Source organism: Acinetobacter nectaris CIP 110549, assembly GCF_000488215.1.
Lineage (GTDB): Bacteria > Pseudomonadota > Gammaproteobacteria > Pseudomonadales > Moraxellaceae > Acinetobacter > Acinetobacter nectaris.
The window spans coordinates 838,252-895,922 of sequence record NZ_KI530712.1; the positions used below are offsets into that span (position 1 = coordinate 838,252).

48 protein-coding genes, 1 tRNA gene and 1 pseudogene (1 of these 50 running past the window's edge) are annotated in these 57,671 nt (G+C 37.4%); 16 read left to right on the forward strand and 34 right to left on the reverse strand.

Going from position 1 to position 57,671, the window contains the following annotated elements; translation table 11 throughout:
* Window positions 1–6: 6 nt before the first annotated feature.
* A complete protein-coding gene (locus tag P256_RS04325) occupies window positions 7–663 on the reverse strand; it encodes a hypothetical protein (protein WP_155756736.1) in 657 nt (218 codons plus the stop codon).
* Window positions 664–1,032: 369 nt separating this feature from the next.
* Between P256_RS04325 and dapD the strand changes: the two genes are divergently transcribed.
* The 5 genes from dapD (at window position 1,033) to P256_RS04350 (ending at window position 4,297) form a co-directional block, all read left to right on the forward strand.
* Window positions 1,033–1,854 (forward strand): 2,3,4,5-tetrahydropyridine-2,6-dicarboxylate N-succinyltransferase, encoded by an 822-nt coding sequence (gene dapD / locus P256_RS04330; protein WP_023272463.1) that lies wholly within the window; start codon window positions 1,033–1,035, stop codon window positions 1,852–1,854.
* Between the two features lie 73 nt (window positions 1,855–1,927).
* Window positions 1,928–2,641, forward strand: coding sequence for a 7-carboxy-7-deazaguanine synthase QueE (gene queE, locus P256_RS04335; RefSeq protein WP_040331806.1), 714 nt, complete (start codon window positions 1,928–1,930; stop codon window positions 2,639–2,641).
* Between the two features lie 40 nt (window positions 2,642–2,681).
* Entirely contained in the window at window positions 2,682–3,350 is a 669-nt protein-coding gene (gene queC / locus P256_RS04340) for a 7-cyano-7-deazaguanine synthase QueC (protein WP_023272465.1), read from the forward strand.
* Window positions 3,351–3,363: 13 nt separating this feature from the next.
* A complete protein-coding gene (locus tag P256_RS04345; RefSeq protein WP_023272466.1) occupies window positions 3,364–3,765 on the forward strand; it encodes a hypothetical protein in 402 nt (133 codons plus the stop codon).
* Window positions 3,766–3,829: 64 nt separating this feature from the next.
* Window positions 3,830–4,297: a peroxiredoxin gene (locus tag P256_RS04350; RefSeq protein WP_023272467.1), complete on the forward strand. Its 468-nt coding sequence runs from the start codon at window positions 3,830–3,832 to the stop codon at window positions 4,295–4,297.
* A gap of 9 nt (window positions 4,298–4,306) precedes the next feature.
* Here P256_RS04350 and P256_RS04355 read toward each other — a convergent pair whose 3' ends face one another.
* The 9 genes and pseudogenes from P256_RS04355 to P256_RS04395 all read right to left on the reverse strand — a co-directional run bounded on the left by P256_RS04355 (window position 4,307) and on the right by P256_RS04395 (window position 13,849).
* The gene (locus tag P256_RS04355; protein ID WP_023272468.1) at window positions 4,307–4,873 is read right to left on the reverse strand and encodes a YceI family protein; all 567 of its coding nucleotides are present in this window, start codon (window positions 4,871–4,873) and stop codon (window positions 4,307–4,309) included.
* Window positions 4,874–4,917: 44 nt separating this feature from the next.
* Entirely contained in the window at window positions 4,918–5,472 is a 555-nt protein-coding gene (locus P256_RS04360; protein ID WP_040331808.1) for a nicotinate-nicotinamide nucleotide adenylyltransferase, read from the reverse strand.
* A 76-nt stretch (window positions 5,473–5,548) separates the two neighbouring features.
* Window positions 5,549–5,857, reverse strand: a complete 309-nt coding sequence (locus P256_RS04365) for a YqfO family protein (protein ID WP_023272470.1) — start codon at window positions 5,855–5,857, stop codon at window positions 5,549–5,551.
* A gap of 72 nt (window positions 5,858–5,929) precedes the next feature.
* A pseudogene (gene pstB / locus P256_RS04370) lies at window positions 5,930–6,688 on the reverse strand (phosphate ABC transporter ATP-binding protein PstB); the annotation flags it as partial.
* A gap of 144 nt (window positions 6,689–6,832) precedes the next feature.
* Entirely contained in the window at window positions 6,833–8,212 is a 1,380-nt protein-coding gene (gene pstA / locus P256_RS04375; protein ID WP_040331641.1) for a phosphate ABC transporter permease PstA, read from the reverse strand.
* A gap of 2 nt (window positions 8,213–8,214) precedes the next feature.
* Window positions 8,215–9,594 (reverse strand): phosphate ABC transporter permease subunit PstC, encoded by a 1,380-nt coding sequence (pstC, locus tag P256_RS04380; protein ID WP_023272473.1) that lies wholly within the window; start codon window positions 9,592–9,594, stop codon window positions 8,215–8,217.
* Window positions 9,595–9,673: 79 nt separating this feature from the next.
* Window positions 9,674–10,705: a substrate-binding domain-containing protein gene (locus P256_RS04385; RefSeq protein WP_040331810.1), complete on the reverse strand. Its 1,032-nt coding sequence runs from the start codon at window positions 10,703–10,705 to the stop codon at window positions 9,674–9,676.
* 246 nt (window positions 10,706–10,951) lie between these two features.
* On the reverse strand, window positions 10,952–12,469 hold the full coding sequence (locus tag P256_RS04390; protein WP_023272475.1) for a pyridoxal phosphate-dependent decarboxylase family protein: 1,518 nt from the start codon (window positions 12,467–12,469) through the stop codon (window positions 10,952–10,954).
* A 3-nt stretch (window positions 12,470–12,472) separates the two neighbouring features.
* Window positions 12,473–13,849: a diaminobutyrate--2-oxoglutarate transaminase gene (locus tag P256_RS04395; protein ID WP_023272476.1), complete on the reverse strand. Its 1,377-nt coding sequence runs from the start codon at window positions 13,847–13,849 to the stop codon at window positions 12,473–12,475.
* A gap of 455 nt (window positions 13,850–14,304) precedes the next feature.
* Between P256_RS04395 and P256_RS04400 the strand changes: the two genes are divergently transcribed.
* Complete coding sequence (locus P256_RS04400) at window positions 14,305–15,006, forward strand: SIMPL domain-containing protein (RefSeq protein WP_023272477.1); 702 nt, start codon at window positions 14,305–14,307, stop codon at window positions 15,004–15,006.
* A 67-nt stretch (window positions 15,007–15,073) separates the two neighbouring features.
* Here P256_RS04400 and P256_RS04405 read toward each other — a convergent pair whose 3' ends face one another.
* Window positions 15,074–15,511, reverse strand: a complete 438-nt coding sequence (locus P256_RS04405) for an Ivy family c-type lysozyme inhibitor (RefSeq protein ID WP_023272478.1) — start codon at window positions 15,509–15,511, stop codon at window positions 15,074–15,076.
* A gap of 198 nt (window positions 15,512–15,709) precedes the next feature.
* Between P256_RS04405 and P256_RS04410 the strand changes: the two genes are divergently transcribed.
* Window positions 15,710–16,045, forward strand: coding sequence for a hypothetical protein (locus tag P256_RS04410; RefSeq protein ID WP_023272479.1), 336 nt, complete (start codon window positions 15,710–15,712; stop codon window positions 16,043–16,045).
* Window positions 16,046–16,078: 33 nt separating this feature from the next.
* Here the strand turns inward: P256_RS04410 and P256_RS04415 are convergent, their stop codons facing one another.
* Together P256_RS04415 and P256_RS04420 are read right to left on the reverse strand one after the other, a co-directional pair.
* The gene (locus tag P256_RS04415) at window positions 16,079–17,173 is read right to left on the reverse strand and encodes a fatty acid desaturase family protein (RefSeq protein WP_023272480.1); all 1,095 of its coding nucleotides are present in this window, start codon (window positions 17,171–17,173) and stop codon (window positions 16,079–16,081) included.
* 12 nt (window positions 17,174–17,185) lie between these two features.
* The gene (locus P256_RS04420; protein ID WP_023272481.1) at window positions 17,186–18,259 is read right to left on the reverse strand and encodes a flavin reductase family protein; all 1,074 of its coding nucleotides are present in this window, start codon (window positions 18,257–18,259) and stop codon (window positions 17,186–17,188) included.
* A gap of 155 nt (window positions 18,260–18,414) precedes the next feature.
* Between P256_RS04420 and fabR the strand changes: the two genes are divergently transcribed.
* Together fabR and P256_RS04430 are read left to right on the forward strand one after the other, a co-directional pair.
* Window positions 18,415–19,098 (forward strand): HTH-type transcriptional repressor FabR, encoded by a 684-nt coding sequence (fabR, locus tag P256_RS04425; RefSeq protein ID WP_040331812.1) that lies wholly within the window; start codon window positions 18,415–18,417, stop codon window positions 19,096–19,098.
* Between the two features lie 90 nt (window positions 19,099–19,188).
* Window positions 19,189–20,202 (forward strand): AI-2E family transporter, encoded by a 1,014-nt coding sequence (locus tag P256_RS04430; protein WP_023272483.1) that lies wholly within the window; start codon window positions 19,189–19,191, stop codon window positions 20,200–20,202.
* 41 nt (window positions 20,203–20,243) lie between these two features.
* Here P256_RS04430 and rapA read toward each other — a convergent pair whose 3' ends face one another.
* The 7 genes from rapA to betT form a co-directional block, all read right to left on the reverse strand.
* A complete protein-coding gene (rapA, locus tag P256_RS04435) occupies window positions 20,244–23,078 on the reverse strand; it encodes an RNA polymerase-associated protein RapA (RefSeq protein WP_040331643.1) in 2,835 nt (944 codons plus the stop codon).
* Between the two features lie 115 nt (window positions 23,079–23,193).
* On the reverse strand, window positions 23,194–23,838 hold the full coding sequence (locus P256_RS04440; RefSeq protein ID WP_023272485.1) for an RluA family pseudouridine synthase: 645 nt from the start codon (window positions 23,836–23,838) through the stop codon (window positions 23,194–23,196).
* Between the two features lie 211 nt (window positions 23,839–24,049).
* Window positions 24,050–24,139 (reverse strand) — tRNA-Ser (locus P256_RS04445).
* Window positions 24,140–24,250: 111 nt separating this feature from the next.
* Window positions 24,251–25,552: an MFS transporter gene (tcuC, locus tag P256_RS04450; protein WP_023272486.1), complete on the reverse strand. Its 1,302-nt coding sequence runs from the start codon at window positions 25,550–25,552 to the stop codon at window positions 24,251–24,253.
* Between the two features lie 192 nt (window positions 25,553–25,744).
* Window positions 25,745–26,167 carry a DoxX family protein gene (locus P256_RS04455; RefSeq protein ID WP_023272487.1) on the reverse strand — a complete coding sequence of 141 codons (423 nt, stop codon included), beginning with the start codon at window positions 26,165–26,167 and terminating at the stop codon, window positions 25,745–25,747.
* A gap of 220 nt (window positions 26,168–26,387) precedes the next feature.
* Window positions 26,388–27,011 carry a MarC family protein gene (locus P256_RS04460; RefSeq protein ID WP_040331644.1) on the reverse strand — a complete coding sequence of 208 codons (624 nt, stop codon included), beginning with the start codon at window positions 27,009–27,011 and terminating at the stop codon, window positions 26,388–26,390.
* 22 nt (window positions 27,012–27,033) lie between these two features.
* A complete protein-coding gene (gene betT, locus P256_RS04465; protein WP_023272489.1) occupies window positions 27,034–29,112 on the reverse strand; it encodes a choline BCCT transporter BetT in 2,079 nt (692 codons plus the stop codon).
* A 634-nt stretch (window positions 29,113–29,746) separates the two neighbouring features.
* On the opposite strand from betT, the gene betI reads away from it, so the two are divergent.
* The 3 genes from betI (at window position 29,747) to betA (ending at window position 33,606) form a co-directional block, all read left to right on the forward strand.
* Complete coding sequence (gene betI / locus P256_RS04470) at window positions 29,747–30,355, forward strand: transcriptional regulator BetI (RefSeq protein ID WP_040331813.1); 609 nt, start codon at window positions 29,747–29,749, stop codon at window positions 30,353–30,355.
* Complete coding sequence (betB, locus tag P256_RS04475) at window positions 30,352–31,821, forward strand: betaine-aldehyde dehydrogenase (RefSeq protein ID WP_023272491.1); 1,470 nt, start codon at window positions 30,352–30,354, stop codon at window positions 31,819–31,821. The genes betI and betB overlap by 4 nt, the downstream gene beginning before the upstream one ends.
* Before the next feature lie 78 nt (window positions 31,822–31,899).
* Window positions 31,900–33,606 (forward strand): choline dehydrogenase, encoded by a 1,707-nt coding sequence (betA, locus tag P256_RS04480; protein WP_023272492.1) that lies wholly within the window; start codon window positions 31,900–31,902, stop codon window positions 33,604–33,606.
* 63 nt (window positions 33,607–33,669) lie between these two features.
* Here the strand turns inward: betA and P256_RS04485 are convergent, their stop codons facing one another.
* The 3 genes from P256_RS04485 to P256_RS04495 form a co-directional block, all read right to left on the reverse strand.
* Window positions 33,670–34,869: an amino acid aminotransferase gene (locus P256_RS04485; protein ID WP_023272493.1), complete on the reverse strand. Its 1,200-nt coding sequence runs from the start codon at window positions 34,867–34,869 to the stop codon at window positions 33,670–33,672.
* Between the two features lie 128 nt (window positions 34,870–34,997).
* A complete protein-coding gene (cueR, locus tag P256_RS04490) occupies window positions 34,998–35,411 on the reverse strand; it encodes a Cu(I)-responsive transcriptional regulator (RefSeq protein ID WP_023272494.1) in 414 nt (137 codons plus the stop codon).
* Window positions 35,412–35,426: 15 nt separating this feature from the next.
* Window positions 35,427–38,108 (reverse strand): heavy metal translocating P-type ATPase, encoded by a 2,682-nt coding sequence (locus P256_RS04495; RefSeq protein WP_023272495.1) that lies wholly within the window; start codon window positions 38,106–38,108, stop codon window positions 35,427–35,429.
* Window positions 38,109–38,240: 132 nt separating this feature from the next.
* Here P256_RS04495 and P256_RS04500 point away from each other — a divergent pair, with 132 nt between their 5' ends.
* Complete coding sequence (locus P256_RS04500; RefSeq protein ID WP_023272496.1) at window positions 38,241–38,435, forward strand: heavy-metal-associated domain-containing protein; 195 nt, start codon at window positions 38,241–38,243, stop codon at window positions 38,433–38,435.
* 267 nt (window positions 38,436–38,702) lie between these two features.
* Window positions 38,703–41,111: a membrane-bound PQQ-dependent dehydrogenase, glucose/quinate/shikimate family gene (locus tag P256_RS04505; protein WP_023272497.1), complete on the forward strand. Its 2,409-nt coding sequence runs from the start codon at window positions 38,703–38,705 to the stop codon at window positions 41,109–41,111.
* Between the two features lie 57 nt (window positions 41,112–41,168).
* Here P256_RS04505 and P256_RS04510 read toward each other — a convergent pair whose 3' ends face one another.
* From P256_RS04510 to P256_RS04520, 3 genes are read right to left on the reverse strand one after another with little or no spacing between them, the layout of a single operon-like run.
* A complete protein-coding gene (locus tag P256_RS04510) occupies window positions 41,169–42,668 on the reverse strand; it encodes a cation:proton antiporter (RefSeq protein ID WP_023272498.1) in 1,500 nt (499 codons plus the stop codon).
* A gap of 45 nt (window positions 42,669–42,713) precedes the next feature.
* Window positions 42,714–43,613 carry a KPN_02809 family neutral zinc metallopeptidase gene (gene ypfJ, locus P256_RS04515; RefSeq protein WP_023272499.1) on the reverse strand — a complete coding sequence of 300 codons (900 nt, stop codon included), beginning with the start codon at window positions 43,611–43,613 and terminating at the stop codon, window positions 42,714–42,716.
* A gap of 22 nt (window positions 43,614–43,635) precedes the next feature.
* Window positions 43,636–44,544 (reverse strand): DUF808 domain-containing protein, encoded by a 909-nt coding sequence (locus P256_RS04520; protein WP_023272500.1) that lies wholly within the window; start codon window positions 44,542–44,544, stop codon window positions 43,636–43,638.
* Window positions 44,545–44,739: 195 nt separating this feature from the next.
* On the opposite strand from P256_RS04520, the gene trpS reads away from it, so the two are divergent.
* Window positions 44,740–45,753: a tryptophan--tRNA ligase gene (gene trpS / locus P256_RS04525; protein ID WP_023272501.1), complete on the forward strand. Its 1,014-nt coding sequence runs from the start codon at window positions 44,740–44,742 to the stop codon at window positions 45,751–45,753.
* Between the two features lie 256 nt (window positions 45,754–46,009).
* On the opposite strand, the gene lpdA is transcribed toward trpS, so the two are convergent.
* The 7 genes from lpdA to sdhC form a co-directional block, all read right to left on the reverse strand.
* A complete protein-coding gene (gene lpdA / locus P256_RS04530; RefSeq protein WP_023272502.1) occupies window positions 46,010–47,443 on the reverse strand; it encodes a dihydrolipoyl dehydrogenase in 1,434 nt (477 codons plus the stop codon).
* Between the two features lie 66 nt (window positions 47,444–47,509).
* Window positions 47,510–48,730: a 2-oxoglutarate dehydrogenase complex dihydrolipoyllysine-residue succinyltransferase gene (gene odhB / locus P256_RS04535; RefSeq protein WP_023272503.1), complete on the reverse strand. Its 1,221-nt coding sequence runs from the start codon at window positions 48,728–48,730 to the stop codon at window positions 47,510–47,512.
* Between the two features lie 17 nt (window positions 48,731–48,747).
* Entirely contained in the window at window positions 48,748–51,570 is a 2,823-nt protein-coding gene (locus tag P256_RS04540) for a 2-oxoglutarate dehydrogenase E1 component (RefSeq protein ID WP_023272504.1), read from the reverse strand.
* 559 nt (window positions 51,571–52,129) lie between these two features.
* The gene (locus P256_RS04545) at window positions 52,130–52,840 is read right to left on the reverse strand and encodes a succinate dehydrogenase iron-sulfur subunit (protein ID WP_023272505.1); all 711 of its coding nucleotides are present in this window, start codon (window positions 52,838–52,840) and stop codon (window positions 52,130–52,132) included.
* A gap of 13 nt (window positions 52,841–52,853) precedes the next feature.
* Window positions 52,854–54,749 carry an FAD-dependent oxidoreductase gene (locus P256_RS04550; RefSeq protein ID WP_023272506.1) on the reverse strand — a complete coding sequence of 632 codons (1,896 nt, stop codon included), beginning with the start codon at window positions 54,747–54,749 and terminating at the stop codon, window positions 52,854–52,856.
* Window positions 54,750–54,765: 16 nt separating this feature from the next.
* The gene (gene sdhD / locus P256_RS04555) at window positions 54,766–55,134 is read right to left on the reverse strand and encodes a succinate dehydrogenase, hydrophobic membrane anchor protein (RefSeq protein WP_023272507.1); all 369 of its coding nucleotides are present in this window, start codon (window positions 55,132–55,134) and stop codon (window positions 54,766–54,768) included.
* Window positions 55,134–55,535 (reverse strand): succinate dehydrogenase, cytochrome b556 subunit, encoded by a 402-nt coding sequence (sdhC, locus tag P256_RS04560; RefSeq protein ID WP_171068503.1) that lies wholly within the window; start codon window positions 55,533–55,535, stop codon window positions 55,134–55,136. The genes sdhD and sdhC overlap by 1 nt, the downstream gene beginning before the upstream one ends.
* Before the next feature lie 805 nt (window positions 55,536–56,340).
* Between sdhC and gltA the strand changes: the two genes are divergently transcribed.
* Window positions 56,341–57,615 carry a citrate synthase gene (gene gltA, locus P256_RS04565; protein WP_023272509.1) on the forward strand — a complete coding sequence of 425 codons (1,275 nt, stop codon included), beginning with the start codon at window positions 56,341–56,343 and terminating at the stop codon, window positions 57,613–57,615.
* Between the two features lie 55 nt (window positions 57,616–57,670).
* Here the strand turns inward: gltA and ftn are convergent, their stop codons facing one another.
* Window position 57,671, reverse strand: a 1-nt sliver of a protein-coding gene (gene ftn / locus P256_RS04570; RefSeq protein WP_023272510.1) for a heteropolymeric bacterioferritin subunit Ftn. Its footprint extends 464 nt past the window's final position; just 1 of its 465 coding nucleotides falls inside the window; its start codon lies beyond the right edge, outside the window — the gene reads right to left on this strand; its stop codon straddles the right edge of the window (only 1 of its three bases is visible, at window position 57,671).

Sequence of the window (57,671 nt, forward strand, 5' to 3'; positions counted from 1 at the left end):
TTTTTATTAAAACTTATATATTACACCTAGTTTTGCAACAGGTAGCCATTGATATTTACTGTCATTTTTTAAGCTATATTGATCATTATAAGTATCTACATCCATTATAGAGGAAGATACTAAAGGATGATCTACATAATATGCACCAACTTCTCCGAACATACCCCAATGCTCTGCAAAGAGTGTTTTTGCGCCAAAACCTAAATAAGGTGATATAGCATGACTATAACTCATCTCTACTTTTGTTTGAGCTGATGTTGCTAAGTGCAAATCATTTTTATGATTTAAATATCCCACACCCGTAGCAATATAAAAAGACTTCAATAATGAACTATGGCTCTCACCCCAAGGATGTATTTCAGCATTTACATATGTATTTTTATTTTTTACTTGATCAAGTTGATACCGTCTTCCATTGACAGTAGTGTGATGTTTCCAATCTATTGTACTGCCTTCATAACCAAGTACAAAACTTACATAATTGTTCACATCCCATAGCACTGCACCGCCATAGCCATTTAATCCAGCATCTATTCGTAACCCACTAGGTATATACTGTGTTGCAGTTGACTCTCCTCCTTTTATTATTTGCTCATCAGCAAATACCGCATTTGCTTTTAAAGTAAAGTAAAATGCGATAAAGAACATACACTTCTTTCTCATTGTCTATCCAAATTTAATCGTCATGTATTTTTACTTATCATATACTTTTTAGTTGAGTACACGATAAGATGCTCTATTGTCGTAATACTATACAACCTAAATTAAAACTCAGATAAGAATCCAAATACTTCTCTGCATACTTTAAAAATTAGTTAAAAGTACTTACATTTAAAATAACTCGAAATTAGTGGCTACCTGCTTTATATAAAAACCAATAATTTATCACTAAACAATTGACTTTTTTGTATATAAAAGCACAATCAAATAAACCTCAATCATGGGGCATCTTGAAATTTACCGTCCACGATGGACAGTTTTTAGTGTAAAATTAAGATAGTTTTTAAATTAAACAAGATTTGGAAGAATATTATGTCTGAACTTTCAACGATAATTGAACAAGCTTTTGAAAATCGTGCGAATTTTACAGCTACAGATTGCCCTGTAGAAGTACGCAATGCTGTTGATGAAGCACTTAAAGGTTTAGACAATGGTTCATTACGCGTTGCTGAGAAAATTAATGGGGAATGGACAGTTCACCAATGGCTAAAAAAAGCAGTTTTATTATCATTTAAACTTAATGATAATAAGCCTGTTGAAGCTGGTGATCTTGCTTTCTTTGACAAAGTAGATACTAAATTTGCAGGTTGGACTGAAGAACAGTTTAAAGCAGCTGGTGTACGTGTTGTACCACCTGCCGTTGCACGTCGTGGTAGCTTCCAAGCAAAAAATGTTGTACTTATGCCATCTTATGTAAATATTGGTGCATATGTAGACGAAAACACGATGGTAGATACATGGGCAACTGTAGGTTCATGCGCTCAAATTGGTAAAAATGTACATCTATCGGGTGGTGTTGGTATTGGTGGTGTACTTGAACCATTACAAGCAAACCCAACTATCATTGAAGACAACTGCTTCATTGGTGCACGTTCAGAAATCGTTGAAGGTGTCATTGTTGAAGAAGGCTCTGTAGTTTCAATGGGTGTATATATTGGTCAGTCAACACGTATTTATGATCGTGAAACTGGTGAAATCCATTACGGTCGCGTACCAGCAGGTTCAGTTGTTGTTCCGGGTAGCCTTCCATCTAAAGATGGTAAATACAGCCTATATGCAGCAATCATTGTGAAAAAAGTTGATGCACAAACACGTGCAAAAACAAGCTTAAATGACTTGCTTCGCGCTGACTAATTTTTATATCTATTGAGTCTCTACAACCAATAGGTTGTGGAGATTTTTCTTTTTTAATATGGTTGATTTTGCTATGAACTCTCCCCTTCGCTCGACAACAATTCCTGTAACGGATCCATCATCTGGACTACGTATTACAGAGATTTTTTATTCTTTGCAAGGTGAGGCCGATACCGCAGGATTACCTACCGTATTTATTCGCCTAACAGGCTGCCCTTTACGTTGTACCTATTGTGATACAACTTATTCTTTTGAGGGTGGTAAAAGACAAAGCCTAGAAAGCATTATTACTGAAGCACAAAAACACAATACACCATATATTTGCGTGACAGGAGGAGAGCCTCTTGCACAACCAAATTGTATTGCCTTGCTCAATCAGCTCTGCCATTTAGGATTTGAGATTTCACTTGAAACCAGTGGTGCACTTAGTATTGCAAATGTAGATACTCGAGTATCTAAAGTACTAGACCTAAAAACACCAACCTCTGGTGAATCACATCGTAATTTAATTGAAAATTTTGAATACTTGACAAAGAAAGATCAAATTAAATTCGTAATCTGTAACCGTGAAGACTATGAATGGTCTAAACAACAAGTTGAAAAGTATCAACTTGAAAAGAAAGTAAATACCGTCTGGTTTTCGCCTGCTTTTGCTGTAGAGAAAGGAAATGCTAAGCTCCCTGCTTTTGCAAGAGACCTTGCACAGTGGGTACTTGAAGACCAATTACCTGTACGCTTTCAACTACAGCTACATAAACTGCTTTGGCAAGATGAAACAGGCCGTTAATTAAACTTTAAATTGAATTTATATAATTTTGGAGAAACACATGCGCCCTCGTGCTATTGTTCTATTGTCTGGTGGATTAGACTCAACAACTTGTTTAGCTTGGGCGCAATCTAGTTATGACTGCATTGCTCTAAGTTTCCAATATGGACAGCGTTCATCTACTGAACTAGAAGCTGCAAAAAACTTAGCACAACAAGCAAACATTCCACATCGAGTCATTAATATAGACCTTGGTAACCTTGGTGGCTCTGCCCTAACAGATCATACAATAGATGTACCTGAACAAGCACAAACTGGTATACCAATTACCTATGTTCCTGCACGTAACACCATCTTTTTATCATACGCACTTGCTGCTGCTGAAGTTTTTCAAGCAGAAGCTATTGTTATTGGTGTAAATGCTGTTGATTATTCAGGCTATCCAGATTGTAGACCAGAATTTGTTGAAGCCTTTGCAAACCTTGCAGCACTTGCAACAAAGGCCGGGGTTGAAGGAAAACCTTTAAAAATTGAAACACCACTGTTACATTTATCCAAAGGGAATATTATACGTTTAGGTATAGAACATGGTGTAGACTACAGTCAAACCGTTTCTTGCTATCAAGCAGATGAACAAGGACGTGCTTGTGGTAAGTGTGATAGTTGTCGCTTGCGCAAAGAAGGATTTCTTGAAGCGAAAGTTGATGACCCTACACGCTATGTTTCATAAAAAGGTAAATTATATGAATTTGTTAAAATCAAAATTAATTCTATCAACATTATTTGCTTCAGTTGCTTTTACAGCAACTGCTTCACATGCTGCACAAGATCCTTCAAAAAGTACAAATGTGCATGCTGCTCTTGTAAGTAACTGTAAAGAGAGTGCAAGCAAAGCTGGTAAACTAACAGCTGCTGAAGCTGAAAAGTTCTGTCAATGCCAAGTTGAAGCTGAAGGTAAAATGACTAAAGCTCAAGAATGGCAGATTATTAGTACAGTCAACCAGAAGAAAAGCCCAAGTACTTTACCATTCATTCAGCAACAAAACAGAGAAATTCAAAACTGTTTTGGTCCTCAGTTAACATCTAAGCTTAAAGCACTTACTGAAGAAGCAATGAAACAACAAGCTCAAGCTTCTACAAAATAATTTGACCCAAATATAAAAACTAGCCACTATATGTGGCTAGTTTTATTTAGGAGTAGTTAAACTTATGTCAGATCAAATCTCTTTACCCAATCATAACTTTCCAACAACCTCTAATAGTATAAATCTTTCTGAACATCCACATGAGTGGCTTGTTATCTACTTTTATCCGAAAGATTCTACACCCGGTTGTACAACACAAGCTGTCGGCTTCTCTTGCCTTCAAGACCAATTTGCAGAGCTAAATACACAAATCATTGGTGTATCACGTGACTCTGTAAAAACACATCAAAACTTTACTGCAAAGCAAAACTTAACTATTGAACTTATTAGTGATAAAGAGGAAGTACTTTGTAAGCATTTTGATGTTATTAAAGAAAAAAATATGTATGGAAAAAAAGTCTTTGGTATTGAACGATCTACCTTTATTTTTCACCATGGAAAACTTATAAAAAGCTATAGAAAAGTGAAAGCCGCAGGTCATGCCGAGCAAGTATTAGAAGATATAAAAACTCTTCAAGAAGTAAGTCAGTAATTCACTGACTTACTTCTTTACCAATGCACCATCTACAAAAATATCAACATGATCGGTTAATGAGCCAAATTTTGACTGCATAGCAAAGTTTTTTGTTTGTATTTGCGTTGCGGCTTTAAAATCAAAACTACCATCGTTTTCAGGTGAAATAGTTGTATAAAAAACAACTTGTTTCGTTTTCCCTTTAATTGTCAAATTACCAAATACATTATATTTACTACTTCCTAAAGACTGTATTTGCGTACTATCAAAGGTAATTTCTTTATACTTAGCAACATCAAATAAATCTTCACCTAATAAAATATCATGCAATGTACCATTGCTTAGGTCAATACTCTCAACTTGAATAACAAAGTGAATTTGTGTCTGTTCTAAATGATTTGGATCAAAACGTATTGTTGAGTCTACTTGTTGAAAATCAGCATCAATAACCTTCATTCCTAACTTTTTAATATAAAAGCCGACTTCTCCATCATCTGCAAATTTAAGATCAGTTGCATTAGCAATATTTATTAATGAACAAAATAATGAAAATACTAAGAAGCTCTGAATAATTGCCTTTTTTATATTAAGCACACAATGCCCCAATAATTAATATATGTCATAGTTTAATTGTATTTTTAAGCTTTATCCTTAAAAAACTGTGTTCGTAGTCTTTCATAATCCTCTTTTTTCTTAAAATCATTTAAAAAATTAATTGTACCCTGTGGAAAGTATTTTTCTTGTATTTGCCCCTTATAGAAGTCTTCTCGCATTGGCGTTGCAGATAAAGCATTTTCTAAACTTTCTAATTCAATGAGTTCCCATTCAGGAAATAGAGCTAAATAATACGATGAATTATCTTTAAAGTGCCCAATTAAACCAACATGTTGTGCAGATCCGGTCTTTTCTGACACTTTAGATTTAACTTGATTCACCCACTTTTCATCATTATACACATCAATAATATGAATAAAAATAATTCTTTTTTGCTGTACCTGATTAAAATTAGATAAAATCATTTCTTCTCGCTCTTTTGCAAGAAACGGGTTTTTTACACTTCTCTCTTCTTGTGCCGAACCTAAAGCAATAATAACATAACGGCTTTTTTCTAAAGCCATTTCAATTGTTTTCATATGTGCAAGATGAAATGGTTGGAAACGTCCAATAAAAACAACATAATCTAAAGACAACATAAGCATTTTTTTCAATCATTGTATTTTCATAATAGAAAATATATTCCATTGACGCAAATAATTCATTTTTCAATATTTAATTCATAGAGCTTTTAAACTCAAATGCAGGTTCTTCATAGGGATGTGTATCTAATAATGCATTCAGCACATGTCTTGCATTTTCCTCACGAACAATAGTTTCGACACGCCACTCTTCTACATGTTCTAATTGGTCAATTTGACCTAAGAATGGCTTTGCCCCTTGCTTTGCTTTAAATTGACCTAGCCCTTTTACCTGCCATACACAGTGTTCATATTTTTCACTTTCTCCTGCTTTAGCAAGAAATATCGCTTGCTTAGTTTTTTCTAAATGTGATTCTGGGACAAAATATATAAATTTAAGCATTCTTTTCAATCTCTTAAAATAAAAAAGCCTCTAAATTTTATTAGAGGCTTCTATATAAATATAATACTGGTGTTAACCAAAACGACCCGTAATATATGCTTCAGTCAATTGATGATCAGGCTGAGTAAATACTTTTTCAGTAGAGTTTACTTCAATCAAATCACCCAAATGGAAGTATGCTGTACGGTTAGACACACGTGCTGCCTGTTGCATTGAGTGAGTTACAATTGCAATTGTATACTGTGTTGAAAGCTCAGAAATAAGCTCTTCAACTTTTGCAGTTGCAATTGGATCGAGTGCAGAACATGGTTCATCCATAAGAATAACATCTGGACTTACCGCAATTGTACGAGCAATACATAAACGTTGTTGCTGACCACCCGACAAACTTGTACCAGGCTGGTTTAAACGTTCTTTTACTTCTTCCCATAGACCTGCTTTACGCAAACTATTTTCAACAATTTCCTCTAAATCATATTTATTACGTGCTAAGCCATGTAATTTTGGCCCATAAGCAACATTATCAAAAATTGATTTTGGAAAAGGGTTTGGTTTTTGGAAAACCATACCTACTTGTGCACGAAGCAATACCACATCTAAATTTGGATCGTAAATATCTTGCTGATCAAGCATAACTTTACCAGTTACACGACAACTTTCTATCGTATCATTCATACGATTAAGTGTACGTAGAAATGTAGATTTACCACAACCAGATGGACCAATAAAAGCGATTACTTCATTTTGGTAGATATCAAGATCGATACCCTTAATTGCTTCACTTTCACCATAATATACATGTACATCTTCAGTACGTAGTTTTATTTGCTTTTGTGAGTTTTCAGAAACTGACTCAGTATTCGCTTGTTCAAAACTACCAATGCTAATATGGGGTTGAGTATCTGTTGTCATATCTGTTTGATTCTGCTCTGGGGTACGAGTTGGATTTAATGTATTCATATTTAAACGCTCCAATTACCAACGTACTTCAAATTTCTTTCTTAACCAAATGGCTAAACCATTCAAACTAATCATCATTGCTAAAAGTACAATAATGGCTGCTGCTGTTCTTCCTTCAAAGAAGTTACGCAATTCATTTCCTTGCCATAAGAACACTTGTACTGGTAGTGCAGTTGATTGGTCTATAGGCGTCGTTGGTACACTTGCTACAAATGCACTCATACCAATCAATAATAGAGGTGCTGTTTCACCTAAAGCCTGTGCAACACCAATAATTGCACCTGTTAGAATACCAGGTAATGCAAGTGGCAAGACATGATGAAAAACAGTTTGTACTTTAGATGCTCCTAAACCTTGCGCTGCTTGTCGAATTGATGGTGGTACAGCTTTTAAAGATGCGCGGGTTGTAATGATTACCGTTGGTAAAGTCATTAAACTCAATACTAAACCACCGACAAGAGGTGCAGATAATGGTAAGTGCATCCAACCAATGAAAATTGCGGCACCAAGCAAACCAAACACAATAGATGGTACTGCCGCTAGGTTATTAATATTTACTTCTACAATATCTGTAATAACACTTTTCTTAGCAAATTCTTCTAAATAGATTGCACTTGCAACGCCAATTGGAATCGAAACAAAGATCACAATCAACATCATAAATAGTGAACCAACAAAAGCACCTGCTAAACCACTACTTGCTGGAGAACTACGAGAATCTGTATTTGTAAAAATTTGGAAATTGAAAGTATTTTGTAAAATACCTTTTGCTTTCATTTCATCTGCAAGCTGACGAATTTCAGGACCCAACTGCTGTCTATCATCTGGTAAAGAACGATCAATTTTACCCGAAAGCCATACATCAATATTTGCATCTGCAAGTAGTTTAATATCTACTTTTTTCCCAACTAAACTTGGATCAGCAAACACCATGTCTCTTACACGATAAGTTTCAGAGCTGGTATAAATACTATTTAATTCACTTTCTTTACTTTCTAAACTTTTATTTTGAGCAACAATTGACTTAGAAATTAGAGCATCCCAATCAACCATTCCCATTTTAGTTTGCCAATCAATATAACGTTCTTGGAATACTGCAGGAGACTCATTACTCTCTTGTACAGGCGGTGGGCCAGCATCAATAATTTTTGGGTCAAAATATACAGGAACCGTCATACTTGTTTGCCAAAATGCTGGTATCCCTTTATACAAGATACTACCAAATAAGATGGCAACAAACATTAGACCAATACAAACCGCACTAAATCCAAAAACTCTAAAGCGCTTTTCTTTGCGGTGACGCTTACCCAAGGACTGCATGATCATTTTTTTACGCTGATCACTAAGCTCTTTGGCAGTCAACATTTCAGTTGATGTATTCATAGAAGTATTCATGCTCATTCGTATTGCTCGCGATATTTACGCACGATATACAGTGCAACAATATTGAGGCCTAAAGTAATTACAAATAACGTTAAACCCAATGCAAATGCGACTAAAGCTTGTGGACTCGCAAAATCTGTATCGCCTGTTAACTGGTTTACAATAGTTACGGTAACTGTTGAAACCGCTTCTAAAGGATTAATTTGAAGAAGTGGGCTATTTCCTGCTGCAAGAACAACAATCATTGTCTCCCCAATAGCACGAGAAGCAGCCAATAAGAATGCGCCAATAATCCCTGGGAGTGCTGCAGGTAAAACAACTTGACGAATTGTTTCCGATTTAGTTGCACCTAAACCCAATGATCCATCACGTAACGTTCTTGGCACTTGGGTAATAATGTCATCAGATAATGAAGAAACAAATGGAATAATCATTACGCCCATAACAAACCCAGCAGTTAACGCACTTGTTGCATTAATATGTAAACCCACGCTATCTCCAAGCATTTTGAAGAAAGGGCCAACAACCATTAATGCAAATACCCCATAAACAATTGTTGGGATACCAGCAAGGATTTCAATCGTTGGTTTCACCCAAGACCTTAAACGTGGCGTTGCATACTCAGCAAGGTAAATTGCGATAAACAATCCCACAGGAATTGCTACAAGAAGCGCAATAATACTTACTAAAATAGTGCCCCATAATAGCGGCAATAAACCATAACTTCCTTCGGCATTTCCTGTTGTGCTAAAACCAGGATTCCACTCATGTCCTAAGAAAAACTGTGCTGGACTAACAAAATGAAAGAACCTTAATGCTTCACTTAACATTGACATGACAATACCAATTGTCGTTAAGATTGCCACACCTGAACATAGTGCAAGGCTTACACTAATAATACGTTCCACATAATTACGAGCACGGAATTTCTTATTAATCTTTCTATTTGCGAACACCAATCCAGCTAAAGCAATACATACCACAAATGTAAATTGTGCATATTTTCCAATGCTCAACGCTTCAGCATATTGTTTTGCAATAGCCAGCTCATAAGGTTGTGCATGGTCTGTAATCCCAAAACCTGAGGCAATTGCTTTTACTCTATCGAGTAAAACTGACTTTCCTGCTGGATCTAAATGAGATAAAACATCTGCAGGGAGCTGATTAAAAACCATATGACTCAAGATCATAGGTTCAAAAATACTCCACAATAGAAAAATTAGACATGATGGAATACCACACCACAATGCAACGAGTGTTCCATAATATCCAGGTCGTGAATGCAATAAAGCTGAGTTATTTCCTTGGCCTGCAATACTACGGCTTTTTCTCAGACCAAGCTGATAACCAATAGCAATTAAAGCAAGTAATACACCTATAAGAAGCAGATTCATCTTCTCTCCGCTATTTATTTCTACAATATAAAAAAGGTGTGAATGGGTTATACCCCACTCCACCTTATTTTATAACTAATTACTTAACAGATTTACCTGCTTTAAAGTCAGCTAATATTTGAGCACGCTCAGCATCAGCCATAGGAATTAAACCTGCTTTATCAAGTTTTGAACCCTTACCTGAAGTCTTTTTATTTAAGAAAAATTCAACATACTGAGGTAACCCTTTAATTACTTTTGCATGCTCGCCTTTCACATAGAAATACAATGGACGAGATACAGGATAAGTACCATCTAATACAGTATGTTCACTTGGAATAACATTATTTACCGTCGCAACGCGTAGGCGGTCTTTATTTTGGTCATAGAATCCTAAGCCAAATACACCTACAGCATTTGGAGATGTCTTTAAACGTGCCAAAGTTTCTGTGTAATCACCCGATATTTCAACAACACGACCATCTTTACGGAAATTAGAACATGCTTTTTGTTGAGCTTCTTTTGCTAGGCCTTTGAAGTAGCTATACGTTTCACATCCTGCTTCAACCATTTTTTCTTGGAATACTTCACGTGTACCATGGTTAGATGCAGGAATTACCAATGTAATTGGCTCATTTGGTAAAGTTGGATCAATTTGATTCCAATGTGTATATGGGTTTGCTACAAGCTTACCATTTGACGGTAACTCAGCCGCCAATGCAGTAAATACATGATATGGCTTTAAGTGGAAAGCTGGCTTAGAAGAATTTGAGGCAAATACAATACCATCATAACCAATTTTAATTTCTTGAATCTTTTTCACGCCTGCTTTATTACAGCTTTCTACTTCTGATTCTTTAATTTTACGTGATGCGTTTGCAATATCAATTGTATTGTCGCCAACACCCTGACAGAACTGTTTTAAACCACCAGATGTTCCACCAGAACCTACAACTGGTGTTTTAAATTGAGGAAAAGTATTACCAAACTCTTCAGCCACAATACTTGCGTATGGTAACACTGTTGAAGAACCTGCGATTTGAATTGTTTCGCGTGCTGCATTTGCATTTACAGCACATACTGCGCCTGAAATTGCCAATGCAAGTGCTGCATATTTTTTACTTAATTTCATTGTCATCTCTCAAAACCTCAAATTGATATCACTGATGGTACTGAGTAATATCTTCGTCGTATTCGCTTGGAATATATTTTGGTTTTTTTAAATGACAGTTTAGTTACAGATTTATGACACTTTAATTATAATTTGTAATACTGAATATTATTCTAATTTTTTAATATTAAACAGACCTTAAATTAACACTAAAACAACAATATAAAAGGCCACCTTAAAGGCAGCCTTTTATTATAAATCAAACACTTAGTCTATTGGTGGTGTGTACGTACCTGAAACAATATCATCTTTAATACGATTTGCTTCTACTGTAATTTGAGATAATAAACTTTTCACATTATCCAATGTTACAACAGGGCTTAACAAAGTCATTTTTAAAGACTGAGTCTCACCAACTTTAGTTACGCCGACATTTGCTTCACCACGTGCAAATAATTCATCTGCAACATTCTGATTCAAACTATCAATAAACTCTACTGGATATCCTTTAGGAACCAATCTAAAGAGTACAGATGCAAATTGTGGTTGAATCAACAATTCTAATTCATCATCTGCTTGAATATAGTCTGCTACTTCACGAGATAATTTAATACCATGATCAATCATTGAACCATAAAGTGTTTCACCTAATGCTTCAACAGTCATCCACAATTTTAAAGCATCAAAACGACGGGTTGTTTGTAATGATTTAGAAACAAGGTTTGGCACACCATGTTCTTCATCATATGCAGAGTTTAAATATTCTGCTTCATAGTGCATAAAACGATAATTCGCTTCATCTTTTAATAAGAATGCACCACAACTAATCGTTTGGAAATAATGCTTGTGAAAATCCAAAGTCACAGAATCAGCGAGCTCTAACCCATCTAACCAATGACGATAGTCATTAGAAAGAATAAGTGCACCGCCCCATGCTGCATCTACATGCATCCATGTGCCGTAAGCTTCAGTAATTGCACGAATTTCTTTTAATGGATCAATTGCACCCGCATCTGTTGTACCTGCTGTCGCAACAACACATGCCACAATTTTTCCTTCAGATTTTAACTGCGCCATCGTTTCTTCAAGCGCTTTCGTATCCATCTGAGCATTTGCATTTACAGGAACAGTAACAACAGATTGGAAACCCATACCCATTAATGCCATATTTTTCTGTACAGAAAAATGAGCATTTTCAGAACAAATAACTTTCACATTTTTCATGGCATCACTTGGAATACCATCACGCTGTACCGAATGTCCATTCCAATGAGTAGCAATACACTTATCACGTGCAAGTAAAACACCCATTAAATTAGATTGCGTGCCACCAGATGTAAATACACCTGCTTGCCCTGTACCATAACCTACTTTCTGACGAAGCCAGTCAATAAGTTGAACTTCCATCAAAGAACCAGCAGGACTTTGATCCCACGAATCCATAGATTGGTTCGTTGCATTAATCAGTACTTCAGCAACTTGGCTTACAACCATTGTTGGACAGTGTAAATGTGCTAAAGAATGTGGATGATGTACCTTTAAACTTTTATTTAAAAAGAGTTCAATCATACGCTGTAGCGCAGCTTGTACACCCAAACCTTCTTTAGTTGCATTAAAAGAAATTGCAGATCGCAACTCCTTAATACTTCCACCTGTATACATTTTATCATTTTGCAACCAAGCACTCACGGCTTCAGTTGCTTTCTCCATTGCTGACTCATAGTCAGCAATAGATTGTGCATCATTGCAAAGCAATGATTGACGATGTTGTGCAAAATCAACCATAGATTAAGCACCTCGTACAGCGGTTAAAGCCTCAGCAACTGCTTTTGTGAAACGTTTAATCAACTCTTCAGTTTCTTCTTGACTAATAATAAGTGGGCAAAGTAAACGGATTACTGTACCGTTACGACCACCTTTCTCAAGAAGTAATTGATTATTAAAGCAAGCTGTTTGTAATGCTGCTGTTAATTTTGAGTCACCAGGGAAAGATCCCATATGATCTGCTGGCAAACGCTCATCAACAATTTCAACACCAATCATTAAACCACGACCACGCACATTACCAATACATGGGAACTGTGCAGCAAGCTTCTTAATTTCTGCTTGGATATAGTCGCCACGTTCTTGAGCATTTTGTGCTAGGTTTTGCTCTTTAATGACTTGTAGAGATGCAAGACCTGTACCCATTGCGAGTTGGTTACCACGGAAAGTACCTGTATGCGCACCTGGTGACCATGCATCAAACTTACGCTTAATACCAAGTACAGCTAATGGTAAGCTACCACCAACTGCTTTAGACATTACAATAATATCTGGTTCAATGCCTGCATGTTCAAATGCAAACATTTTTCCTGAACGTGAGAAGCCAGCTTGTACTTCATCAAGAATTAATAGAATGCCGTGCTTTTCAGTCACTTCACGAATCTTACGTAACCATTTCGTTGGTGCAACAACAACACCACCTTCTCCTTGAATCGCTTCAAGAATAACAGCAGCAGGCTTAGTTACACCACTTTCTACATCTTCAATAAACTGTTCAAAGTAGTAAGTTAATGCATCAACACCAGCTTCACCACCTAGACCAAGTGGGCAACGGTATTCATGTGGATATGGTAAAAACTGCACACCAGGCATCATGTTACTTACGGCATTTTTTGCGCCTAAGTTACCTGTTACAGACAATGAACCATGTGTCATACCATGATAACCACCAGAGAAGCTAATTACAGCACCTCGTCCAGTATATGTTTTTGCAAGCTTCATCGCAGCTTCTGTTGCATCTGCACCAGATGGGCCACAAAACTGTAAACAATATGCTTCTTTACCGCCCGGTAAATAAGATAATAGTGTTTCAGAAAACTTATCTTTTAACGGTGTTGTTAAATCTAAAGTATGTAATGGAACACCACTTGCAAGTGTGTCTTGGATACTTTGGATCACTGCAGGATGGTTATGGCCTAAAGCCAATGTCCCTGCCCCAGCTAAACAATCGAGGTATTCTTTACCTTCAACATCAGTAACCCAACAACCTTGTGCTTTCGCTATTGCTAACGGCAATTTACGTGGATAACTACGAACATTCGATTCCATCTGACTTTGGCGAGTCAGGTAGTATTCGTTAGTAGAATTATTAGTGGCTGGATTTACAGAATTAACGCTCATATCGGATTACCATCTCTGATAAGGGTTGAAAGAAATAAGTCTGGTGACGTGTGGTCTTTTGACTCGGCGCTTTTAGAATTTCTAGTTAAATATCAAGATATAGAACTTATTAACTAGGAGGGCGATGATACGCTTTTTTATATAAAAATAAAGACCCTTAAAAACTTTATTTTATTAAATTAAGCCATCATTTTTATCAACTCAATCTTTAGTGTAAACATGATTGTGTTGAATCTCAAAATTAAAGATTACAATTAAATTTTATCTCTAAATTTTTTAGGACTAAAAATTTCAAAAAATAAAAATATATTTCTTTAACTTATTGTTTATAATAATCTTTAGATCATTTCAGTTTTATGAAAAATTATCAAAAGTCTAACAAATGCGCTACAAAAAAAATCTGTTTTAGAAAAAACTCTGCGTAATATTTTATATCGAAACTATAGGATATTTTTATGCGATTTTTAGTATTATCAGCTCTTTTTTGTGCCGTGTCTGCGCCAGCATTTGCAGCAGAAAACACCCCATTAAACTACGATGTGGTTAATATACAAGCAGATGCTTCAAAAGATGTAAATAATGACCAAATGCAAGCAACACTTTTTATCGAAAAAAGTAGTAAACAACCAAGTGAATTGGCAAATCAGATTACATCTATTATGAATCAGGGGATTGCTACAACAAAAAAATACCCTCAAGTTCAGACAAAAACTGGAACTCAAAGTACTTACCCAATTTATGATGACAATCAGAAGCTAAAAGAATGGCGTGGTCGTGCAGAAATACAGCTACAAAGTAGTGATTTTAAAGCCATGAGTATGTTAATTAATGAGCTACAGTCGAGCTTCCAAGTTTCCTCAATTCACTTTAATGTTTCTGATAACCAAAGAAAAAAAGTTGAAAATGAGCTTTTATTAGAAGCCTCAAAAAACTTCCAAGAGCGTGCGAATGCACTCACTCAAGTTTGGAAAAAAAATACATACCAATTGATTAACCTAAATATAGATACCAACAATAATCAGCAGTTTGCTCAACCTATGATGCTACGTGCAAGCTTTGCAAAAGCAGCAACAATCAATGCCGATACATCGCAAAATTTTGATGCAGGAAATACAAAAATTACTGTCAATGCAAATGGCAGTATTCAGTTAAAATAAGTCTTCTAAATTACGGAGTAGCCTCACTCATCGGCTACTCCACTTGAAGAAAAGTATATTGCTTAGATTAAAAATTAAATTTCTTAGGATAGTTTTCTAAAGCGCCTGTAATAGATGCAAGTAAAACAGTTTTTTGCTCTATTGATATTTCTGGCTGATTCGTCATCCAAGTGAGTTGCTCTGTCCCCTTCTTATCATCGAACTTAGAATATACTGATGATATTGCTTTACTTGATGGTGAATAAATAACTGCTACTTGTTCTGCAAAGCAATTATGTGGTTTACATGCATTAAAAACTGAATACTGTTTCCCCGCTATGGTCACTGTTTTCGTTGGTGAAGAAGTTGCTTCATATTTAGTCCAACTTGGCAGTGCTTTATTTGCACTAATTTTTTTAAACTCGGCTTGGGCACCTTTATCAGATAAAAGGCTATTCACCTCTGCTGCATGTACAGTTGCAATAGTTACTGTAGTCAAAAAAGTTAAAAGCATTAATTTTTTCATTTTCAACTTCTTTATAGGTTTCTGAATCATCATTATTTCATTTTTTAATTCTATATCTTTTACGATTATGTATATTTTATTTTCAAAAATGCAAATAACGTCCAAGCTTCAACAAAGAAATAAATAGGCTTTTAAGTCAATCAATTAAGTTTGAGGATATAATGCATTTTTTCAAATATATTATAGACTGTTATTATCATGAAATACTTTCATGCTCATCATGTAAATCTTCTTCAAGAAGACATTTATCCATCCATTGCATTTTATGATGACATCGATGACCCCATTGATTTCGTTATTCTTAGTCAAGATGCCAACAATGAGCTCATACTGACTTTAAATGATACTGACAGTGAGTTTATCAACGTTATCGAAAAAATTAAGTTGCTTCATGACACGGTCATGATTCAAATTAAACCTAGTCATGCAGAACGTGTAGATTACGACTATATTGAAATTGAATGTGATGAAAATATGAATGACATACGTGCATCACTTAAAATAGTATGCCAACACCATAATATTCTAATGTAAAAAAAGCGCAGTGTATAACTGCGCTTTTTTAGTTTACTTTTTAAATGGGAATGCATACTTTAAAATGCGCCCCATAACTTGACTAGACTGCTTAAATAAGCTGGCATTGTTATAATTTAAGCCATATTTACGGCATACTGCTTCTACTTTAGGTGCCATTGTTCTATAACGGCGCGCAGGTACATCTGGAAATAGATGATGTTCTATTTGATGACTTAAATGACCTGTCAGAATATGAAATAACTCTGAACCTTTTAAATTTGAAGAGCCACGAATTTGGCGCATATACCAATGCCCTTTGCTTTCATTTTGCAAAACTGTTTTTGGGAATACCTCAACATCTTTTGTAAAATGTCCACAGAAAATCACACTGAATGTCCAAACATTGCGAATACCATTTGCAATTAAGTTTCCAACGAGCACAGGAACTGCACTTGGTCCTGCAATCAAAGGAAAAAATACATAGTCCTTAAATAATTGTTTCGCGACTTTATCTTGAACGGGCTTCCACTCATCCCATAACTCTTTTTTCGTCTTACGCCCTACAAAGAATTTTCCAAGTTCAAGATTTTGTATCGCAACCCCCCACTGGAATAGCACACAAAATGGAAGACTATATAAAGGTTGTAATAAATGACCTTTTTTCCACCGTTGCTCAGGAAAAAGACGAAGCAATCCATAACCAATATCATCATCCATACCTTTAATATTAGTATATGTATGATGCGTATAGTTATGTGTTTGACGCCAGTTATCTGCCGTACCAACAATATCCCATTCGTAGTTTTGTCCCATAAACTTTGGATCGTTCATCCAGTCATATTGACCATGCATTACATTATGGCCAACTTCCATGTTCTCTATAATTTTAGAAACACCAAGCAGACCAGCACCTAAAATAAGTGCTGGTGGGAACCATCCTGCAAATAACAATGCACGTCCTGCAATTCCTGTATAACGAACAGCCGAATATACTTTACGAATATATTTTGCGTCCTTTTCACCTAAGTCATCTAAAACTTCTTGTTTAATCTGATCCAATTCTTGAGCCAAACCATCTAATTCAGTTTGTGTTAACTCACGATTTTTAGGATTCTTAAAAAATTCTGTTTTCACCCGCATATTCATGATATGGCTCTCTTATAAATCTAAAACAAGGTCTGATTTTGCAGAACTAACACAAATCCGCAATGAACTGCCAGGCTCTGAGTTTTCTGACTGTGTGGCTATATTCTTTGTTGTTCCTGTTACTTTATGACAAGAACACTTATTACAAATTCCCATACGACAACCTGAAATAGGTTTCTCATTTGCATTTTCAAGCGCATCTAAAATAGACTGCCCTTTCGGAATTTCAATTGTCCGATTTGAACGAGTAAGCGTTACCTGTACTGTTCCCACTTCTGTATTTTCAGAAGGAGATAAACTAAATGCTTCACTTTCAAAGAATTTCGCATCTTGAAAAACTTGCTGTGCTAACTGAACAAATCCAGATGGCCCACAAGCAAATACAACTTTATGATCAAGATTTTCAATTTCTTGTGCATGCTCTTCATTTAAACGCGATGCTGTGGCTGTTTCCGATTGCGTATAAAAAACATCAAAGGTAAATTGAGAATATGTTGTAGCCCATTGCTCAAAAATATCTACAAAAGCAGCCTGATCTTCATACTTAACCCAATACAGTAAATGTATTTGATAGTTTGCTAATTCACCAGATTTTGCCAATGCATACAACATACTATACATTGGCGTAATACCACTTCCCGCAGCCAATAGAATTAACTGTTTATCATCATAATTTTGCGGCAACATTTCGCCATAGGGCTGACCAAATTCGATCACATCACCAATTTTAGATGTTTCACATAGCCAAGTACTTACTCTCCCATCTGGTACTTTTTTTAGTGTCAGTTTTACATGTTGCTCATCCAATTGAGTCAAACTATACGTTCGCTCTAATCGACGGCCATCAATTTCAACAATAACAGGGTGATGCTGACCAGCAATACCAAAGTTCATACGCTTACTACAACGTATTTTTAATGAAACAGTATCAGCAGTGATATACTCTTTTTGGCAAATCTGTCCCAATATTTGGCGTGTAGACCATAATGGATTAATTTTTTGCATCCAAAAATTAAGCAGATTGCTATCACAAACACTGCCTGATAAAAAATCTAAAGTTTGGCTTTTTCGCTGTACGACATGCATCTAGGTCATCTCTAATTTATGACTTTTGAATTATTATACACATGTATATATGTATGTATAGTATTTACTGACCTTGAAAACATTTCGTTACTCTATTCCTTATTTGATAAATATAAGGCTATAATTCAAAGTAAAGCTCATTTGCAATGGATAGTATGACCTCTTCTTCAACAACAAACTCTGATTCACTTGATGTCTCAGCAAGCCCTATAAAAACTTCAACACGTACAGTGGGTAGAAAAGCAACTATTACAAAAGAAGAGTTATTCCAAGCGACACTTAACCTTATTGGACCTCAAAAAAGTATCTCCTCTCTCAGCTTACGCGAAATCGCACGTGAAGCCAGTATTGCTCCAAATAGTTTTTATCGTCATTTTAAGGATATTGACGAACTTGCAATCGAACTGATTAATCGTGCTGGTCTTGTTTTACGTCAAATTATTCGTGAAGCTCGACTTAAAGCAACACAACAAGAAAGTATTATTCGTTCATCAGTCGAAATATTCTTGCAACAGCTCGATACAGATGAGGGCTATTTAAGCCTGCTTTTACGTGAAGGATACACTGGTTCAATTTCATATAAGCAAGCTGTAGAACAACAGCTGAACTTTTTTCAACAAGAATTACAAGAAGATTTAGTTCGCTTAGAAGATTTGCACAATAGTAAAATGGCACACCCTGAAATTGTTGCAATTGGTATTACACAGCTTGTATTTAATATGGGCGCAAAAGTTTTAGACCTACCGCCTAAAGAACGCCGTAGAACTGCTGAACAAACTATGCTGATGATACGCATGATTTTAGAAGGAGCACGAATTTTAGACCATAAGCACAAATAAAAGTTGAGCTCCTTTAAGTCATATTTCATAATATATCTATTACTATAAAGAAACCTTATTACTCATATACCTAATAAAAGCCGATAAACTATGAACCTATTCAGTGACCGCCAATGTGTTATTGCAAGCTATATTATTGTATTTATTGCATTAATTTGTATCATTCCACTGCATTTACTCTCTAGCTTCTTTGCAGGTTTTTTAATTTATGAAATTATTCGTTCATTAAACTCTATTATTGACCGTTATACCAAAAGTAATAAAACTAAAATTATTTCAAGTATTGTTCTTAGTCTACTTATCGTATCTATCCTTATTTTAGGTTTAACGAGCTTAATAAATTTCGTACTCCACGACCTACAAGGCTCTGGATTAACCGCCTTTAGTAATCAAATTGATAAAACATTAGCAAGTATTCAACAAGAAATTGCTCATTACTTACCAAGCTATATTCCAGATGATGTCTCAGACACAAAAGACAATATTGTTGATTTTCTAAAAGATAATATAGAAACTTTGCGACATGCAGGTACAGACTTATTACATAATATTGCAACAGCACTCATTGGTCTTATTGTGGGTATTTTGGTTTCAATGCAAACTCGTTCAAAGGAAAATGAGCCTGCTTTTAAAACAGCAATGTTTGATCGTGTGACTTATCTTGCAACTTCATTTCGTAATGTTGTTTTTGCACAAATCAAAATTTCACTTATTAACACAGTATTATTTATTATATTCGCTTTTATTTTACTTCCTATATTTCATGTCACCTTACCATTTATTAAAACACTCACCATTTTAACGTTTATTTTTGGTCTAATTCCTATTGCAGGTAATTTAATCTCTAACTCGCTTATTGTTATTGCAGGACTGACGATCTCCTTACCCGTATCTACAGCATGTTTAGTCTACTTAGTACTTATACATAAACTTGAATATTTTATTAATGCACAAATCATTGGCACAAAAATTAATGCAAAGGCTTGGGAAGTATTACTTGCCATGCTTATCTTTGAAGCAGTTTTTGGCATGGGTGGGCTCATTGCTGCTCCTATCTTTTATGCTTATTTAAAACTCGAGCTTAAACAAGCAAAAATGATCTAAATAAAAAAAGCCCTCATATTGAGGGCTTTTTTATCATCTAATTAAGCTTTTACTGTAACTAGAATCTGAATTGCTTCAGGCGTTACAGAAAGATGATCCAATAAACTTAAACCTTCTGCTTGTAATCGCTGTAATCGTTCAATTTCATCTTTACGAATACTTGGATTAAATGCTTTCAAATAAGTTAAACGATCAATCTCATATTGCCACTGTTTCCCATAATTCTCTTTAGCTTGCTCTTTCAACATCGGTAGCTTTTCTTTTGCTAAACCTAAAGCTTGCTCATAACGCTCTTCAACAGTATCACGTCGAGCCTTAACAATTTGACGACAACTATTACCATCTAAATGTTTAAGGTGTGGGCGCAAGATTTCAGGAGCAATTTTTTGTGACAGATCTTGTCCATTTTCACTGAGTAACACACGGATTAATTGCGTTGGCAAACTTGCAGGAAGACTCAATGCTTTTGGTGCAATAACATCTACCTTAAACCATACTTCAACCAATACAGCCCCAGGTTTAATCGCATTTGATTTAAGTAAGGCAACATTCGTACTACCAAAAGATTGTGTACGAATCATTTCCATCATACTTTCAATGAATGGATGCTCTAAGGTTAAATACTGTGCATCTTCACGAATTTGCGCTTGATCACGATAGAACGTTGCCGTCATACCATCTTCTTCAAGTGTTAAACCTTGCACCTGCATTTGGTCCGTTGGCTTAATAATTACTGTGCCATTACTTTGCTCATCAAAATCGATATTTGTAGAAGACATAAATCTTTTTACAAACATTGGTAATGTTGAGTTGTCATCATAATCATCTAAAGCTTGCACAATATTCTGAGCCACAACAGGACGACATGAGTTATATTCGAGTAAGCGATCTCGACCTTCTTGCATTTCTTGCTCTAATGCCTGACGTTGAACAGTCACACGTGTTAGAACATCTTCAAACGCTTGACCTTTATTTTCAAGTAAGCAATCTTTCAACTCTACAATAAAGTTCTCTTGTAATGTCTGTGCTGTTGGCGAAATATGATTAAAAATATTTAACGCTTCATTATACCAACGGAACATTCTTTCTTGTGCTGTTCCTAGCAAGTAAGGTACATGAATTTGAATACGGTTTTCCTGACCAATACGGTCAAGACGACCAATACGCTGTTCAAGCACATCAGGATTTGCAGGCAAGTCAAATAAAATTAGATCGCTTGCGAACTGGAAGTTACGCCCCTCTGAACCAATTTCAGAGCATAGTAAAATTTGTGCGCCGCCATCTTCAGCAAAATATGCCGCAGCCTGATCTCGCTCTAACAAACTCATACTTTCATGAAACATTGCTGTACGAATACCTGCATGCAAACGTAAGGCATTCTCTAATGCTTCTACCACAGGGCCACTGCGTGCAATCAGTAAAACTTTTTTCTGTTTGAGATCCTTCCGTAAAATCTCCATGAGCCATTCAACACGTGGGTCATGTTGCATCCAAGCACCATCAATTTGCGCTTCTTCAGGCCACATTTGTTCACGTAACTTACCATTTTTAGACCATGTACTTGGTGCAGGTAATGGTGCAGGCTGACAGTCTCGACCCGGGAAACCTTGAATGGCCTCGCGAGTATTCCTAAATAAGATACGTCCTGTACCATGACGATCAAGAAGTTCTTGAATCGCTTGATAACGTTGGTCTTCCTGATCTTGTATGCGATGCCCAAGTAGCTTTTCTACAATTTGTAGATGATCTTCTGTGAGCGGTATATCAGACATTAAAACTTCAGCAATTTTTGCAGTATGTTTATACTTTTCTTCTTCATCTAAGAAACGATCTAAACTACTAAAACGCTGTGGATCTAATAAGCGTAAACGTGCAAAGTGGCTTTCTACACCCAATTGTTCAGGTGTCGCAGTTAAAAGTAAGACACCTGCGGTTTGCTCTGCAAACTCATCTACAAGATCATAGCGGTCATTGCCGCCTTCTTCTTCATTCCACATCAAATGATGTGCTTCATCGACAACGAGTAGATCAAATCCTGCTTCTAACGCTTGCTCACGTAAATCTTCGTGATCGACCATTAAGTCTACGCTTGCAATAATACACTGTTCCGTATGGAATGGGTTTAGCTCAGGATCATGTTCACGAATTGCTGCTGTACGCGTCAAATCAAAAATAGAGAAGTTTAGATTGAAACGGCGACGCATTTCAATCATCCACTGATATTGTAATGAATCAGGAACAAGAATAAGAATACGCTCAGCACGCGCTGTTTTGAGCTGCTGATGGATAATTAAACCCGCTTCAATTGTTTTACCCAAGCCCACTTCATCGGCTAAAAGTACACGCGGTGCAAAACGCTTACCCACTTCATGTGCAATATAAAGCTGATGAGGGATTAAGCCTACTCGTGCACCAACCAAACCACGTAATGGATTTGATTGCATATTCGCTTGCATTTGTAATGCTTCTATACGTAAGTCATACCAAGCTTTTGAGTCCACTTGACTTGCAAGTATACGATCTAATGGTTTAGAAAGTTGAATATGTGCACCTAAACGCGTTTCATTGAGCATCTTTCTCTCAACTTCACCATTTTCTAATGTACGCACAGCATGATAACGGATAACACCAAATCGCTCTTCAGCAGACTCAACATTCCAAATTAAACCTTCTTGATCATGTAACTCATCTTTCGTATTAAAAATAATACGAGATAATGGCGCATTCGTTTTTGCATAAACACGCGTTTCATCACTCTTAGGAAATAAAATGCTGACAGAACGCTCATCCACATCAATAACAACACCTAGACCGAGTTCCGTTTCTGTATCGGATAACCAACGTTGACCAATAGCGAACTGTTGCAATTTTCTCACCTTTTTTTAAAGTCATACTAAAAACAATGAAAGTGTTCTTAGTTTTAATACAAATATTTTCGCATAAAAATCACTAAAAAGTGAGTTTGAAATACGATCAATTTTTTAAAATATGTTAAAACGGTACAGCACATTCAAAATGTAACTGTTTGTCTGTATATGGATGGTAAAAATCTAACTGGTATGCATGTAAGCATAAACGATCTGACCATGTTTGCTGTTCAGCTGATGCATACAATGTATCACCAACTATAGGATGTCCCAAATACTGCATATGAACACGCAACTGATGAGCACGACCTGTAATAGGTGTTAATTGAACACGTGTCACCCAATGACCATTGAGTTCAAACTGCTCTAATACTTCCCAATGCGTAATCGCAGGCTTCTTGTGAGATTCATCTACAATATGTAATGGCGGACGTGTTTCATCGTAAATTACTGGAATATTAATTTCACCTTGGCCTGTTAACTTTCCAACAACCAAAGCTTGATATATTTTTTTTGTTTGACGCTCTTGAAACTGTCTAGAAATTTTATTTTGCCCAAGTCTTGTTAAAGCAAAGACTAAAATCCCAGATGTATCTCTATCTAATCTATGAATCAATAATGTTTTTGGTTCTAACGCAGTCAATCTTGTAAGTACACTGTCATACAGTGCTTCACCTTTACCTGGCACACTGAGTAATCCTGCAGGCTTATGAACAATCATAAAGTCTACATCACGATGAATCAAATGTTCGGTTAGAAAATTACTCAAAACTTAGTCCCAAGCCAATCGCGAAAAATAAGGCGTGCCATGATAAAAAGCTTAGATTAGAAATACAATAGAAAATGTCTTACATATTGTATTTTTTAATAATTTATATGGTTTTCAGGTAAATACGTCATATTTTGTATTAGATACATACAAAGAATTTATTGAATAGCATAAAAAAAGCCACTGAACTATTCAGTGGCTTTTTAGAATTTGGCGGAAGCGGTGAGATTCGAACTCACGGAGGGGGTAAACCCTCGTCGGTTTTCAAGACCGGTGCATTAAACCGCTCTGCCACGCTTCCATGTGCGGTATATTATAAATATTCCTGCCTTTGATCAAGCAGTTTTAAACAAAAAATGACTCAACTGAATATTGTTTCGCCAAATTATGAATTTTTGATTAAAAAGTAACTTTACGAATGCCCTTTTGGTACAAGTTTTGAACTGTGGTGCAATTTTGCAACTGAGAATATATATAAGCAAGCGATTAAACTTAGTACCGCAGAACTCATAAGCCAAAATGCTGGTGTACTTTGACTTCCTGTTTCTTTAACAATATATGTTGAAATTACAGGTGTTAAGCCACCAAATACCGATGTAGCTAAACTATATGCAATTGAGAAACCTGCTGTACGCACAGATGCTGGCATAATCTCTGTTAAAGTTACCACCATTGCACCATTATAAAAACTATACATTAGAGAAAAACAGCTTAAGACGATCAACATTCTTGTAAGTGTAATTTCTGTAGTAAGCCAGTTTAGAAGTGGATATGCAGAAAATAAAATCAGAATTGTCATTGTCATCAACATGACTTTACGTCCAAATTTATCTGCTAGCATTCCACCAATAGGCAATAGAATAAAGTTACTTACTCCAACAGCAATTGTCGCAATAAGACTTTGCTTCGTTGTGAGATGTAATACTTCTTTACCATATGTTGGTGTATATACCGTAATAAAGTAGAACATCGTTGTTGTGGTTGCGACCATAAGCATTCCTGCAACGACGACTTTCCAATTACTTAATAAAGTCGCAAAAATTTGCTGCATTGTTGGAATTTCTTTTCTATTTTCAAATGCTTCAGTTTCTTTTAGATTTCCACGCAAATAGAAAATCACTGGAATAATAATACAGCCAACAATAAATGGTATACGCCAAGCCCATTGTGAGACTTGCTCAACTGTGAAAATTTGGTTTACAGCAAAACCCAATACAGCCGCAAAAATAACAGCTATTTGCTGACTTGCCGACTGCCAACTGGTAATAAACCCTTTATTATGCTCATCTGCAATTTCTGACAAATATACAGAGACACCGCCAAGCTCTACACCCGCAGAGAAGCCTTGTGCTAAACGACCAACCAATATGAGCAGTGATGCTGCAAGACCAAGCGTTTCATAGCCAGGTGTAAAAGCTATTACCAAAGAGCCAAAAGCCATAATGGTTAGCGTCACCATCAGCCCTTTTCTTCTACCTATACGATCAACATATGGACCCAATACAAGCGCACCAATTGGTCTCATAAAAAAACTAACTGCAAAAATTAAAAATGTTTTAATAAGCGCCGCATAAGTACTCTCTGAATGGAAAAATGTTTCTCCAATAAATTTGGCGTATAACCCAAAGAGAAAAAAGTCATATTGCTCTAAAAAATTCCCACTTGTGACATTAAAAATATCACGTATACGAGATTGCTGACGTCCTGCTTGCATCTCGACACTCCTAGTCGCTTTACTAAACTAACCCAAAGCGTATGTATAAAACGTTTACTGAAACTTAAAAAAATCTTACCTATAGACTAAAGAATGGCCGTTTTTATACTAAAGTAGAAATCACTTTTTCTTTTTTCCTCAATAAAAAAGGATGGCTGAGCCATCCTTTTTATAACAGTATTTTATTTACGATTAACGTTTATCTAAAGAAATCGCACCAGGACCCGCTACTGCCAATAATAGAAAGCCACCCATAATACTAACGTTTTTATAAAAATTAATCATATTCATTTGAACTGCATCACCTGTCATCGACCAATACGCATGACCAATAATAGCTGTACCCAAAGTATATAGTGCAAAGACAATAGCTAATGGTCTAGTATAAAATCCAAGTATAATAAGAATTGAACCCACTACCTCTATTAATACTGCAATTGCTGCTGCAAGACCGGGCAATGGCGCATGTAAAGATGCCATATAACCGACTGTCCCACTAAATCCAATCATTTTAGGCAATCCAAAAAGGATAAATAAAACGATAAGTAAGATACGTGCAACAAGTAAGAAAAATGATTTTGATGATCCGAAATCGAAATAACGTAGATTATTCACTGTAGTATTCCTATATTTGGTAACTTATATAATATGTACTTATTTTAGTCATTCATGATTTAAAGAAAACATCACAAAAAGCCTTCTCTGTTCTATAAATAGAACGAGATAATTTCTATTTATTTTCCATGTAAGCAAAGACTTTCTTAAAATTAATATTATCCATGCATTTAGAGTGTATTATTTTATAATTTTTTTGTTTTGATACACTATAAATCGATTAATGTATTCCTGCATTTTGCACCAAACGCGTAATACCTGTAACAATCATATCTATCGCAATCGTACCAATCAGCAGAGCTGATAAGCGACCAACAATATCAAAGTAATAATCGACATACTTTGCATGCTTATAGCGCAAATTATCATGCAAAAATTTCATTAGCATTAAAATAGAAGATGTCAGCAATAAGGTCACGGCAATAACTGCTATTGCACCCCAAATTTTTATATCCATACCCATTACAACAGCAGCACTAATCGTACCCGGCCCAATCATAAAAGGCATGGCAACCGTCCCTGCTAGATGCTCAGGTGCAGCACGAATATCACCAATCGTGTCTGCACCTTGAAAGACATAGCGATAGCCAATCACCAAAAAGATGATTCCTCCAAATATTTGAAATGATTCAAAACGTACATTTAAGTATCTATTAAAAATCGCTTCACCACCCCACGCAAAAAAAACAAATACTGCATAGGCAATAAAACTGCCTTGTATTAATGCTTTATTAAATATTTTCGCATCTGTGTTTCTAATCATCCCAACCATATAAATACTCATAAGGAATGGGTTTAGAAGCGAAAATAACAACGCAAACGAGTGAATATAAGAGGTTAACATCTTATGGCGCTACTCAAAAATACTAGTCTTTAGGGTCTGGGAAACTTAGTGTTTTACCTACTGTTGTTTCACGGTTTAAGTGCAAGAATGTTAAATGACGTTCATATTTATCTAACACATCATTAATGACTTGCTCTTTGTCATAGCCCATTAAGTCATTCCCCTGACTACCTTCAAACAAGAATGTTTCTAAGCGGTAGTAATAAGTATTTCCTAATTTGCTACGTTTACTAAATTCAGGGGCATGATAACGCTGTGGCCAAATTTGGTAAACAAAATTTTGCTCGTCATGTAAATCCACCGTTAAGTCAATATGGTAAAGTTCGCTATCTAGCTCCTCTTCCATATTATTAATCGATAGATTAACAGCAACCCCCTTTTCTTTCAGCTCTTTCATTACTTCTTCTAATGCTGGATTACATACATCATTCAGCATCTGTAATGTTGCTTTTTTCCCGGGATGGTGCATTACACGTGATAAACGTTGTTTCCAATTTAAAATATCAACGTTACCAACTACAGGGGCTGCATTTAACAATGCACTTTGTGAACGATGATCTTCTAACCTTAATGATTTTAAAATGCCTATCATCACAAAAATCATCACAAAGCTAAATGGTAATCCCATGATGACGGTTGCTTTTTGCAAAGTACTAATACCATTCGACATCAGCATTGCAATTGTAAGAACACCAATGACGACAGACCAGAAAATACGAATCCAGTTCGGAGCATCACTATTTACATCTTTTAAGCGATAACAGAAGCTACCAAGAACAATTGCCCCAGAATCTGCTGAAGTTACATAGAACAATAAGCCTGTAATAAAGGCTAAAACAGCAGTAAACGAGAACCATGGGTAGAAAGATAAGAGCTTGTAAAAACCAAGTTCAGGCTTTGCTAAAATTTCTTGAGCAAACTGTAAATTACCATGAATAATTTGGTACAACGCACTATTACCCATAACAGATAACCATGCAATAGTGAATAAGATAGGAATAATTAAAGTACCTACAACAAACTCACGAATTGTACGACCTTTTGAAATACGTGCTAAGAACAAGCCAACAAATGGCGCCCATGCAATCCACCAAGCCCAAAAGAATAGCGTCCAGTCACGAACCCACTCTGTTGTATGCTTATTCTGATCTTGGTTATATGCAAAAGTATCTAAGGTCATTGATGTAAAATGACTAAGATAATCACCAATATTTAGAACTAAGCCATTGAGTAAAAACTTCGTATCGCCTAAGAATAAAATAAATAGTAAAAGACCAATTGCGAAGTAAATATTTAACTCAGCAAGGAATTTTACACCCTTATCTACGCCCGTTGTTGCGGAAATAATACTAATACATACGGCAAAAACAACCAGCCATGATTGCACAGTTAAACCTTCGTGCACACCAAAAATTAGTGATAAACCATAGTTTAACTGTACAACCCCAATACCACAGGTCGTTGCAAGACCAAAAATTGCACCTAAAATTGCAGCAATATCTACAAGGTGCCCGATCATGCCATTCACCCGATCTCCAAATATTGGATAAAGTGCAGAACGGACAGTCAGTGGTAAATTATAACGGTAAGCAAAATAGCCAAGTGCAATACCAATTAAGGCATACATACACCAGCCCGTTAGGCCATAGTGGAAAATAGTCCATGTAATTGCTTGGTGTGCAGCATCAATTGTTTGACCTTGTCCAACAGGGGGCTGCATGTATTGTGTAATCGGTTCAGCCACTGAGAAGAACATTAAGTCAATGCCTATTCCCGCTGCAAAGAGCATAGATGCCCAACTGATCATACTAAATTCAGGTTTAGAGTGTTTAGGCCCTAACTTAATTTCACCATAGCGAGAACAAGCAAGAAAAAGAACAAAAACAATATATAAGGAAGCTATTGCAAAGTAATACCAGCCAAATGTAGATGTTACCCAATCTAATACCACATCTAACGCTTTCGAAGCTTCGGCATTAAAAAAAATGGTAAATAGGGAAAACACCACCACAAGTCCCGCAGAAAAATAAAAAACCACACGGTTAAGTTTATCTTCAGTCGGTACAATCTTGTGAGTACTGGAGGAGTTATCTTGATTCATACAATCCTCTTTTTATTCATAAAAAATAACTTTTACTTGATGTAAAAGTTTTAAATGCACAAACTTGTGTCTAACTTATAAGCACCTTTATTCACCATAATACTCAGATTATAGATATTTAGGCACTTATACATTCGATGTAGCTACTGCACTTTATTTTTCGAAGATGTCACACATCTAGGACAGGTCTGCAAACCTGATGGTTCATCTAAAAAGCGAGAAATGAATGAATCTTTCATATTTATAATAGAATTAACTCGCCGAGTTAAAACTATAGAATAACGATATGACAGAATATAGATCCAGTTACAAAGATACTGATTGAATCTTATTCGGTTTACACCAACTTTAATACCTTAAAAAGGATTAAAGGATAAATTATGGCATACAGTACATCCTACTGTATTTAAAAACCCTCACGACTTTAATGTTCCACCTAAGTTTCATCAAACCTAGCCCTAATAACTAAACAACTACTCATTTAGAAACGAAAATACAGTAAATCAACAACATTTTCATGGTCGATTATACACCAATTGATTGAACGTTCAATCAATGATATATTATTGTGCAAATCAGGCGATATTATCGTTAAAATACATCATTTCTTAACATGAAGATGGCATTAGGTAGTATGAATACAAGTCGAGTAAAACCTGAGCACATTCGTCGCGAGCAGATTATGAATGCTGCTTTTGATGTTATTTATGAACTTGGTTTAACCAATACGACCATTGCCAAAATTGCAGCAAAAGCAGGGTTATCCACAGGTATTGTGAGCCATTACTTTGGTGATAAACAAGGTTTAATTAATGCTTGCATGCGTGCAATGCTGAATGAGCTAAGACTGCAAACAGATCAATATCGGGCAGACTCAGATAGCCACCCTGCTGAAACGATTAAAGCAATTATTGACTCAAATTTCGATGCAAGCCAAACAAGTGCGAAAGCAATGCGCTTATGGCTAGAGTTTTGGGCAGCAAGTATGCATACCCCTGAACTACAACGTTTGCAAAAAGTAAACGATCAAAGATTATACTCTAATTTAAGGTATTACTTCCTTAAATTGTTACCAGAACAACAAGCAGATATTGCAGCACGAGGTATGGCAGCACTCATTGATGGTCTTTGGTTACGAGGTAGCTTAATGAGCTATCAAGATACATTTGATGCAGCGCAAGCACGCCATATTGCTTACAACTATTTAAATACACAGATTAAGTTGCAGGAGATTGAATCATGAGTAACACACCTGTTCATCCGCTTTATATTCACGGTGAATACGTAAATTCATCACAAGATAAAACCTTTGACACCATAAACCCTGCAACTGGTGAGGTTATTGCACATATTCAAAGTGCATCTAAAGAAGATGTACAAAAGGCTGTTGAAAGTGCACAGCAAGGGCAAAAAGTTTGGGCTGCTATGACAGCTGTAGAGCGTGCACGTATCTTACGTCGCGCTGTAGATCTACTTCGTGAACGTAATAATGAGCTAGCAGAACTTGAAACTTTAGATACAGGTAAAGCATATAGCGAAACATCTACAGTAGATATTGTTACAGGTACAGATGTTTTAGAGTATTACGTAGGTCTCGCAACTGCAATTCAAGGCGAACAAGTCCCTTTACGTGACTCTAGCTTTTTCTATACACGTCGTGAACCTTTAGGTGTTGTCGCAGGTATTGGTGCTTGGAACTACCCTATTCAAATTGCACTTTGGAAATCTGCACCGGCTCTTGCAGCAGGTAATGCCATGATTTTCAAACCAAGTGAAGTTACACCACTCACTGCATTTAAATTGGCTGAAATTTACACTGAAGCAGGTGTGCCTGCTGGCGTATTTAACGTTGTTCAAGGCTTTGGTGAAGTTGGTGCAATGCTTGCAGAGCATCCTGTCATTGAAAAAATATCATTTACAGGCTCTGTCCCTACAGGCAAAAAAGTAATGGCAACTGCTGCAAGTTCTTCTTTAAAAGAAGTAACTATGGAGCTTGGTGGTAAGTCACCACTCATTATTTGTGAAGATGCAAACCTTGAACGTGCAGCAGATGTTGCAATGATGGCTAACTTCTTTAGTACAGGTCAAGTATGTACAAATGGTACACGCATATTTGTTCCTAAAGCCCTCAAAAATGATTTTGAACAGGCTCTTCTAAAACGCGTAAAAAATATTCGCCTTGGGCACCCAATGGATGAACAAACCAATATGGGGCCTTTAGTCAGTTTCCCACATATGGAAAAAGTACTTTCTTATTTAGAAAAAGGTAAAGTACAAGGTGCAACTGTACTTTGCGGTGGTCAACGTGCAACAACAGATTCACTTGCACAAGGTGCTTATGTAGAGCCAACAATTTTCACTGATTGTTCAGATGATATGGACATTGTAAAAGATGAAATTTTTGGCCCTGTGATGAGTGTACTCACTTATGAAACAGAAGAAGAAGTGATTACTCGTGCAAACAATACTCACTTTGGTCTTGCTGCGGGTGTTGTCAGTGAAAATATATCACGTGCACATCGTATTATTCATCAAATTGAGGCGGGTATTTGTTGGATTAATACTTGGGGAGAATCACCTGCAGAAATGCCTGTGGGTGGCTACAAACAGTCAGGCGTTGGGCGTGAAAATGGGATCTCAACTTTAGAGCACTATACACGCATCAAATCTGTACAAGTTGAAATGGGCGAATACGCGTCTATTTTCTAAAGCTTCTCCTCATTTGAGGTATACACATATGCTGTATGCCTCTTTCCTATATTACCGCTAAACAATAAGGATAGAATTATGGCAAATCAAGAATATGACTACATTATTGTTGGTGCTGGTTCCGCAGGTAATGTACTTGCAACACGCCTCACTGAAGATAAAGATACAACAGTTTTACTCCTAGAAGCAGGTGGTCCTGACTACCGTGCCGATTTTCGCACACAAATGCCAGCTGCCCTTGCATACCCACTTCAAGGTCGCCGTTATAACTGGGCATATGAAACAGACCCAGAACCAAACATGAATAACCGCCGTATGGAGTGTGGTCGTGGTAAAGGTTTAGGTGGCTCATCATTAATTAACGGGATGTGTTACATTCGTGGTAACGCGATGGATCTTGACGGCTGGGCAAAACTTCCCGGCTTAGAAGATTGGTCATATGCAAACTGCCTGCCTTACTACCGTAAAGCTGAGACACGTGATATTGGTCCAAATGACTATCATGGTGGTGAGGGCCCTGTTAGTGTGGCTACACCAAAAACTGGCAACAATGTTTTATTCCATGCAATGGTTGATGCTGGTGTTGAGGCAGGCTATCCACGTACAGACGACCTAAATGGCTACCAACAAGAAGGTTTTGGCCCGATGGATCGTACAGTAACGAAACAAGGTCGCCGTGCAAGTACTGCTCGTGGTTATCTTGATACTGCTAAAAAACGTTCAAATATCACGATTGTGACACATGCGGTCACAGATAAGGTTTTATTTTCAGGTAAACGCGCAACAGGCGTACAGTATCTTCAAGGTGAAAGCACTACACCAACGGTTGTAAAAGCTCGCCGTGAAGTACTTATTTGTTCAGGAACCATCGCATCTCCACAAATTTTGCAACGCTCAGGGGTTGCAGATCAGGCATTTTTAGAAGAACTTGGTATTCCTGTTGTTCATCATTTACCGGGTGTTGGTGAAAACTTACAAGATCACTTAGAACTGTACTTACAATATGCAGCAAAGAAGCCTGTATCTCTTTACCCTGCTTTGCAGATGCATAACCAACCTGCAATTGGTGCAAAATGGTTATTCTTAGGTGAAGGGGTTGGTGCGTCAAACCAATTCGAAGCAGGCGGTTTTATTCGTAGTCGTCCTGAGTTTGAATGGCCTAATATTCAATACCACTTCTTACCTGTTGCCATTAACTACAATGGTAGCAACGGCGTACAAGAACACGGCTTCCAAGCTCATGTAGGTTCTATGCGTTCACCATCTCGTGGTCGAGTACGCATTAAATCATTAAACCCACATGACCACCCAAGCTTATTGTTCAACTACATGTCTACAGAACAAGATTGGCAAGAATTCCGTGACTGTATTCGTTTAACACGTGAAATTATGCATCAACCTGCTTTAGATGAATATCGTGGTCGTGAAATTAGTCCGGGTAAAGATGTTGTCACTGATGAACAACTTGATGAGTTCGTGCGTAATCATGCAGAAACGGCGTACCACCCATGTGGTAGCTGTAAAATGGGTACGGACGATATGGCTGTGGTAGATCATGAAGGTCGTGTACACGGCTTAGAAGGTTTACGTGTCGTTGATGCATCAATTATGCCTATTATTATTACGGGTAACCTTAATGCAACGACCATCATGATTGGTGAAAAAGTTGCAGATGCAATACGTGGACAAAAATTACCGCGTTCAACTGCACCGTATTATAAAGCAGATAACAAACCTGTACGCGAAGCACCAAAGCGTGAATTTACTGAAGATATGATGCAATAGTTTTTATTGCTTTCATGAACTAAAAAAGGACTGCACAAGCAGTCCTTTTTTATACTTTGAATATTAGTTAGCTAAAACTTTTGCAATAGATTCAGCAACATAATAAACATTCTTTTGGTTTAAGCCTGCAACACACATACGACCACTACGAAGTAAGTAAATTGCATAGTCTTCACGCAATGAATCTACTTGCTCAGGTGTTAAACCTGTGTAGCTAAACATACCACGTTGTTTTACTAGGTAATCAAAGTTTTTACCCGGTAAACGCTTTTCAAGCTCATCACGTAAGATCGTACGCATTTTTGCGATACGCTCACACATACCTTGTAGTTCAGCTTCCCAATCTGCACGCAACGTATCATTTTCTAATACTGCATCTACAAGTAACGCACCTGTTGTTGGTGGGTTAGAATAAACACGGCGTACTGTTGCTTTTAACTGACCAAATACATTTTCAGCGCTTTCAACTGTTTCTGAAACAACAGTTAATCCACCAACACGCTCACCATAAAGTGAGAAAATTTTAGAGAAAGAGTTACTTAAAATAAACTTAGCACCTGCTTTATCTAATGCACGAATCAGATAAGCATCTTTGTCTAGACCTTCAGCAAAACCTTGGTATGCGATGTCTAAGAAAGGAATAACTTTACGTTCAAGTAATACTTCAATCACTTTATCCCATTGCTCAGGCACCAAATCTGCACCTGTTGGGTTATGACAGCAAGGGTGTAACAATACGATGTCATTTTCAGGAAGTTGCTTTAAGCAATCTAACATCGCTTCAAATGCAACACCATTTGTTTGTGCATCAAAATATGGATATTCAGCAGTTTCAAAACCTGCACCTTGGAAAATTGCAATATGATTTTCCCAAGTTGGCTGACTTACCCATACTTTCGATTTTGGAAAGTATTTCTTTAGAAAATCTGCACCAATCTTCAATGCACCTGAACCACCAAGTGTCTGAATCGTAACAGCACGTTTTTCAGCTCTTGCAGTACTTTCTTCACCCAATAACAACGCTTGTGTTGCATCGCAGTAGCTTTTTAAACCAGACATTGGTAAATAAAGTTTTGCTTTATCTACATTTTTACCAACTTCTAAAGCGGCTGTCTTTACTGCATTAAATTGCGGAACAATACTTTCTTCGTTGTAATATAAGCCAATACTTAAATTAACTTTATTGTCACGCTCATCTTTTTGGAATTTTTCCATTAGTGTTAAGATTGGGTCGCCTGCATACGGCTCAACATGCTGAAACATAATTCACTCTGTCCACTCTATTGTTTCATCATTATATACATAGATTTATACTCAGGTGTGCATAGATTTCACACAAACACAAAAAAATATGCCCGACTATAGTCTTATTGTTTTATGAATATAAAGGTTCATTTACTGAACCAAATATTTTTCTCACCCTGCTCTATTTTTTCTAAAATAGGACAGTCTGCATTTTCATTTCCTGAACAACATTCAGCAGTTTCTTTCAATACAGATACCATCGATTTTAGTTGCTCAATTTGAGTGTTCAATTGTGCAATATGCTTAGTTGCCAATGCCTTTACTTCTGCACTATGGCGGTCTTTATTGCGCCATAGCTGTAACAAGGCTTTCGTTTGCTCTGTGGAAAAATTCAATGCTTTTGCATGTAATATAAACTGTAATGTCTGAACATCTGCCTGTTCATAAAAACGATAACCTGCATCTGTCCTTTTTACTTTAGGTAAAAGCCCAATAGATTCATAGTAACGGATCATCTTATTAGACAATCCAGTTTTCTTTGAAACTTCACCTATATTCATCTATATATCTCTATTTCATATCGGATAACTAAAACGCTTTAAACGCAATGCATTTGTCAGTACAAATACTGAAGACAATCCCATTGCAAATGCTGAAATCATTGGCAATAACAATATATGATAAAAAGGATATAAAGCACCTGCTGCAATTGGAATTAATGCAATATTATAAATAAATGCCCAAAAAAGATTTTGTTGTATATTGCGAATTGTAGCTTTGCTTAACGCAATTGCCTGCGTCACAGTTTGCAAATTACCAGACATCAACACCACATCTGCGGACTCAATCGCAACATCTGTTCCCGTACCTACAGCTAAACCAATATCTGCTGTTGCCAATGCAGGAGCATCATTAATACCATCGCCAACATAACCTACCTTTCCATAAGTTTGCTGCAATTTTTGAATAGCATCTACTTTGCCTTGTGGCAATACTTCTGCAATTACATCGTCAATTTTCAGTTTTTGTGCAATTGCACGTGCCGTTTTGTAGTTATCTCCACTAATCATCACCACTTTCAGCCCAAGCTCATGTAACGATTGAATTGCTCGATAAGTCGATGGCTTAATATCATCTGCAACCGCAACAATGGCAACCACCAAGTTTTCAATTGCAATGTAAAAAGGCGTTTTTCCATCTTCAGCAAGCTGTTCAGCTTTAACTGCAAAAGGCTTTATATCTAAATCTAGTTTTTCCATAAAACGGTCTGCACCAATATATACAGACTTTTCATTAACAACTGCTTGAATACCGTAGCCTGCAATTACGCGCACTTCAGATGAATTAAGCAATGGAATTTGCTGTGCCTTTGCATGGTTTACAATTGCCTCAGCAACAGGATGCTCCGAATATTGCTCGACGGATGCCATATATTGTAAGACATCATCTTTATTTTGGTGATCTATCGTATCTAAGTCTGTTAGTTTTGGCTTACCTTCTGTCAGTGTACCTGTTTTGTCAAAGGCAATGACCTTTGCTTCTTTGAGCGTTTGCAACGCCTCGCCTTTTCGAAATAACACACCCATTTCTGCACCACGACCTGTGCTCACCATAATAGATGTTGGTGTAGCCAAACCCATTGCACAAGGGCATGCGATAATAAGTACCGCAACTGCATTCACAAGCGCAAAAGAAAATGCTGGGCTCGGTCCGAAAACTAACCATGCAATAAAGGTTAATGTTGCCAAGCCAATCACAACAGGTACAAACCACATAGTAACTTTATTCACAATACTCTGAATAGGTAACTTTGAGCTTTGTGCCTCTTCAACTAAACGAATAATTTGGGAAAGTACCGTATCGTTACCTGTTGCATTAACTTGAATATGCAGAATACCTTGCTGATTTACAGTTCCTGCGACAACGTGACTGTCTTTGTCTTTTTTTACAGCGATTGGTTCACCTGTAATCATAGACTCATCTACAAAACTATGACCATCAATTACAAGACCATCAACTGCGATCTTTTCCCCAGCTTGAACAACCACAATCATGCCATTGTGTACATCTGAAATATCTACTTCTTTCAGTTGACCATTTTGTAAAATGCGGGCTGTTTTTGGCTGAATACCTATAAGACGCTCTATGGCCTGTGATGTTTTTCCTTTCGCTTTTGCCTCTAAGTAACGCCCTAATAAAATTAGCGTTACAATGACAGCCGCAGCTTCAAAGTAAACATTGATTGTATTTTGAGGTAATAAATTCGGTAGAAATGTAGCAATACAAGAAAAGCCATATGCAGCCAATGTACCTAACGCAACCAAAGAGTTCATGTCTGGCGCTAAACGCCATAAGGCAGGTAAACCTTTTTTATAGAACCTTCTTCCAGGGAACACCAACACAACGGTTGTCAAAATAAATTGAATATACCAACTCAGTTGTTGCCCAATGTGGGTTAATACAAATTTATGAAAAGACATCGAAAGATGTGTGCCCATCTCCAGAATAAAAACAGGCAACGTACAAATGAATGCAATAAACAAATCCTGTTTAAATAGCTGTGCTTCTGCTTCTCTCTTTACAGTCAATGATTCATCTTTTTCATTATTTTTTATTTTAAGTTGGGCGTCATATCCTGCCTTTTCTACAATTTGAACCAATAATTTTGGTTCTATATGCTCATCTGTTTCAACAGAAGCCGACTCAGTTGCCAAATTTACAGAGACATTTTTTACCCCTTCCACCTTACGCAATGCTTTTTCTACTCGCCCTACGCAAGAGGCACATGTCATTCCTTGTATTTCCAAATCAAGCGTTTTATTCTTTTGATTAACCTGTGATGCTGTATAACCCGCTTTTTCTATTGCTTTAAGCAATACTAAAGGTTGTAAATTTACACCTTCTATAACAGCTTTTTCTGTCGCTAAATTTACGGAAACTGCCTCTACACCCTGTTGTTTTTGCAATACTTTTTCAACACGTCCAACACAAGAGGCGCATGTCATTCCTTCAATATGAAGTATGACTTGCATCGTTTGTGGCATGATTGCTTCGTATCCCGCACGCTCAATAATTGAAACTATTTTTTCTTTATTTAAATCCCGCCCTAAAACTGCAACTTTCTCAGTTGCCAAGTTCACATTTACATCTTGTATATTTTCTTGCTTATGAAGGACTTTTTCTACTCGCCCGACACAAGACGCACATGTCATACCATGTACTGTAAACTCTAATCGTTCATATTCTTGAGCGCTCATATACGCCTCTATGCCTTTCTTTAGTCATTACATGTAAGTTTAAACCTTTACATCATGTTAAGGTCAAGCTTGACCTTATCCCTATGGTAAGGTTTAGACTCATACAACATAACCAACCTAAAGGTGCTTAAAATGCAATTTGAAATTCCGAATATGACGTGTGGTGGCTGTGCTCGTGGTGTAACAGCAATTATTAAAGACCTTGATGAAAATGCTGAAGTAGATATCAATTTAGAAAAAAAACTTGTTACAGTAAACACTCATGAAACTGAAGAAAATGTAAAAGCAGCATTAACAGAAGATGGCTTCCCTCCAATTACAAAATAATACAATTCTACAGATAATAAATATATTTTATATTATCTGTAGACCTTTCAATATTAATTCATTATTTATATCTATATAATAAAAATCATATTATTTATAATAAGATTATTTAGTAACCAAAATTATTGAATAATTAATTATTTAAAATAAATCTTAAAAGTGAATAAAAAAAGTACTTAATGAAAATATAAATCTATTTTATGTTTTTTTAGTTAAATATTTTTTAAGGAATATTTAATAAAATAAATAATCTCTTAGGAGGGTTATATGGAAATAGAAACAACAAAGGGTAGTTCTGTCCCCGTTAAAATATTTGCAATTATTTTAACATTATTCGCTTTACCTCTACTGTTCGGCGGTATTTACCTCACTACACTTGGTGGCTCGTGGTATTACTTAATTTCAGGATTGGTACTTGTGCTTTCAGGCATACTACTTTTCAAAAACAAACTCATCGGCGCAAAGATTTTTGGCGCTTTCTTTATTGCAACTATTATTTGGACAATCTACGAAACAGGTTCGCGTTTTTGGGGATGGATTCCTCGACTCGCGATTTTCGCTGTCTTCGCTTTTTTTCTTACATTATTACTGCCCAAAATCGGTCATGGCGTAAGCAAAAAAATATCTCGTATTCTTACAGGTATTATTGTTATTTGCTTTGCAATTGCACTTGCATGTGCATTTGTACCACATTATAGCTATAGTTCAGGTCAAGAAATCTCAGACCAACCATTGGTTAGCGGTGACGTAAGCAACGACCCTACACAATCAGATTCTGATTGGAAATACTACGGTCGTGATGCTGATGGCACACGTTATTCACCATTAAAACAAATTAATGCAGATAACGTTAAAAACCTACAACGTGCTTGGGTATATCACACAGGTGATTTACCGCCTGCAGGTAAAAAAGATGTTTGGGCTGCTGAACATACACCAATTAAAGTCGGTAATGGCTTATATGTATGTAGTGCAACCAACAATGTAAGTCGTATCGACCCTGCAACAGGCAAAGAGGTTTGGAAATTCAAATCGAATGTTGCTTATGACAGTATTCCGTATACTGCTGCTTGCCGTGGCTTAACTTACTATGAATCTAAAGTCATTCCACGTGGTCAAGCTTGCCATACACGTATTGTGGTTGGCACATTAGACATGCGTTTAATTGCTTTAGATGCAGAAACGGGGCAACCATGTGACAACTTTGGCGACCATGGTACAACTGACTTAAATAAAGGTCTTGGCTATACCGTACCAGGATTCGTTTCAGTAACTTCACCTGCTACGATTGTAGACGATACAATCATTGTAAACCACGAAGTGCGTGATAACCAACGTCGTTGGGCACCATCTGGTGTTATTCGTGGCTACGATGCAGAAACTGGTAAATTCAAATGGGCTTGGGACATGAAACGTCCGAATGACCATAGTGAACCAAAACCAGGACAAGAATATAGTCGTGGAACACCAAACTCTTGGGCACCAATGATCAGCGATGAGAAACTTGGTCTTGTTTACATTCCTATGGGTAACGCTGCTGCTGACCATTACACAGCAATGCGTAGTCCTGAAGAAGAAAAAGTAAATGCGGCAATGGTTGCACTAGATGCAAAAACAGGTGACTTACGTTGGGCATTCCAAACTGTACATAAAGATGTATGGGATCAAGATTTAGGTTCTCAACCAACACTTATCGACTATCCTGATGCAAATGGTAAGTCTGTGCCTGCAATGCTTGTGCCGACAAAACTTGGACAAACATTCTTATTAAACCGTGAAAATGGTAAACCACTCTCTCGCGTAGAAGAACGTCCTGTACCGACAACTGACGGCGTAAAAGATGATCCACGTTCGCCAACTCAACCATTCTCAGTTGATATTCCTCGTTTAGGTTTCCCAGATTTAAATGAAACAAAAATGTGGGGTATTTCACCAATTGATGAAATGATTTGTCGTATTAAATATCGTCAAGCAAACTATCAAGGTATGGATACACCTCCAAGTTTAGACAAACCTTTCATTATGTACCCAGGTAATAATGGCGGTAGCGATTGGGGTAGCTATTCTTATGACAGTAACCGCGGTGTAATTATTGCGAACTGGAATAATAACCCAATGTATGGTCAGCTTATTACACGTGCTCAAGCCAACAAAGATGGTTTAGAGTCGATGGATGCGAAAAACTATAAACCTGTTGGTGGTATTGGTCGTCCAATGGCAGATACTCCATATGGCGTAGAAATTAGTGCATTCTTTAGTCCTACAGGCATGTTATGTAGTGAACCACCATACGGTATGATCACTGCCATTGACCTACATACTAAGTCAATTTTATGGCAACATCCATTAGGCAGCGCCGAACGTAATGGTCCATTTAACTTACCAACGCATATGCCTATTAACATTGGTACACCAAATAATGGTGGTCCAATTACAACGGCTGGGAACATTATCTTTATTGCTGCAACAACTGACAATAAAATCCGTGCTTTAGACCTTCGCACAGGTAAAGAGTTATGGAGTGATACACTTCCTGCTGGTGGACAAGCAACACCTATGACCTATTCAATTAATGGTGAACAGTATCTAGTTATTATGGCTGGTGGTCACCACTTTATGCGAACTGGTGTAAGTGATGCACTTGTTGCATATAAACTTCCAAAAAATATGCAATAACATCAGATAAAACAAAAAAGCCAGCATTTATGCTGGCTTTTTTGTTTAAAAGTCACCTTAGAAATTATTTGGATTCTCTAACTTATTCACTTCACTCGCTTTATTTGGGTCATATACAGCAGCTACACCATCAGCATCAACAACATCAATATTTTGTTCAGGACTATAAATACTAATTGTTTCATTACCCTCAGTATCTTCACCCACAATATATTTTACACCTGTGCGATTCATTTTATGGCATAGACGTTGATACCACCCTTTTAAACCTGTCGTTTCTTCATTTGGATTATGATAAAAAGCATTCATTACCGCAGGTAAGCCTAAACCACATACTAAACCTGACATCAATACACTAATAAACGTATAACCAATAAGAATACTACTGTATGGGCTGAGTGAAGGATGGTTTGCAACTGCAAGAATTAAGGCTAAAGAAATGCCACCACGTACGCCACCCCAGCTTAAAATGGTTAAACTGCCGTTATAGCTATTTTTTCTAAAGGCAGGAATGAAAGCAAAAGAGAGGAAGTTTGCTGCAAAACGTGAAATATGCAAGACAATAAAAGCAACCATACCACCTAAAATCATATCTACATTTAAATCTAGAATAAATAACTCTAGACCGATTAAAGTAAATAAAAATGAGTTAATAATACCTTCAACAGTATGCCAAAAATGATTAATTTCTCTTGTTTCACTTTCGCCTAAAATCTCTTCCCATTTATTACCTACAATTAACCCACCAATAACACATGCAATTGGTGCTGATGCATGTGCAAACAAAGCGACCAAATAAGAACCACAAGCCAATAATGCTGTCGTTAAAATAAGAGACTCATGTTCATGCTTTCCACGCAATAAACGCAAAATGGCTGTACCAAATGCCCAACCAATTAAGACAGCCACAACAATTTCATAAAGCAAAGTTTCTATTGTGCCGACTAATGTAAAATGATTGCCTTGAATTACATTGAGTAAAGTCATAAAAACGGCAATACACATGGCATCATTAAATAATGACTCACCTTCTAACTTTACAATAAGATGATGTGGTGCTCTAACTGAGCTTAAAACACCCTTTACACCAATAGGGTCTGTTGCACCAAGTGCAGAACCCAATAACAATAAAACCAATAATGGGACAGGACTACCAATAAGAAACTGGAATCCGTATAGCATCCCCCCAAAGAGTACAGCACAAAGCACTAAAGAAATCGTTGCTAAAATACCAATTGGCTTCCAATGATTCCTCAAATCTGAAATTTTAAATTTAAGTGCAGAAGATGTTAAAATAAAGCAAATGACACCATTAATTAAAAAATCATAAAAATCAATATGTCGAACAGCATTTTCAATATTATGAATATTAATAGTAATAAACTGATTACCATTAAGTAAACTCGCCCCCCATTGCAAAATAAAAACCAACAATGCAGAAACAATAGGTACACCTATGGCTTGAGGAAAGCCTAATATACGTTTATTAAATATTGTTGTTGCAATAGATAATGCAAAAATTACAGCAAAAACCTGTAATATAAAATAACTTCCCATAAGTGTACCTTTTACTTAGAAGTAAGATAGCAATATAGCGTCTTCCTATATTGCTGAATTAAATGTATCGCAGTCATGGATATTGCCTGATTGAAAGCCCCTATCAAACCAGTGCATACGCTGTTGACTTGTTCCATGTGTAAAGCTGTCTGGGACAACTTGCCCAGTAGCACGCTTTTGCAAATAGTCATCCCCAATTTTCTCAGCAGCATCCATTGCTTGGTGAATATCACCCTCATCTAAGAACTTCACCCGATCATTTGTTCGTTTTGCCCAAACCCCTGCAAAACAATCTGCTTGTAATTCTTGTTTAACCGAAAGTTGATTCCCTACTTTCTCACTCGATTGACGGCGCAAGTTATATACCTGATCAGATACACCTAATAAATTCTGCACATGATGCCCCACCTCATGCGCAATGACATAAGCCAGTGCAAAATCCCCTGCCTGATCTTTTCTTGAGAACTCGGTATTACCACTACTCCCCGTAATTCCCATTTTTGCTTTCATTTCTTGGAAAAAGGTTGTGTCCAAATAAATTTTTTGATCAGTTGGACAATAAAAAGGTCCCATTGCTGCACGGCCAGCACCACATGCTGTCTGTGTTGCACCGCTATATAAAACAAGTTTTGGGTCCGTATATTTCTTGCCATTCTCTTGAAAAATTTGCGTCCATGTTTTTTCAGTATCAGCTAAAACTGTAGATGCAAACTGCTTTGCTTCGGCCTGATCAACAGTTTGATGTTCTAGTGGTTTATTTGTAGGTTGTCCTTGTTGCTGAGTAACCTGTTTTGTAACCTGATAAGCTTGCTGAGGATTCACACCAAAAAATTTCCACGCAACAAATGCAACAACAATACCAAGGATACTAATACCACCTGCTTTTAGCCCGCCACCACGGCGGTCTTCAACATTGCTGCTTTCCTCTCGATCTTTCCAACGCATTGGTTTACCTTCTCTATATCTACTATGCTTTTTTTAATACTTTTTGGGCAGCCCCAACCACAAGAAAGACAAGCAATCCTGCAACAAATCCAAGTAATAAGTTAATAAGCATTGGGGTTGTACTACTTAATATTGTACCAAAGTTTGGAATTGACCCAACATAACTGACAGAATGTTCAGTTAAATGATGTGCTTGTGGTACAGCATGTGTAATAATCCCTCCACCTACAAGAAACATTGCAACAGTTCCAACAATAGAAAGAAGTTTCATTAACTTTGGTGCAAACCCTAAAAGTAAACTTCCTATCGTTTGTTGCCATGCTTTTGCTTTCTTTTTTAAATACAAACCTAAATCATCAATTTTCACAATTAAAGCAACAAAGCCATATACACCAATCGTCATCACAAGTGAAATTAGACTCATTACAATCACTTTATCCATCAATGGTGCATCTGCAACTGTGCCTAAAGTAATAACAACAATCTCTGCCGACAAAATAAAATCGGTTTTTACTGCACCTTTTATTTTTTCTTTTTCATAATGCTCTAAATTATCTACACTAATCTGATCTGATTCCTCGTCAGACTTTCCTTTTTTACTTTGGAAAGCATGCAATACTTTTTCAACCCCCTCATAACAAAGGAATAAACCACCTATCACCAAAAGCGGATTAATCAGCCATGCTGCAAAAACACTAATCACAAGTGCTAGTGGAACAAGAATACATTTATTAATAAAAGAGCCTTTTGCAACAGACCAAACGACAGATAATTCACGATCTGCTTTAACACCTGTCACTTGTTGCGCATTCAATGCTAAGTCATCACCTAACACACCTGCTGTTTTTTTTGCTGCAACTTTGCTCATGACGGCAACATCATCTAAAGTAGATGCAATATCATCTAATAAAAGAAGTAAACTACCAGCCATTAGAGTTCCTTTTTTTGGTTTTTATACTTTATTTTAATCTGTTTTCTTGTTATTTAAATAGTAAATATCGCAATATCCATACAAAGCCTATTTATTGATGTGCATTCGTTGTGTCATTTATACATAATGCACTTTTATGGCGTACAATATGGTCATTTCCAAATTAAAATAGCTCACTCATTTTAGGATTATAGTATGACAGTAGAAAATCAACGTCCAATTATTTTAACTGGGGACCGTCCAACAGGGCAGTTACATTTAGGACATTTTGTTGGTTCTTTACGTTCTCGCGTGGGCTTACAAGACTCTCATCATCAGCACATACTCCTTGCAGATGCACAAGCACTGACTGATAACGCAGACAACTTTGAGAAAGTTCGTCGCAATATTATAGAAGTTGCAACCGATTACCTCGCTGTAGGAATTGACCCAAGCAAAACAACCATTTGTGTACAGTCTCACTTACCTGCTTTAAATGAGCTCACAATGTTGTATTTAAACTTTGTGACTGTTGCGCGTTTAGAACGCAACCCTACAATTAAGTCTGAAATACAAATGCGTGGGTTCGAGCGTGATATCCCTGCGGGCTTTTTATGCTACCCAGTTGCACAGGCAGCAGATATTACTGCATTTAAAGCAACAGTTGTTCCTGTTGGTGAAGATCAAATACCAATGATTGAACAAACCAATGAAATTATTCGTCGTGTAAATAGACAAATTGGAAACGATATCCTTCCTGAATGTAAAACACTTTTGTCGAATGTTGGACGTCTTCCTGGCTTTGATGGCAAAGCAAAAATGTCTAAATCACTTGGCAACACCATTGTACTGAATGCAACAGATAAAGATATTAAGAAAGCTGTAAATTCGATGTATACAGACCCTAACCATCTCCGCATTGAAGATCCAGGTCAGGTAGAAGGCAATGTTGTATTTACTTATTTAGATGCTTTCGATACAAATAAAGAAGAACTTAAAGAACTCAAAGCACACTATCGTCGTGGTGGTCTAGGTGATGGTACTGTTAAGAAACGTTTAGAAGGTATCTTAAAAGAGCTTATCGAACCAATACGCGAACGCCGTAATGAACTTTCTAAAGATCCTGACTACATTATGGATGTATTACAAGAAGGAACTAGGAAGTGTCAGATCGTTACACAAAACACATTAGATGAGATAAAGTCTGGTCTTGGTATGTTTAGATTTTAATTAGTGCAAACTAAATCACACAATTATCTAAATGTATAATATATTTGAATTTTAAATTTACAGACAGTCACACTTAATCACATAACTGTGACTGAACAATACAGCTATTACCGCTATTCTTTTTATATAAAGAAAACGATTTTAGTTTCGTTGTTATACGCAGTGGCTCCCCAACCATTGCGTATTTTTTTATCTGTATTTTTTACAAATAAAAAAGCAGCCTATAAAAGACTGCTTTTTCAAATCGATAATATTTTTATTTGCGCTTACGCTGAATCGCATGAATCGCACGACCATCTACAGCAAGTGCAGCTTCGTGAACGACTTCTGAAAAAGTTGGATGACCAAACGTCATTAACTGTAAATCTTCTACTGAAGAAACGAATTCTAGCGCAATCATACCTTGATGTACGATATCAGATGCACATGGTCCAACCACATGCATGCCCAATAGACGATCCGTCTTTGCATCAGCAACAAACTTCACAAAACCTGCACTTTCACCTGCAGCCAATGCACGACCATTCACAGCAAATGGGAATTGACCTGCTTTAACTTCATGCCCTTGCTCTTTCGCAGCTTCTTCAGTTAAACCAACCCATGCAGCTTCAGGATGTGTATAAATTACACTAATGATTGTGTCATAGTTTACTTGCGCCGCATGACCATGCATACGCTCAACAGCCATAACACCTTCTTCCATCGCTTTATGTGCAAGCATTGGACCACGTACAAGGTCACCAATTGCATATACACCTTCAATAGATGTCGCACAATGATCATTGACTTCAACAAAACCGCGATCTGTAACTTTAACACCTGAGTCTTCTGCAAGCAGACCTGCTGCATACGGCTTACGCCCTACACAAACAATAAGCTTATCAAAGGTTTCAGTCTGTTCCTGACCATTTTGAGTATATTTAACAATAACTTCACGGTCATTCACTTCTGTACCAGCAACTTTTGCACCAATACGAATATCTAGACCCTGTTTTTTCAGAATTTTTTGATAGTCTTTAGCCAATGCTTTATCTGCCATTGGTAAAAATGCATCCATTGCCTCAAACACAACAACTTCTGCACCCAAACGACGCCAAACTGAACCTAACTCTAAGCCAATTACACCAGCACCAATTACACCTAAACGCTTTGGTACTTCAGGGAAACTTAATGCGCCTGTTGAATCTACAATTAAGTCTTGGTCTACAGGTGCAACAGGAATATTCACAGGTACAGAGCCTGAAGCCAAAATTACATACTTCGGTGCTAAGATTTGTGTTTCACCTTCATGTGGAACAAACTCTACCTTTTTACCCGCAAGTAATTTACCCATACCTTGCAACCACTCAATATCATTACCTTTAAGTAATTGAGCAACACCACCTGTAAGCTGATCTACAACTTTATCTTTTCTAGCAAGTAATTTTGCAAGATCAAGAGATACTTCTCCTGTTGTAATACCATGGTCTGCAAGTTCATGTTGTGTAGATTCAAAACGGTGCGATGAATCAAGTAACGCTTTAGATGGGATACAACCAACGTTTAAGCATGTACCACCTAAAGATGGTTTTCCATTGTGAATACGCTTTTCAATACAGGCAACTTTAAAGCCTAGTTGTGCTGCACGAATTGCAGCTTCATAACCGCCTGGCCCACCGCCAATCACAACAAGATCAAACTGTTGAGACATACTTATCTCCATAGACCACAATAAGTGGTTTAACTTATTGTGGTTTTATCGCTATTTGTTTAAAAATTAAAGGTCAAGAATCAGTTTTGCTGGCTCTTCTAAAAGCTCTTTCACTGTTACTAAAAACCCAACAGCTTCCTTACCATCAATCATACGGTGATCATAAGACAATGCAAGATACATCATTGGTAAAATAACCACTTGACCATTTACGGCCATAGGACGTTCTTGAATTTTATGCATACCTAAAATACCAGTTTGTGGCTGGTTCAAAATAGGTGTTGAAAGCAATGAACCAAAAGTTCCACCATTAGTAATGGTAAATGTTCCACCCGTCATTTCATCAATAGATAACTTGCCATCGCGTGCTTTTTCAGCATAACCACGAATGCCTGATTCAACTTCAGCATAACTCAAACGGTCTGTATCACGAAGTACAGGAACAACCAAACCACGCTCAGATGAAACAGCAACACCAATATCATAATAACCATGATAAACAATATCATCGCCATCAATCGATGCATTTACCGCAGGATAACGTTTTAGCGCTTCTGTCACGGCTTTTACGAAGAAAGACATAAACCCTAAACGTGAACCATGGCGCTTCTCAAAAGCATCTTTGTATTGCTTACGCATGTCCATGATTGGTTTCATGTTGACTTCATTAAATGTCGTTAACATTGCCGTTTCTTGCGTTGCGGACAGCAGTCTCTCAGCAACACGCTTTCTCAAACGTGTCATTGGTACACGTTTTTCAATACGCTCACCGACAGCCATACTCAGCGGTGCTGTTGCAGGCGTTGCTACAGTAGCAGGCTTACTTTGATGATTTACAACATCTTCTTTTGTAATACGACCGCCGCGACCTGTACCTTGTACTTCTTCTGCTGCAATTCCTGTTTCAGTCAATGCTTTACGTACTGAAGGTGCTTGACCCTGTACTTGTTCACGCTCAACAATTGCAGAAGCACCTGCTTCAGTTTGTGCTGTCGCAGCTTTTACAGTTTCTTTAACATCAGCAGATTGAGGTGTAGCCTGTGCAGCAGCACCTTCTTCAAACTGTGCAATGACTTCATTTGAAAGTACCGTATCACCTTCATTTTTGACAATTGCAACTAAGCTACCATCTGCAGGAGCAACAACTTCAAGCACCACTTTATCTGTTTCAATATCACAAATGACTTCGTCACGTGATACAGCTTCACCTACTTGCTTATGCCATGTAGCTATTGTTCCATCTGCTACTGACTCTGGGAATACCGGTGCCTTAATTTCGGTTGCCATTATACTACTTCTCCTGATTATTCAGCTTCAAGCGCCAGCGCGTCAGAAATAAGCTGAGCTTGTTGTTTTGCATGCAAATATGGTGAACCACATGCAGGGGCTGCTGATGCTTGGCGTCCTGCAAAATGAAGTTTAATTTGTTTTCCAGCAGTCATGAAACCATCGAATAAACGCGGTGCAATAAAGTGCCAAGCACCTTGGTTTTGTGGCTCTTCTTGACACCAAACTACATCTTTTGCGTTTGGATATGACTCAAGTACTTCCGCAAGGCGTTTTTCTGGATATGGATATAACTGCTCAACGCGTACTACTGCGACATTTTCTAAGTTTTCTTCACGGCGTTTTTCTAAAATATCATAGTAGACTTTACCACCGCACAGCACAACGCGACTTACGTCAGACTTATTCAATGCATCTACTTCATCAATGACTGTTTGGAATTGCCCTTGAGCAAGCTCTTCTAAACTCGATACCGCTTGTTTATGACGTAATAAAGACTTAGGTGACATCACAATCAGTGGTTTACGAATTGGACGCACAGCTTGGCGGCGTAAAAGATGGAAAATCTGTGCAGGTGTCGTTGGTGTAACCACTTGCATATTGTCTTCTGCACAAAGTTGCAAAAAGCGTTCTAAACGTGCAGATGAGTGCTCAGGCCCTTGCCCTTCAAAGCCATGTGGTAATAGCATTGCCAAGCCACACACACGCTCCCACTTGGTCTCACCAGATGCAATAAACTGATCAATCACAACCTGTGCACAGTTAGCAAAGTCACCAAATTGTGCTTCCCAAACAACCAATGCATGTGGTTGAGTCGTTGCATAACCATATTCAAATGCAAGAACAGCTTCTTCAGAAAGTAAAGAATCCCAAAGTGCAAAACGTGGCTGATTTTCTTTAATATGGCAAAGCGGTAAATATTCAGAACCATCTTTTTGGTTATGTAATTTTGCATGGCGGTGTGAGAACGTACCACGTCCAACATCTTCACCACTAATACGCACAAGATAACCATCATCTAGAATAGTTGCATACGCTAAAGTTTCCGCAGCACCCCAATTTAGTGGTGTTTCACCTGTTTGCATTTTTAAGCGTTCATCAATGACTTTCGATACTTGGCGCTGCATTTCAAACCCTTCAGGTAAGGTATGCATTCTACGTCCAAGCTCTTTTAAACGCTCGATATCAAAAGAAGTATCCCAATTGTCTGTATAATCTAAACCAAGATAAGGCTTCCAATCGACAAACATTTTTGTATTTGGTTCAAGTACAAGTGCATTGGCAACATGCTTACCTGCTTCCAAATCTGAGCGATAATGCTCAATCATTTTGTCCGCTTCATCACGATCTAAGACCTGATCTTGTACCAGTTTATCTGCATACAACGTACGTGTCGTTGGCTTCTTACTAATGACTTTATACATCATTGGCTGAGTTGCAGATGGCTCATCTGCTTCATTGTGACCACGACGACGATAACAGAACAAGTCAATCACTACATCTTTACGGAACGTATGACGGAAGTCATGTGCAAGCTGAGAAATAAATACAACAGCTTCAGGGTCATCACCGTTCACATGAAATATTGGTGACTGAACCATTTTTGCGATGTCTGTACAATATTCAGTTGAACGCGCATCTTTAGGGTTGGATGTTGTAAAACCAACTTGGTTGTTTACTACAATATGTACTGTGCCACCTACCGTATAGCCACGTGTTTGTGACATTTGGAAGGTTTCCATATTTACACCCTGACCTGCAAATGCAGCATCGCCATGTACAATAATTGGTAGAACATCGTCACCGCCAATATCTTTACGGCGTACTTGACGTGCTCTTACCGAACCTTCAACCACAGGCCCAACAATCTCTAAATGCGATGGGTTAAATGCAAGTGCAAGATGGACTTCACCACCCGGTGTCACCACATTTGACGAGAATCCTTGATGATACTTCACATCACCAGAACCTTTCTTCGTTAATGATTTCCCTTCAAACTCACCGAAGAGATCGGCAGGGTTTTTACCCATAATGTTGACTAAAAGGTTTAAACGCCCACGGTGAGGCATCCCAATAACAACCTCTTTACACCCAACCGCACCAGCACGTTGAATCAGTTCATTAACCATAGGTATAAAAGACTCACCGCCTTCTACACCAAAACGTTTTGCACCAACGAACTTATTCCCTAAATATTTTTCTAAACCTTCCGCGGCAGTCAAACGCTCTAATACATGCTTTTTCTGACTTGCCGAAAAGTCAAACTGACCTTTTGCACCTTCTAAACGCTGTTGAATCCAACGCTTTTCAACAGTATTTACAATGTGCATATATTCAGCACCAATAGACTGACAGTAGGTTGCTTCCATCGCATCTACCATTTCGCCTAAAGTGGCATCACTTTTACCAATAGCCAAGTTACCTGTATTAAATATTGTATCTAAATCAGACTTCGTGAGGCCATGTGCATTAAGCTCTAAATCGGGTACTTCTTCACGAGTTGCAATGCCCAAAGGGTCTAAACGTGCTTTTTGATGACCGCGATTACGATATGCTGCGATGAGTTGTAAAACACCAACTTGGCGACGCTCATGCTCTGTACTTACCGTACTTTGTCCAATTGGTTGGCCACGATTCGAGTTTCGACCGAGTAATAAAAATTGTTCACGCACAGTTCCATGTGGTTGATCGCCCTTGGGATATTTATCGAAATACTTACGCCAGTCTTCAGTGACTGTAGATGGAGAAGTTAAGTACTGTTCATATAATTCTTCAATATATGCTGCACTATCAGCTGAAAGTTCAGTATCGAGACGCAGTGCGTCAGCAACTTCTTGCATTTTTGGACCCATTTCCTTGTTGCAAAAACATTTACAGGCTACTCGTGAGGCAACCCATGATCGATCGTGTCAATAATGTAAAAATACACTTATTATTATGCCCGACTAAAATGATATACGGGCAATACAGTGTATACATTAGATCAAATACTCACCTAATGTGCCCAATGAGAAATTCATCTCACTTTATACATCACACCGCTCATTTATACCTTGTATAAAATCGTGCAATTTTTACTAATCGACTTAGAAAAAATAAACCACTATTTAGCTTTTCTAAAGCGACTCAATCCTTGTGTACACTTTACTATTCTCTCACACTATATAGCATGGCTAAGATGGCTTTTTTCAATGTTCTTGTTCGGAAATTCTATCACAGCTACTTTCGCTTGTTACGCCTTTTGTCATCAGGATTTCATGAATAAATGACCCATGATTATCACTATTTCTAATGTTGAGCCGAGTACACCTTTTTTTCAAGAAAAATGCGTTATTAAAGGCCACTAAATTACATAAATAAAATAAAAGCGCACCGAAGTGCGCCTCTACTTACAACACATTAACCCGCTTGATCTAAAAGCATATTACGAATATGACCAATAGCCTTTGTTGGGTTTAACCCTTTAGGGCAAACAGAGACACAATTCATAATTCCTTTACAGCGGAATAAGCTAAATGGGTCATCTAAACGTGCTAAACGGTCAGCAGTCGCTGTATCACGAGAGTCAATAATAAAGCGATAGGCATTGAGCAATGCGGATGGCCCTAAAAATTTATCTGGATTCCACCAAAATGAAGGACAAGAGGTCGAACAACACGCACATAAAATACACTCGTACAGACCATTCAAATGCTCACGCTCTTCAGGTGTTTGCAAGCGCTCTTTTGGTGGTGCAGGTTGATTGTTAATTAAAAATGGTTGAATCTTGTCATACTGATCATAAAACTGATTCATATCTACAACAAGATCTTTAATCACAGGCAAGCCTGGTAAAGGTCGGATAACTATTTTTTTCGGCAAATCATTTAAGTTTTGCAAACAAGCCAAGCCATTTTTACCATTAATATTTACACCATCCGAGCCACAAATACCTTCACGGCAAGAACGTCTAAACGTTAACGTTTCATCTTGAACTTTTAAAGCCAGTAAAGCATCTAATAACATACGATGTTTATCTGTAAGCTCTAACTTAAAAGTTTGCATGTACGGCGCTTTATCCTTATCAGGATCATAGCGGTAGATTTCGAAAATACGGGTTCCTCTACTCATTTCTATCTCCCAATTAGAATGTACGTGGCTTCGGTTGAATAGCATCAACAGTTAACGGCGAATACCGCACTGGCTTGTACTCTAAATGGTTATCTGCGGCATACCAAAGTGTATGCTTCATCCATTCGTCATCACGGCGTCCGTAAGAGTACGTTGGATGATCTGCAGGTAGTTCATAGTCTACAACCGTATGTGCTCCACGACATTCTTTACGTGCTGCCGCAGAAATAAGCGTTGCTTTTGCAACTTCATACAGATTTTCAACTTCTAATGCTTCAATACGTGCAGTATTAAATACTTTAGATTTGTCTTTTAAATGAATATTTCGAACACGTGGTTCAAGCGCTAAGATTTCTTTAACACCCTTATCAAGTAATGCTTGTGTACGGAATACACCTGCATGATCTTGTACAATGTCACGAATCGCATCAGCAACATCTTGTGCATTTTCACCCGATGCCGAACTATCCAATTTATTTACACGTGCCAATGTTTTTTCTAAAACATTCGTTGGCAATGGCGTGTATTCATCACCATGATGCTTGGTCACATAATCGATGATATGCTCGCCTGCTGCTTTACCAAATACGACTAAATCGAGTAAAGAGTTTGTACCCAAACGGTTTGCACCATGTACAGATACACATGAGCACTCGCCAATCGCATATAAACCTTTTACAGGTTGGGTAAAGTTACGCTGACTATTACTTTCATATTTATCTTCAGCAACATCATAGCCTGCTTCAAGTGAAGCATCTTGTTCACCCACTGGAATAACCACTTGACCATGAATATTGGTTGGAATACCACCCATTTGATAATGAATAGTTGGTACAACAGGAATTGGCTCTTTTGTAATATCTACATTTGCAAACTTTTTGCCAATTTCAAACACAGATGGCAAACGCTTCATGATGGTATCTGCACCCAAATGCGTCATATCTAACAAGATATAATCACCTTTCGGTCCACATCCACGACCTTCTTTAATTTCTTGGTCCATAGAACGCGATACAAAGTCACGTGGTGCAAGGTCTTTTAGTGTCGGTGCATAGCGCTCCATAAATGGTTCGCCATCTTTATTTCTTAAAATTGCACCCTCACCACGACAACCTTCTGTCAGAAGTACGCCTGCGCCAGCAACACCTGTTGGATGGAACTGCCAAAACTCCATATCTTGTAATGGAATTCCTGCACGTGCAGCCATACCTAAACCATCACCTGTATTAATATAGGCATTGGTCGATGCACGGTATACACGACCTGCTCCACCAGTTGCAAACAATGTCGCTTTTGCTTGGAATACTGCAATGTCACCCGTTTCTTGATCGTAAGCAGTTACGCCCAGAACATCACCTTCCTCATTACGAATCAGGTCAAGTGCAATCCACTCTACGAAAAACTGTGTACCCATTTTCACATTGCTTTGATATAGCGTATGTAGTAATGCATGCCCTGTACGGTCTGCTGCCGCACATGCGCGTGGTACCGCTTTTTCACCATAATTTGCAGAGTGACCACCAAATGGACGTTGGTAAATTGTACCATCGTTATTGCGGTCAAATGGCATACCCATGTGTTCAAGTTCATAAACAACTTTAGGCGCTTCACGGCACATAAACTCGATTGCATCTTGGTCACCTAACCAATCTGAACCTTTTACTGTGTCATAAAAGTGATAATGCCAATTGTCTTCTTGCATGTTTCCAAGTGATGCACCAATACCACCTTGAGCAGCAACTGTATGCGAACGTGTTGGAAACACCTTGGTAAGTACAGCAACTTTCAAACCTGCTTGAGCAAGTTGATACGCGGCTCTCATACCTGAGCCACCACCACCAACGATGACAGCATCAAATGTTAAATTTTGAATATTAGAATAATTTTCTTTGGGAGTAATTGCGCCCATGATGATGTCTTCCTATCTATCGGTTTGCCCAAAAAATCTGGATACCCCAGATTGCATAAACGAATACAGCAATAATCACTGCTGTCGTCAGAACCAAGCGCAAACCCGATGCAGATGGCCCCATGTGACGTGTCGTAACATAGTCTGTAAAGACTTGCCACATACCAATCCATCCATGAGCAACTAAAGAAAGAATCGCAAGCAATGAGAAAACCTTCATTGGAAGCGTCATCATAAAACCAGACCACTGCTCATAACTAAAACCGCTATGAAACAAGATCCACCCAAATACAATGACAGTATATGCCGCTAATACGATTGCGCTTATACGTTGAATAAACCAATCGCGGGAGCCTGAACCTGTTAAACCTGTAGCACTTTTCATTAGATTACGATCCATATAAACGCTGCGATTATCCCAATCGCAGACAAGCCCAATGAAACTGTAGCTGCCACTCGACCACTCTGTAGTTCCTCATTAAACCCGAGATCTGCAAACAAGTGCTTCATTCCCATAATAAAATGGTAAATCAGACCTGCAACAAAAGCCCAGACAATAAGGCGTACGAAGAAACTTCCGAAAATTTGTTCTTTCACATAAGTAAAGCCTTCAGGAGAAGACAATGACTTATCCAATATCCATAAAAGTACTGGAACCAACAAGAATACGATTACACCTGACAAACGGTGTAGGATTGATGCAATAGCCACGGGAGAGCGTAAGTTAACCGCTAACACCTGTCCCATGGACAAATTGACAGGTCTGTTGCTTTTCACAGCGGGCATCCTGTAAGTAAAAACTCCTTCTGGAGTTTGTTAGATTAATTCAAAGGAAAGCTAGCATATTATTTAGGCATCATGCCTAAATTCTTTTCTACGTCTTTGAATTATAGAACGGCTCTTGACAAATTTCAAACAAGCCATTCGATCTAAAAACAAACAATTTTATTTAAATAATAATCATTTATAAAAACACAAATAAAGCACTTTCCCAATTTAAAACTTCAAGAATCAATAAGCTATTTTTATTTTTAAAATCTTTTATTTTCTCATATTTTGATATATCACATAAATTTATTGACTTTTTGCATCTTTATTTTTTTTTGCATTAAATTTATTACCTACTTTTAGGCAAGGTTAACCTTTGTTTTAATTCACCTTATCTGAGAAATATGATCATTTTATGAAATTGAATGTATTTTTTTTAATCTTTTTTTTGACAAAAAGTACCACCGTTACAAAAAAGTTTTACTAAATATTTCTAAAGCAGAACCCTTTATTTATCTACATTCCTGAGACTTTAGAGTTTAAAAAAACATCAATTTATCACTTATTTTAGCTTATTCTTCATCATGCCTAATGCATAAAACACTATATTTCTTCCCTTATCTTGCTGTACATTGGAAGGCATAAGGACAAGATATGTTTATTTTGCATACAATATTAAAAATAAAAGTTTAAACTTTATCCAAATATCGGATGCAAACGGTAAATACACAGGTAGTGATTACAAGCAACTTTATCCAGCATAAGCAAGATAAAGCAGCTAAAAGCATATCAAATTACATTCACCAGGACAGGAGATCTATGAATGTCTGAAGCAAATGGTAAGAAAGCCACACTCAAACTGAATGGAAAAGAAATTGAACTTCCAATTTACAGTGGAACATTAGGCCCAGACGTTATTGATGTTAAAGATGTCCTTGCATCAGGACACTTCACTTTTGATCCTGGCTTTATGGCAACAGCATCATGTGAATCAAAAATTACTTATATCGATGGTAATGCAGGTATCCTTTTACATCGTGGCTACCCTATTGATCAGTTAGCAACAAAAACAGACTACTTAGAAACTTGCTACTTGTTATTAAATGGCGAGCTACCAACAGCCGAACAGAAAAAAGAGTTTGATAGCCAAGTTCGTAACCACACAATGGTTCATGACCAAGTCAGCCGTTTCTTCAATGGTTTCCGTCGTGATGCACATCCAATGGCAATTATGGTTGGTGTAGTCGGTGCACTTTCTGCGTTTTACCATAATAATTTGGACTTAGATGATGTAAACCATCGCGAAATTACAGCAATTCGTTTAATCGCAAAAGTGCCAACACTCGCAGCTTGGAGCTACAAATATACCGTTGGTCAACCATTTATTTATCCTCGCAATGACTTAGATTATGCAGAAAACTTTTTGCATATGATGTTCGCAACACCTGCTGACCGTGACTATAAAGTAAACCCTATTCTTGCTAAGGCAATGGATCGTATCTTTACACTACATGCAGACCATGAACAAAATGCTTCTACCTCTACAGTCCGTTTAGCAGGTTCTACTGGTGCAAACCCTTACGCATGTATTTCCGCAGGAATTGCAGCACTTTGGGGGCCTGCACATGGTGGTGCGAATGAAGCTGTACTCAAAATGCTTGATGAAATTGGCTCAGTTGAAAATGTTGCGCCATTCATGGAAAAAGTAAAGACCAAAGAAGTTAAACTAATGGGCTTTGGTCACCGCGTCTATAAAAACTTTGACCCTCGTGCCAAAGTCATGAAAGAAACGTGTGATGAAGTTCTTGGTGCATTAGGTATTAATGATCCTCAGCTTGAACTTGCAATGGAACTTGAACGTATTGCGCTGTCAGACGAATATTTCATTAAACGTAACCTATATCCAAACGTGGACTTTTATTCAGGGATTATTCTAAAAGCCATTGGTATTCCAACATCAATGTTTACTGTAATCTTTGCGCTTGCACGTACTATTGGTTGGATTACACACTGGTTAGAAATGCAGTCTACTCCTCATAAAATTGGTCGTCCACGCCAGCTTTATACAGGTGAAAAACAACGAAATATCGACCGCTAATCAAGTATCAATCATAAAAAAGCTGCCAATTGGCAGCTTTTTTATAGTCTAGTTTT

What these genes read in the sequence shown, in the direction of transcription:
- cueR (WP_023272494.1), bottom strand. Translation starts at nt 35,411, where the DNA reads ATGAATATAGGTGAAGTTTCAAAGAAAACTGGATTGTCTAATAAGATG.
- P256_RS04500 (WP_023272496.1), top strand. Translation starts at nt 38,241, where the DNA reads ATGCAATTTGAAATTCCGAATATGACGTGTGGTGGCTGTGCTCGTGGT.
- P256_RS04485 (WP_023272493.1), bottom strand. Translation starts at nt 34,869, where the DNA reads ATGTTTCAGCATGTTGAGCCGTATGCAGGCGACCCAATCTTAACACTA.
- P256_RS04415 (WP_023272480.1), bottom strand. Translation starts at nt 17,173, where the DNA reads ATGAATATGCGGGTGAAAACAGAATTTTTTAAGAATCCTAAAAATCGT.
- trpS (WP_023272501.1), top strand. Translation starts at nt 44,740, where the DNA reads ATGACAGTAGAAAATCAACGTCCAATTATTTTAACTGGGGACCGTCCA.
- P256_RS04410 (WP_023272479.1), top strand. Translation starts at nt 15,710, where the DNA reads ATGAAATACTTTCATGCTCATCATGTAAATCTTCTTCAAGAAGACATT.
- P256_RS04540 (WP_023272504.1), bottom strand. Translation starts at nt 51,570, where the DNA reads ATGCAAGAAGTTGCTGACGCACTGCGTCTCGATACTGAACTTTCAGCT.
- P256_RS04545 (WP_023272505.1), bottom strand. Translation starts at nt 52,840, where the DNA reads ATGAGTAGAGGAACCCGTATTTTCGAAATCTACCGCTATGATCCTGAT.
- betT (WP_023272489.1), bottom strand. Translation starts at nt 29,112, where the DNA reads ATGAATCAAGATAACTCCTCCAGTACTCACAAGATTGTACCGACTGAA.
- P256_RS04405 (WP_023272478.1), bottom strand. Translation starts at nt 15,511, where the DNA reads ATGAAAAAATTAATGCTTTTAACTTTTTTGACTACAGTAACTATTGCA.
- P256_RS04520 (WP_023272500.1), bottom strand. Translation starts at nt 44,544, where the DNA reads ATGGCTGGTAGTTTACTTCTTTTATTAGATGATATTGCATCTACTTTA.
- P256_RS04400 (WP_023272477.1), top strand. Translation starts at nt 14,305, where the DNA reads ATGCGATTTTTAGTATTATCAGCTCTTTTTTGTGCCGTGTCTGCGCCA.
- queC (WP_023272465.1), top strand. Translation starts at nt 2,682, where the DNA reads ATGCGCCCTCGTGCTATTGTTCTATTGTCTGGTGGATTAGACTCAACA.
- betA (WP_023272492.1), top strand. Translation starts at nt 31,900, where the DNA reads ATGGCAAATCAAGAATATGACTACATTATTGTTGGTGCTGGTTCCGCA.
- tcuC (WP_023272486.1), bottom strand. Translation starts at nt 25,552, where the DNA reads ATGCAAGCAGGACGTCAGCAATCTCGTATACGTGATATTTTTAATGTC.
- gltA (WP_023272509.1), top strand. Translation starts at nt 56,341, where the DNA reads ATGTCTGAAGCAAATGGTAAGAAAGCCACACTCAAACTGAATGGAAAA.
- fabR (WP_040331812.1), top strand. Translation starts at nt 18,415, where the DNA reads ATGACCTCTTCTTCAACAACAAACTCTGATTCACTTGATGTCTCAGCA.
- P256_RS04430 (WP_023272483.1), top strand. Translation starts at nt 19,189, where the DNA reads ATGAACCTATTCAGTGACCGCCAATGTGTTATTGCAAGCTATATTATT.
- queE (WP_040331806.1), top strand. Translation starts at nt 1,928, where the DNA reads ATGAACTCTCCCCTTCGCTCGACAACAATTCCTGTAACGGATCCATCA.
- P256_RS04385 (WP_040331810.1), bottom strand. Translation starts at nt 10,705, where the DNA reads ATGAAATTAAGTAAAAAATATGCAGCACTTGCATTGGCAATTTCAGGC.
- P256_RS04345 (WP_023272466.1), top strand. Translation starts at nt 3,364, where the DNA reads ATGAATTTGTTAAAATCAAAATTAATTCTATCAACATTATTTGCTTCA.
- lpdA (WP_023272502.1), bottom strand. Translation starts at nt 47,443, where the DNA reads ATGTCTCAACAGTTTGATCTTGTTGTGATTGGCGGTGGGCCAGGCGGT.
- P256_RS04395 (WP_023272476.1), bottom strand. Translation starts at nt 13,849, where the DNA reads ATGAGCGTTAATTCTGTAAATCCAGCCACTAATAATTCTACTAACGAA.
- odhB (WP_023272503.1), bottom strand. Translation starts at nt 48,730, where the DNA reads ATGGCAACCGAAATTAAGGCACCGGTATTCCCAGAGTCAGTAGCAGAT.
- P256_RS04350 (WP_023272467.1), top strand. Translation starts at nt 3,830, where the DNA reads ATGTCAGATCAAATCTCTTTACCCAATCATAACTTTCCAACAACCTCT.
- P256_RS04325 (WP_155756736.1), bottom strand. Translation starts at nt 663, where the DNA reads ATGAGAAAGAAGTGTATGTTCTTTATCGCATTTTACTTTACTTTAAAA.
- P256_RS04360 (WP_040331808.1), bottom strand. Translation starts at nt 5,472, where the DNA reads ATGTTGTCTTTAGATTATGTTGTTTTTATTGGACGTTTCCAACCATTT.
- betB (WP_023272491.1), top strand. Translation starts at nt 30,352, where the DNA reads ATGAGTAACACACCTGTTCATCCGCTTTATATTCACGGTGAATACGTA.
- P256_RS04505 (WP_023272497.1), top strand. Translation starts at nt 38,703, where the DNA reads ATGGAAATAGAAACAACAAAGGGTAGTTCTGTCCCCGTTAAAATATTT.
- ypfJ (WP_023272499.1), bottom strand. Translation starts at nt 43,613, where the DNA reads ATGCGTTGGAAAGATCGAGAGGAAAGCAGCAATGTTGAAGACCGCCGT.
- P256_RS04365 (WP_023272470.1), bottom strand. Translation starts at nt 5,857, where the DNA reads ATGCTTAAATTTATATATTTTGTCCCAGAATCACATTTAGAAAAAACT.
- P256_RS04390 (WP_023272475.1), bottom strand. Translation starts at nt 12,469, where the DNA reads ATGGTTGATTTTGCACAACATCGTCAATCATTGCTTTGCAATGATGCA.
- sdhD (WP_023272507.1), bottom strand. Translation starts at nt 55,134, where the DNA reads ATGAAAAGTGCTACAGGTTTAACAGGTTCAGGCTCCCGCGATTGGTTT.
- P256_RS04460 (WP_040331644.1), bottom strand. Translation starts at nt 27,011, where the DNA reads ATGTTAACCTCTTATATTCACTCGTTTGCGTTGTTATTTTCGCTTCTA.
- pstC (WP_023272473.1), bottom strand. Translation starts at nt 9,594, where the DNA reads ATGAATCTGCTTCTTATAGGTGTATTACTTGCTTTAATTGCTATTGGT.
- P256_RS04510 (WP_023272498.1), bottom strand. Translation starts at nt 42,668, where the DNA reads ATGGGAAGTTATTTTATATTACAGGTTTTTGCTGTAATTTTTGCATTA.
- P256_RS04420 (WP_023272481.1), bottom strand. Translation starts at nt 18,259, where the DNA reads ATGCATGTCGTACAGCGAAAAAGCCAAACTTTAGATTTTTTATCAGGC.
- sdhC (WP_171068503.1), bottom strand. Translation starts at nt 55,535, where the DNA reads ATGCCCGCTGTGAAAAGCAACAGACCTGTCAATTTGTCCATGGGACAG.
- dapD (WP_023272463.1), top strand. Translation starts at nt 1,033, where the DNA reads ATGTCTGAACTTTCAACGATAATTGAACAAGCTTTTGAAAATCGTGCG.
- P256_RS04550 (WP_023272506.1), bottom strand. Translation starts at nt 54,749, where the DNA reads ATGGGCGCAATTACTCCCAAAGAAAATTATTCTAATATTCAAAATTTA.
- P256_RS04495 (WP_023272495.1), bottom strand. Translation starts at nt 38,108, where the DNA reads ATGAGCGCTCAAGAATATGAACGATTAGAGTTTACAGTACATGGTATG.
- betI (WP_040331813.1), top strand. Translation starts at nt 29,747, where the DNA reads ATGAATACAAGTCGAGTAAAACCTGAGCACATTCGTCGCGAGCAGATT.
- pstA (WP_040331641.1), bottom strand. Translation starts at nt 8,212, where the DNA reads ATGAATACTTCTATGAATACATCAACTGAAATGTTGACTGCCAAAGAG.